The sequence below is a fragment of the Bradyrhizobium sp. Ai1a-2 genome, from assembly GCF_000426245.1.
Classification (GTDB): domain Bacteria; phylum Pseudomonadota; class Alphaproteobacteria; order Rhizobiales; family Xanthobacteraceae; genus Bradyrhizobium.
Genome location: NZ_AUEZ01000066.1, coordinates 1 through 47,491, shown reverse-complemented (window position 1 = coordinate 47,491; position 47,491 = coordinate 1). Strand labels below are relative to the sequence as shown.

44 protein-coding genes are annotated in these 47,491 nt (G+C 64.3%); 19 read left to right on the top strand and 25 right to left on the bottom strand.

Translation table 11 applies throughout. The features are described from left to right. Window positions 1-560 precede the first annotated feature (560 nt). Window positions 561-2,111 (bottom strand): peptidase S10, encoded by a 1,551-nt coding sequence (locus K288_RS0132080; RefSeq protein ID WP_027583232.1) that lies wholly within the window; start codon window positions 2,109-2,111, stop codon window positions 561-563. 396 nt (window positions 2,112-2,507) lie between these two features. On the opposite strand from K288_RS0132080, the gene K288_RS0132075 reads away from it, so the two are divergent. From K288_RS0132075 to K288_RS0132055, 5 genes are all read left to right on the top strand, one after another. After that, a complete protein-coding gene (locus tag K288_RS0132075) occupies window positions 2,508-3,176 on the top strand; it encodes a hypothetical protein (protein WP_027583231.1) in 669 nt (222 codons plus the stop codon). Window positions 3,177-3,390: 214 nt separating this feature from the next. Continuing rightward, the gene (locus K288_RS0132070; protein WP_152535769.1) at window positions 3,391-5,526 is read left to right on the top strand and encodes an adenylate/guanylate cyclase domain-containing protein; all 2,136 of its coding nucleotides are present in this window, start codon (window positions 3,391-3,393) and stop codon (window positions 5,524-5,526) included. Window positions 5,527-5,745: 219 nt separating this feature from the next. Beyond that, entirely contained in the window at window positions 5,746-6,525 is a 780-nt protein-coding gene (locus tag K288_RS0132065; protein ID WP_027583229.1) for an NAD kinase, read from the top strand. 85 nt (window positions 6,526-6,610) lie between these two features. Beyond that, window positions 6,611-7,156: a response regulator gene (locus K288_RS0132060; RefSeq protein ID WP_027583228.1), complete on the top strand. Its 546-nt coding sequence runs from the start codon at window positions 6,611-6,613 to the stop codon at window positions 7,154-7,156. 19 nt (window positions 7,157-7,175) lie between these two features. Beyond that, window positions 7,176-7,757: an Hpt domain-containing protein gene (locus tag K288_RS0132055; protein ID WP_027583227.1), complete on the top strand. Its 582-nt coding sequence runs from the start codon at window positions 7,176-7,178 to the stop codon at window positions 7,755-7,757. Window positions 7,758-7,941: 184 nt separating this feature from the next. Here the strand turns inward: K288_RS0132055 and K288_RS0132050 are convergent, their stop codons facing one another. The 10 genes from K288_RS0132050 to folE form a co-directional block, all read right to left on the bottom strand. After that, complete coding sequence (locus K288_RS0132050; RefSeq protein ID WP_027583226.1) at window positions 7,942-9,117, bottom strand: DUF2336 domain-containing protein; 1,176 nt, start codon at window positions 9,115-9,117, stop codon at window positions 7,942-7,944. Window positions 9,118-9,339: 222 nt separating this feature from the next. Next, the gene (locus K288_RS0132045) at window positions 9,340-10,332 is read right to left on the bottom strand and encodes a transglycosylase SLT domain-containing protein (protein WP_027583225.1); all 993 of its coding nucleotides are present in this window, start codon (window positions 10,330-10,332) and stop codon (window positions 9,340-9,342) included. A 125-nt stretch (window positions 10,333-10,457) separates the two neighbouring features. Further along, complete coding sequence (locus K288_RS0132040) at window positions 10,458-11,249, bottom strand: c-type cytochrome (protein WP_027583224.1); 792 nt, start codon at window positions 11,247-11,249, stop codon at window positions 10,458-10,460. Continuing rightward, on the bottom strand, window positions 11,246-12,871 hold the full coding sequence (locus K288_RS0132035; protein WP_027583223.1) for a b(o/a)3-type cytochrome-c oxidase subunit 1: 1,626 nt from the start codon (window positions 12,869-12,871) through the stop codon (window positions 11,246-11,248). The genes K288_RS0132040 and K288_RS0132035 overlap by 4 nt, the downstream gene beginning before the upstream one ends. Continuing rightward, complete coding sequence (locus K288_RS0132030) at window positions 12,861-13,439, bottom strand: cytochrome c oxidase subunit II (RefSeq protein ID WP_027583233.1); 579 nt, start codon at window positions 13,437-13,439, stop codon at window positions 12,861-12,863. The genes K288_RS0132035 and K288_RS0132030 overlap by 11 nt, the downstream gene beginning before the upstream one ends. 2 nt (window positions 13,440-13,441) lie before the next feature. Beyond that, window positions 13,442-13,615, bottom strand: coding sequence for a hypothetical protein (locus K288_RS54275; protein WP_027583222.1), 174 nt, complete (start codon window positions 13,613-13,615; stop codon window positions 13,442-13,444). Between the two features lie 213 nt (window positions 13,616-13,828). Then, window positions 13,829-15,031 carry a cytochrome c gene (locus tag K288_RS0132020; RefSeq protein ID WP_152535768.1) on the bottom strand — a complete coding sequence of 401 codons (1,203 nt, stop codon included), beginning with the start codon at window positions 15,029-15,031 and terminating at the stop codon, window positions 13,829-13,831. Between the two features lie 67 nt (window positions 15,032-15,098). After that, on the bottom strand, window positions 15,099-15,761 hold the full coding sequence (locus K288_RS0132015; protein ID WP_244443331.1) for a c-type cytochrome: 663 nt from the start codon (window positions 15,759-15,761) through the stop codon (window positions 15,099-15,101). A 212-nt stretch (window positions 15,762-15,973) separates the two neighbouring features. Then, on the bottom strand, window positions 15,974-16,396 hold the full coding sequence (gene hisI / locus K288_RS0132010) for a phosphoribosyl-AMP cyclohydrolase (RefSeq protein WP_027583219.1): 423 nt from the start codon (window positions 16,394-16,396) through the stop codon (window positions 15,974-15,976). Window positions 16,397-16,424: 28 nt separating this feature from the next. Further along, window positions 16,425-17,135, bottom strand: a complete 711-nt coding sequence (folE, locus tag K288_RS0132005; RefSeq protein WP_027583218.1) for a GTP cyclohydrolase I FolE — start codon at window positions 17,133-17,135, stop codon at window positions 16,425-16,427. Between the two features lie 248 nt (window positions 17,136-17,383). Here folE and K288_RS0132000 point away from each other — a divergent pair, with 248 nt between their 5' ends. After that, complete coding sequence (locus tag K288_RS0132000) at window positions 17,384-17,830, top strand: iron-sulfur cluster assembly scaffold protein (RefSeq protein WP_027583217.1); 447 nt, start codon at window positions 17,384-17,386, stop codon at window positions 17,828-17,830. 240 nt (window positions 17,831-18,070) lie between these two features. Here K288_RS0132000 and K288_RS0131995 read toward each other — a convergent pair whose 3' ends face one another. Continuing rightward, complete coding sequence (locus K288_RS0131995) at window positions 18,071-19,003, bottom strand: hypothetical protein (RefSeq protein WP_027583216.1); 933 nt, start codon at window positions 19,001-19,003, stop codon at window positions 18,071-18,073. 245 nt (window positions 19,004-19,248) lie between these two features. Here K288_RS0131995 and yidD point away from each other — a divergent pair, with 245 nt between their 5' ends. Beyond that, window positions 19,249-19,596 (top strand): membrane protein insertion efficiency factor YidD, encoded by a 348-nt coding sequence (gene yidD / locus K288_RS0131990; RefSeq protein ID WP_084799862.1) that lies wholly within the window; start codon window positions 19,249-19,251, stop codon window positions 19,594-19,596. Window positions 19,597-19,709: 113 nt separating this feature from the next. Next, window positions 19,710-19,877 (top strand): hypothetical protein, encoded by a 168-nt coding sequence (locus K288_RS54270; protein ID WP_201449751.1) that lies wholly within the window; start codon window positions 19,710-19,712, stop codon window positions 19,875-19,877. On the opposite strand, the gene K288_RS0131980 is transcribed toward K288_RS54270, so the two are convergent. The 3 genes from K288_RS0131980 to K288_RS47165 form a co-directional block, all read right to left on the bottom strand. Further along, entirely contained in the window at window positions 19,846-21,669 is a 1,824-nt protein-coding gene (locus K288_RS0131980) for an NAD(P)/FAD-dependent oxidoreductase (protein ID WP_027583214.1), read from the bottom strand. The two genes, K288_RS54270 and K288_RS0131980, sit on opposite strands and share 32 nt — an antisense overlap. 200 nt (window positions 21,670-21,869) lie before the next feature. Next, on the bottom strand, window positions 21,870-23,090 hold the full coding sequence (locus K288_RS0131975; protein WP_027583213.1) for a hypothetical protein: 1,221 nt from the start codon (window positions 23,088-23,090) through the stop codon (window positions 21,870-21,872). 2 nt (window positions 23,091-23,092) lie between these two features. Then, on the bottom strand, window positions 23,093-24,466 hold the full coding sequence (locus K288_RS47165; protein WP_043161266.1) for an amino acid permease: 1,374 nt from the start codon (window positions 24,464-24,466) through the stop codon (window positions 23,093-23,095). A gap of 380 nt (window positions 24,467-24,846) precedes the next feature. On the opposite strand from K288_RS47165, the gene K288_RS0131965 reads away from it, so the two are divergent. Then, window positions 24,847-26,070, top strand: a complete 1,224-nt coding sequence (locus tag K288_RS0131965; protein ID WP_244443330.1) for an alpha/beta hydrolase — start codon at window positions 24,847-24,849, stop codon at window positions 26,068-26,070. 1 nt (window position 26,071) lies between these two features. Here K288_RS0131965 and K288_RS0131960 read toward each other — a convergent pair whose 3' ends face one another. After that, complete coding sequence (locus tag K288_RS0131960) at window positions 26,072-27,235, bottom strand: MFS transporter (protein WP_027583211.1); 1,164 nt, start codon at window positions 27,233-27,235, stop codon at window positions 26,072-26,074. A gap of 214 nt (window positions 27,236-27,449) precedes the next feature. Between K288_RS0131960 and thrS the strand changes: the two genes are divergently transcribed. Then, entirely contained in the window at window positions 27,450-29,495 is a 2,046-nt protein-coding gene (gene thrS / locus K288_RS0131955) for a threonine--tRNA ligase (protein ID WP_027583210.1), read from the top strand. A 151-nt stretch (window positions 29,496-29,646) separates the two neighbouring features. Next, entirely contained in the window at window positions 29,647-30,210 is a 564-nt protein-coding gene (locus K288_RS0131950) for a nitroreductase (RefSeq protein WP_027583209.1), read from the top strand. Window positions 30,211-30,365: 155 nt separating this feature from the next. On the opposite strand, the gene K288_RS47160 is transcribed toward K288_RS0131950, so the two are convergent. The 3 genes from K288_RS47160 to K288_RS0131935 form a co-directional block, all read right to left on the bottom strand. Then, the gene (locus K288_RS47160) at window positions 30,366-31,616 is read right to left on the bottom strand and encodes a lipase family protein (RefSeq protein ID WP_084799857.1); all 1,251 of its coding nucleotides are present in this window, start codon (window positions 31,614-31,616) and stop codon (window positions 30,366-30,368) included. Window positions 31,617-31,682: 66 nt separating this feature from the next. Next, the gene (locus tag K288_RS0131940; protein WP_027583208.1) at window positions 31,683-34,151 is read right to left on the bottom strand and encodes an EAL domain-containing protein; all 2,469 of its coding nucleotides are present in this window, start codon (window positions 34,149-34,151) and stop codon (window positions 31,683-31,685) included. 289 nt (window positions 34,152-34,440) lie between these two features. Continuing rightward, window positions 34,441-35,505: a hypothetical protein gene (locus K288_RS0131935; protein WP_027583207.1), complete on the bottom strand. Its 1,065-nt coding sequence runs from the start codon at window positions 35,503-35,505 to the stop codon at window positions 34,441-34,443. Window positions 35,506-35,734: 229 nt separating this feature from the next. Here K288_RS0131935 and K288_RS0131930 point away from each other — a divergent pair, with 229 nt between their 5' ends. Continuing rightward, window positions 35,735-36,769, top strand: coding sequence for a patatin-like phospholipase family protein (locus K288_RS0131930; protein WP_152535767.1), 1,035 nt, complete (start codon window positions 35,735-35,737; stop codon window positions 36,767-36,769). A 3-nt stretch (window positions 36,770-36,772) separates the two neighbouring features. Here K288_RS0131930 and K288_RS0131925 read toward each other — a convergent pair whose 3' ends face one another. After that, the gene (locus K288_RS0131925) at window positions 36,773-37,201 is read right to left on the bottom strand and encodes a CBS domain-containing protein (RefSeq protein ID WP_027583205.1); all 429 of its coding nucleotides are present in this window, start codon (window positions 37,199-37,201) and stop codon (window positions 36,773-36,775) included. A gap of 199 nt (window positions 37,202-37,400) precedes the next feature. Next, on the bottom strand, window positions 37,401-38,198 hold the full coding sequence (locus tag K288_RS0131920) for a rhomboid family intramembrane serine protease (protein WP_027583204.1): 798 nt from the start codon (window positions 38,196-38,198) through the stop codon (window positions 37,401-37,403). A gap of 460 nt (window positions 38,199-38,658) precedes the next feature. Between K288_RS0131920 and K288_RS0131915 the strand changes: the two genes are divergently transcribed. Together K288_RS0131915 and K288_RS0131910 are read left to right on the top strand one after the other, a co-directional pair. Then, on the top strand, window positions 38,659-39,222 hold the full coding sequence (locus tag K288_RS0131915; protein WP_027583203.1) for a PAS domain-containing protein: 564 nt from the start codon (window positions 38,659-38,661) through the stop codon (window positions 39,220-39,222). Window positions 39,223-39,292: 70 nt separating this feature from the next. Continuing rightward, window positions 39,293-39,736, top strand: a complete 444-nt coding sequence (locus K288_RS0131910) for a cupin domain-containing protein (RefSeq protein ID WP_027583202.1) — start codon at window positions 39,293-39,295, stop codon at window positions 39,734-39,736. 10 nt (window positions 39,737-39,746) lie between these two features. Here K288_RS0131910 and K288_RS0131905 read toward each other — a convergent pair whose 3' ends face one another. After that, window positions 39,747-40,490 carry an MBL fold metallo-hydrolase gene (locus K288_RS0131905; RefSeq protein WP_027583201.1) on the bottom strand — a complete coding sequence of 248 codons (744 nt, stop codon included), beginning with the start codon at window positions 40,488-40,490 and terminating at the stop codon, window positions 39,747-39,749. Between K288_RS0131905 and K288_RS0131900 the strand changes: the two genes are divergently transcribed. Beyond that, on the top strand, window positions 40,489-40,671 hold the full coding sequence (locus tag K288_RS0131900) for a hypothetical protein (RefSeq protein ID WP_027583200.1): 183 nt from the start codon (window positions 40,489-40,491) through the stop codon (window positions 40,669-40,671). The two genes, K288_RS0131905 and K288_RS0131900, sit on opposite strands and share 2 nt — an antisense overlap. Window positions 40,672-40,732: 61 nt before the next feature. Here K288_RS0131900 and K288_RS0131895 read toward each other — a convergent pair whose 3' ends face one another. Then, window positions 40,733-41,122 (bottom strand): hypothetical protein, encoded by a 390-nt coding sequence (locus K288_RS0131895; protein WP_027583199.1) that lies wholly within the window; start codon window positions 41,120-41,122, stop codon window positions 40,733-40,735. A gap of 272 nt (window positions 41,123-41,394) precedes the next feature. Between K288_RS0131895 and K288_RS0131890 the strand changes: the two genes are divergently transcribed. The 3 genes from K288_RS0131890 (at window position 41,395) to K288_RS0131880 (ending at window position 45,574) form a co-directional block, all read left to right on the top strand. Continuing rightward, complete coding sequence (locus K288_RS0131890; RefSeq protein ID WP_027583198.1) at window positions 41,395-42,546, top strand: DJ-1/PfpI family protein; 1,152 nt, start codon at window positions 41,395-41,397, stop codon at window positions 42,544-42,546. A 106-nt stretch (window positions 42,547-42,652) separates the two neighbouring features. After that, window positions 42,653-45,010: an Orn/Lys/Arg decarboxylase N-terminal domain-containing protein gene (locus K288_RS0131885; RefSeq protein ID WP_027583197.1), complete on the top strand. Its 2,358-nt coding sequence runs from the start codon at window positions 42,653-42,655 to the stop codon at window positions 45,008-45,010. 6 nt (window positions 45,011-45,016) lie between these two features. Then, window positions 45,017-45,574 (top strand): GNAT family N-acetyltransferase, encoded by a 558-nt coding sequence (locus tag K288_RS0131880; protein WP_027583196.1) that lies wholly within the window; start codon window positions 45,017-45,019, stop codon window positions 45,572-45,574. Between the two features lie 11 nt (window positions 45,575-45,585). Here the strand turns inward: K288_RS0131880 and K288_RS0131875 are convergent, their stop codons facing one another. Both K288_RS0131875 and K288_RS0131870 read right to left on the bottom strand, forming a co-directional pair. After that, window positions 45,586-45,990 (bottom strand): hypothetical protein, encoded by a 405-nt coding sequence (locus K288_RS0131875; RefSeq protein WP_027583195.1) that lies wholly within the window; start codon window positions 45,988-45,990, stop codon window positions 45,586-45,588. A gap of 11 nt (window positions 45,991-46,001) precedes the next feature. Continuing rightward, window positions 46,002-46,223, bottom strand: coding sequence for a hypothetical protein (locus K288_RS0131870; RefSeq protein ID WP_027583194.1), 222 nt, complete (start codon window positions 46,221-46,223; stop codon window positions 46,002-46,004). A gap of 339 nt (window positions 46,224-46,562) precedes the next feature. Here K288_RS0131870 and K288_RS0131865 point away from each other — a divergent pair, with 339 nt between their 5' ends. Further along, on the top strand, window positions 46,563-47,117 hold the full coding sequence (locus K288_RS0131865) for a DedA family protein (RefSeq protein ID WP_027583193.1): 555 nt from the start codon (window positions 46,563-46,565) through the stop codon (window positions 47,115-47,117). Window positions 47,118-47,491: the final 374 nt, after the last annotated feature.

The following is a 47,491-nucleotide window of genomic DNA, read 5'->3' as shown; positions in this document are numbered from 1 at the left end:
CGTCCACCGCATCTCACCGCAACGTTCGTGACGATCGCGAGCCGCCCCTCATCCGCCGTGAGACGCGCGGAGTTAAATCACTGATTTGCCCGACGACGGAAGCGGAATGTTTTTGTGCGAGGGCTGGACAGGCTTTCGTCCTGATTTGCCCGTCGGGTTGATTTGTCGCACCCAAAACAACCACATCGTCATTGCGAGCGAGCGAAGCAATCCATAGCGCAGCGAGCGGAGGCATGGATTGCTTCGCTCGCAATGACGGGGTTGCCAGCAACCCGCCAAAAATAAACGCCACCAAGGCGCAATGAATATTGCTTGGTGGCGTTCGTAGTCACTGGGCCCTGAAATCCCCAGCACTGGATTGGTCAGCATCACGCGTCATCAGGTTCAATCACGGCTCTGGAAAACGTGAGTTTTGCATCATTCTAAATGATGCGCCTCATGCGGCAGAAACGCTGCCCGATCGCGAGGCCGCAACTTCAAGTAAGCTGCAAAACATTGTCACTTCCCGTGCGTGACAAACACACACCTTCACGCCTGCAAAGAAGGTCAACCGCTCTCGCCTACTTCATCACCGCTTCGACCTCGCTCTTGAATGCCTGGCGCGAAGTGTCGCGCGAGTAGAACATGTGGCCGCCGGGATAGACCACGAGCTTGACGCGGTCCGGGCTTGCAAAGGCCGGCAGTTGGTCGAGGGCCAGCTTCGAGCCGAAGTAAGGGGTCGCGAGATCGAACAGGCCATGGCCGATCAGGAGCTTCAGCTTCGGATCGAGCGCGAGGATCTGCCGGAGCTGCGAGACCGACTCGGCTGGATTCGGCCCGCGGCCGAAATCCCAGGAGCCGGCGACCCGGCCGTTGAGCAATTGATAGGATCCGTCCGGCCGCCAGTTCAGCTTGCCTCTGGTGAGCTCGACCGCCGCGCTCGTGAGCGGCGCAATCAGCGGGTCGCCGGAGGGATCGCCGAAGTGGGATACGGTCGAATCCGGATTGGGATCGAAGCCTTGGACCGATGCGTCATAGCGCCCGGTCACCTTGCCATTGCGGCGATCGAATTCCCTGCGGAATTCGGAGACACCGAAACGCCCCGCGAGCCGGCGACTCACGGCCGGATCGATGCCGGTCAGGGCCGCCACCCTGTCGGCGATCCGTGTCGTCGCCTCGCTGTCAGCCTGGCCCCTGGCAAGGTCGACCAGGAAATCGCCGCGCGCATATTGTTCGACATCAGCAAGGTCGCTGCGCGTCACCGGCCCCTTCGTCTGACGCGCCACCGCCGCCATGGTCGGAAGGCTCACGACATACTGCAACAGACTCGTGCCCTGGAATTCCCGGAAATCGAGCAACGGCGACAGCAGGATCAATCCCTTCACGCCGACGCCCTGCTCGGTCTGCAGGTTATTCACGATCTTCGGCCCGCGGATGCCGCCATAGCTTTCGCCCACCACATATTTCGGCGACAGCAGCCGCTCGTGCTTCTCGAGCCAGCGGCGGATCACCAGCGCGATCGCATTGACATCGCCGTCGACGGAGAAGAAGCGCTTGCGCACGTCGTCCCCGGTTGCGACAAAACGGCTATAGCCGGTGCCGACGGGATCGATGAAGACGAGGTCAGTGAAGTCGAGCCAGGTTTCCGCATTCGGTACCAGCTCAGGCGGTGCCGACGACACGACCGCCTCACCACCGCCCAGCGAAATCCGCCACGGCCCGGCGCTGCCGAGTTGCAGCCAGGCCGAGGATGCGCCCGGCCCGCCGTTGAAGAGGAAGGTGACCGGACGGTTCGCTCGATCGACGCCGTCGAGTTGATAGGAGGTATAGGCGATATCGGCCTGCGGCTCGCCCTTCTGGTCGAACAGGCGGATCGAACCCGCGGTCGCCGTGAACTCCAGGGTGCGCCCCGGAAGCGCAAGCGTCTGCTTGGTCGTGGAGTCGGGCGGCAGGCGGTGCTGCTCTGAGGCCGACGGTGGATTGCCTGCCGCGCTACGATCTGCACCACCCTTCCGCCCCTCAGGCGCCTGCGTTGCCGGCGAAGCCGACGGTGCTGACGGTTTGGGGGCGTCGCTGGCGTCCTGCGCCCACGCGCCGCTCACGACGGAAAATGCGAGCAGCGCGACCATCATGCGCGTGCGCGCGCTGCGCTGTGTTCCGATCCAGCTTGTCATGTCCTACTTCCCTGTAGCCCGGGTGCAGCGAAGCGCAACCCGGGACATCTGCGTCAACATTGAGAGCGCCCCCGGGTTACGCTGGCGCTCCACCCGGGCTACGACGCGAATTGCGGCGTCCATCGAGGATGCAGCTACACAACCCGAGGAATTGTGTGGAAATCACAATCGCGCCAGCCGGTTTGCACCGTGATGAATGCGACGGTCCTGCGACAATACGCGCCGAGCAGGTTGTCCGCGGCGACGCTTGAGTGATATCCGTCACATCCACAAGGTTGCCAACCCAACTATCCCGCAGAACCAAAACGGCGCCACGGCGACTAACGAAATTCTACCGTTCGAGGGGTTCCCGAAATGAAACGAGCGATTGCTATTTGTGTCGGCCTGCTGGCGCTGGCTTCGCCAGCCGCGGCCGAGTCACCGGTGGCCGTCGTCGAGGAAGTGCAAGGCAAGGTCAGCGGCGCCGAGTTCATGGACTATGTGGCCCCGAAGACCGTGATCAAGATCGGCGAGGATGGCTCGATCGTTATCAGCTATATGACATCCTGCCGGCGGGAGACGATTTCGGGGATCGGCACGGTGATCGTCGGCACCGAGGAGAGCGTCGTGCATCTCGCCAACCTCAAGAGCGAGAAGACCGATTGCGACTCCAACCAGACGCACGCCACGACGCAGGCGACCAGCGCCGTCGCCGCCACCGTGCTGCGCAGCGTCGATGCCAACAAGACCTCGTTACCGCAGCCGCAGCTTACTCTCTACGGCGCTTCGCCATTCGTGGAGGCCAAAGGACGCGGCACGCTGGTCGTGCGGCGCCTCGACATCCCCGGCGAGCGTCAGCAGGTCGATCTCGGCGGCACCCAGCTCAAGGGAAGGTTCTTCGATTTCGCCCGGGAGAACGGTGCGTTGGTCCCAGGTGGCCTCTACGCCGCTACCTTCAAGTCGTCGCAGATCGTGTTCCGCGTCGACCCGCAAGCCAAGCCCGGCGCCACGCCGATCGTCGGCCGCCTGCTGCGGATGAATTAGGGTGTGATGATTTCAGGTGCATCCGCGACGGATGCTGCGCCCCCTCTCCCGCTTGCGGGAGAGGGCTGGGGTGAGGGTTGTCTCCACAAGAGACGCTCCCCGTGGGGAGAGAGCCCCCACCCGGCGCTTGCGCGCCGACCTCCCCCGCAAGCGGGAGAGGTAAGGTGAACCCGGGGCAACGACCTTGAGCATTGGGCGCACCGCGCGCGAGGTGATGACGGTCGCCGCGATCGCGTTGGTCTGCGCCGCCATTTCCATCTCGCCCGCACTCGAGCCGGTCCGTGGCCTCTCGCTCGACATCCTCACTGCGCTGCGCTGGAAGATCTTCCAGCGCGCGCCCGACCCTGCCGCCTCGCCCGCAGTCGTCGTCGCGATCGACGAGGAAAGCTATCGCGCGGCGCCGTTCAAGGGATCGCCCACGCTGACCTGGACCGGCGAGATCGGCCGCGTGCTCGGCGCTATCATCGATGGCGGTGCCAAGGTCGTCGGCTTCGACATGGTGATCCCGACCTCGATCGAGCTGTCGCAAATTCCGTTCGGCGACGGCGTGCTGGGCGAGAAGGTGCGCGGCTTCGATCGCGACTTCCTGCGCGCGCTCGCCTCAGCCTCCACCTCCGGCAAGGTCGTGCTCGGTGAGATCCTGCGCGGCGACCAGCCGATCCTTCCCTCCCCTGGCCAGCGCGTCGCCGTCCGCCAGCAGCAGAACATCCGCCCGCTCAACGTCCATACCGATAGCGACGACACGGTGCGGCGGTTGCCGCTGACCTTTGTCGTCGGCGAGGCCAGGATTTCCGGCATGGCGCTCGAACTGGCATCGCGGGCGCTTGACGCGAGGCCCGACATCGACGCAGGCGGCAACGTGACGCTCGCCGGTTACCGGATTCCAAGCCCGGTGCCGAACACGATGACGCTGAACTTCGCCGGCGGCGCCGACGATATCCCGACGTTCTCCTTCGCCGACCTGCGCGCCTGTGCGGCCAAGGGAGAGAAGGATTACTTCCGGCGCTGGTTCGACGGCAAGGTGGTCCTGATCGGCACCGTGCTCGACATCGAAGACCGCCAGGCGACATCCAAACGCTTCGCCACCGGAAGCGACCTCAGACGCCCTCTCCCACGCTGCGTACCCGATACCAGTCCGCCGGCCTCGCCGGGCATCGAGCGCAGCACGATCGCAGGCGTCTATATCCACGCCACCGCCGTCAACAACCTGATCAGCCGCAATGCGACGGTCGAGGCCAGCCGGCTGCCGACGTTCCTGATCGCCTTTGTGTTCGCCGCGCTGGCCGCGAGCGCGGCGCGCGTATTCAGGCCGCTCACCGCCGTCCTCTCTTTCGCAGCCGTGAGCGCGCTCGGGCTCGCCGGCGCCACCCTCGCCTTCACCCACGCGCTGGCGCTTCCACTGGTCGAGCCGTTCGCGGCAGGCGCCGCCGCGCTCGCGGCGATGGTCGGCCTTCGCTTCGCCGTCACCGACCGAGACCGCCGCCTCCTGCAGAAGAGCTTTGCGCTCTACCTCGCCCCTGACGTCATCAACCGCATGCTGTCGTCGAAGAAATTGCCGGAGCTCGGCGGCGAGACGCGCGAGGTGACGGTGTTCTTCTCCGACCTCGCGGGATTTTCCGCGATCTCGGAAAACATGCCGCCGGACCGGCTGATGTCGCTGATGAACGAATATCTTTCTGATATGACCGACGTCATCGAGGCCCACGGCGGCTACGTCGACAAATATATCGGCGATTCCATCGTGGCGGTATTCGGCGCGCCCGCCGACGACCCTGATCATGCCGCGAATGCGGCACGCGCGGCGCTCGACTGTTGCACACGCCTCGCCGAACTCAATGCCACCTCGCCGGTCTTCCGCGACCATCCGTTGACGCAGCGCATCGGCATCAATTCCGGCGAGGCGCTGGTCGGCAATTTCGGATCGCGGCGGCGCTTCAATTATTCCGTGATGAGTGATGCGGTGAACCTCGCCTCGCGGCTCGAAGGCGCCAACAAGTTCTACGGCACCACCATCATCGCCTCGGATGCGACGGTGGCGCTCGCAGGCAGCGGTTTCGCCTGGCGCGAGCTGGACGAAGTCCGCGTCAAGGGACGCAACCAGGCGCTGAAGATCTATGAGCTGGTGGCGCGGTCGGACGAGCTGTCGGAAACGCAGCAGGCGCTGATCAGGACGTATGGCGAAGGACTCGCGCATTGGCGCGCCGGCGAATTCCAGCTCGCCACGGAGGCTTTCGGCCGCTCGGCCGCAACCGACAAGCCGGCCGCCCTGTTTCGCGGGCGCGCCGAGCAGATGACACAGCAGCCGCCGGGCGGGGACTGGGAGCCAATCCGCGCGCTGCAGGAGAAGTGAGGCACGTAACCCGGGGACCGCTCGTCAACTTGGATGCAGAGGTCCCGGGTTGCGCTGCGCTCCACCCGGGCTACGAGACCCGACCATTACGGAATTGTGTCGGGCAGCCGGCCGACCCGGCCCTAAAATGCCCGGCTTCTGATCTCGACAAGCGCGGCCAAGCTGTATAGACGGGCGCGGCGCGGAATGGCGCGCAACCAGGGCCGAGCGTGTCGTGCAATGACCAGTCCCGAGCGATATGAGAAGATCGCGTTTGTCGCGAGCAGCAGCGCCGAGGCGCAGGCCGCGCTGGCGCAACTGTCCGCGCTCTACGGCAATTGCGATGCGGCAGACGCTGACGTCGTTGTTGCGCTCGGCGGCGACGGCCTGATGCTGCAGACGCTGCACGCCAACATGCGCTCTGGGAAACCGATCTACGGCATGCATCGCGGCACCGTCGGCTTCCTGATGAACGAATACTCGACCCACCATTTGCGGGAGCGGCTGACGGCCGCGCGGGAATCCCTGATCAGCCCGCTTTTGATGCGTGCCACCGACATCCATGGCGCCGTGCATCTGCATCACGCCATCAACGAAGTCGCGCTGTTCCGCCAGACCTACCAGGCCGCGCGCCTGCGCATCCTGATCGACGAGCACGAGCGGATGCCCGAACTGATCGCCGACGGCATCCTGGTCGCCACCCCCGCCGGCTCCACCGCCTATAACCTCTCGGTGCAGGGACCGATCATCCCGATCAATGCCGCCCTGCTCGCGCTGACCCCGATCAGCGCTTTCCGCCCGCGGCGCTGGCGCGGCGCGCTGTTGCCGAATTCGGCGTTCGTCGTGATCGAGGTGCTCGAGGGCGCCAAGCGCCCGGTGGCCGCGGTCGCCGACCATGACGAGGTGCGCGACGTCAGCCGCGTCGAGGTCTTGACCGACAAGACCATCTCGATGCGGATGCTGTTCGATCCCGGTCACAGCCTGGAAGAGCGCATCCTGCGCGAGCAGTTCGGGTACTGATCCTCCCGCCTCCCTCGCAACCCTTCCTTAACCCGCGGCACGATATGGTTAATGTCGGGTAATGCCGTTTGGGCCGGGCGGGACCATGTATCGCATCGATTTCAACAAGCTGCGGTTTCTGATCTGCGACGACAATCCGCACATGCGCCGTATCCTGCGGACGCTGCTGCATTCGTTCGGCGCGCGCGAAGTCTATGAGGCGGAAGACGGCGCCACCGCGCTCGAAATGTACACCCATTACGTCCCCGACATCGTCATCACCGACTGGTCGATGCCGATCTTCGACGGGCTCGAGCTCGCGCAGATGATCCGGCAGCCCGAATCCAACGCCAATCCCTACGCGCCGATCATCATGCTGACCGCGCATTCGGAGAAGCGCCGCGTGACGGTCGCGCGCGATGCCGGCGTCACCGAATTCCTCGCCAAGCCGATCTCGGCCAAGGGACTTTACCAGCGCATCCTCAATGTCGTTGCCAATCGCCGCCCCTTCATCAAGACCAAGAGCTATTTCGGCCCGGACCGCCGCCGCAACACCAGCAACACCTATATCGGGCCCGAGCGCCGCGTCGGCGGCGAGATGGAAGTGATGCAACAGCCGTCGCTGCTCGATAAAGCGCGTTCCAGTATTTAGGCAGCACCAGGAGGTCGTCATGGCGAAAGAGAAGCCCGGCGAGCTGGAGATCAAGACCTTCGCCACGCATCATGTGATCACGCAGCCCAACCCGCTGCGCAAGGTGCTGCGCCGCATCCCTCCCGACATCGATCACGACGATCCCGTCGCGCGCGCCGAACAGGCGCTTGCGGATCTCTCCGGCGAATTCAAGCAGTGGATGACGATCGAGGCCGACCGGCTGTCGGCCGCGCACGCGGTGGTGCTGCGCCACGGCTTCTCCCACGAGACGCGCGAAGAGCTGTTCCGCGCCGCCCATGACATCAAGGGCGACGCCGCGACCTTCGGCTTTCCTTCCGCCGGCGCCGCCGCCGAAAGCCTGTGCCGCATCATCGAGCACGCCCCCGATCTCGACAAGGTGCCGCCCGAGCTGATCACCCACCACATCAACGCGATCCAGGCGATCGTGCGCGAGCGCACCAAGCTCGACACCTCCGTGATGGCCAACGCGCTCAGCAGGCAGCTCCGCGGCATTGCCGATGAATTCCTGCTCAAGGTCAACCACGACCGCCCCGAGCATCTCGAAGCCATCCTCGCCCCGAGCATCGCACCGGCGGAGTGATTTTTTGCTCCGTCATTGCGAGCGGAGCGAAGCAATCCATCTTTCCCCGTGTGGAGATGTGGATTGCTTCGCTCCGCTCGCAATGACGGAGTGAGTGGCAACCGGCTCCCTGAAGAATATGCATTTGTGATTATGGGTCCCTGTTTTCGCAGGGGCGACGTCGAATGCGTGGTCGTAGTGAAGATTAAGCCGCGATCAAATCGTGCTGCAGCGGTGCGATCGCTTCTTCGGCGACCAGTTCTTCGCAGAACAGCCGCGCTTCCTCGCGCGCGGATTCGGTGGCGAAGCGGCGGAGCAGGATCAACAACGGCTCGGCGGCCTGCCGATCGGTTTCGCAATGGGTCAGCACGCGCTCGACCATGCGGCGGCGCAGCCGCACCGCGCCTTCGATGCTGTCGACATAGCCGGCCTCATGGCTTGCCTCGAGCGCGGCGCGGAAGGCGGCAAAGGTGGATTCCGGCAGGCCGGCGCGGATCAGCAGCGCGTCGAGGCTGGCGACGCCGCGGTCATGCAGCAGCGCGGCGATGCGCGCCTGCGGCAGGCCGGAGAGTTCGGCGAGCGCTGCGTGGAACAGTTCGAGATTGCCCGAGAGCAATGCGCGCAGGATCAATCCGGCGGTGAGCTGTCCGGTGGTGCGCAGATGCGCGACGAGGCCGCGCATCTCCTCGCCGTCCGAGCGCGCCGCGATGTGGACGGTCGAGCGCTCGCGCGCTTCGTTGGCAATGCGCCCGGCCCGGTCGGCGGAGAGCCAGTTGCGGGCGACCACGAATTGCGCCAGCGTCTCCGACAGCTTTGCCACCAGCGCCATGCGGGTCGCGGCCGGCAGACCTTCCAGCACCAGCATCGCCTCCCGGATCGCGGCCAAATGGCCGTGCCGCTCGACGATGCGGTCCCAGGAGAATGGCGCGAGCTCCGCATGCGCGTTCTCGATCAATTCGAGCGCAGCGGCGGCGCAGCCGACTTCGGCGATCGCCGCACCGACGGATGCTGGCAGATTGATCCGCCGCGCGATCGCGCATTGCATCTCGTTGTTGCCGGTCGCGACGATGTCGACGAGGTCGGCATCGATCAGGAGCGGCGAATGTTCCAGCACCGGCAGCGCGATTGAAGGCTGGTCGACCGCGAGCGCCTGCACGATGGCGGCCGGCGCCTCGACGCTACGCGCAAACACCTCGGCCATCGCCTGCCGCACCAGCGGCGAGGGATCGTCGAGCAGCATCAGCAACGCGCCCTCGGCGGCGATGCGGTCGTCCTCGGAAAGATCTGAAATCAACCAGGCCCGCGCTAGCGCCCTGGTGGCCTCGGCCCGCTCCCCTGCCGGAGCGGTCCTGATCCAATTAATGAACTGCCGAACGATCATGGTCCTTCCGGCTTACGCAACGAAACGGCACGGTGATGCGGTGCCAATGTAATGAAAGGTAAACTATGACGCTTAACAAAGAGTTCACCATAACTCTTTGGGTTTATTGACGTTTCGTTAATGGAGAAGCGACGGCTCCACGCGCGGCGCCCTCATCCCGACGAGCCTGAGAAGCACATCTGCTCACCACGAGGGGCGAGAGTTGCGCGCTACGGATCGACGCTAGCCGGAGAACGTGCCGTTGCGGTCGCTGAAGAGGTCGAGACGGCCGGGAGGCCGCACTTCGGGAGTCTGGCCGGAAAGCGAGGCGGTCGCGGCTTGTGCGGGGCGGCCCCATAATTCCTGCACGGTTGGCGAGATTGGCTCGGCGCGGTCGCCGGCCTGGAACAGCGAGCGGAACATCGGATCGCCCGGCGCGGACGCCGTTTGCGGGGCGGCCACGGGTGACGTCGCGTTGGAGTTCGGGAAGCTCGAGAGATAGGCGGCGTTGTCGATCGAGGGCGGCGCGGTGGGCGCAGCGCTCGCGATCTCGCCGCCAACAGCGGCGAAAGCAGTGCGGGTGTCGCTGGAGCTGGCCGCGCCGGCATAGCGCGCGCTCAGCACCGAATAGACCTCGGACACGCTGCGGGCTTGTCCCGAACGGTCGTAGAAGATCGAACTGTTGGCGGCCGCCGCCTTCGGAAACATCTGCGCGGCACTGGCGGCCGGATTGTCCTCGGCGATCGAGATCAGTTTTGCCGCGCCGCCGACGCCCATGAAATGCGCCATGTAGAGCTCGGCATCGGTCGGGCGGCGGCCGATGCTGCCCGTGAGCTTGAAGCTGTTGGACTGCGTCAGCACGCCGGCCATTGCGGACGCGGCGTCCGGATCGTCGCGCAATCGCATGATCGCCGCCCGCGCCTGCGGATCGCTGACCCAATAGCTGCCGTCCGAATTCTTCGCGATGGCGTCGGCATATTTGCCGTAGCCGAGCTGGTCCCCCGCCTCCTTCACCGTGCCGAGCCAGGTCTGGTCGATGAACTGAAACAGCCCGCGCGCGGACGAGGTCGACGCGGAAGCCCGCGGGTTGAAGTTGGATTCCATCTTGGCGGTCGTGAGCAGGTATTGAAAGCTCGTGCCGGTGGTCGACGCGGCCTGCTTGATCGAACCCGCGATCTTCGCGCGCGTCGGGTCGACACCTGCCGCAGCCCCGGCGCTGAATGTATCGATCGCCATCGATTAGTGCCCCGCTCCTCGCGAAACGCTCGCGTGGGCTTTCATGAACGCCGGTAACCGGCGCAGCTCCCTCCGATACCCTGCGGCAGTTATGGTTAATGGGAGGTTAAGGCGCAGCTGACAGCTTACGGCTGCGCCTCGTAGTAGCGGGCGACCTGATCGATTTCTTCCGCGGTCATCTGGCGGGCGATGTTGCGCATCTGCTCGCTGATGTCGTTGCGGCGGGTGCCCGCTGCGAAGGCCTGCAACTGCGCCTTGATATAGACGGCGGACTGGCCGCCGAGCCAGGGACTGCCGGCCTTGATGTCGATTTCGCCATGGCAGGAGCCGCAGGGCGGGATGTTGCGCAACGGCGCTCCTGTCACCACGATCGCAGGCGGCGGCAGGCCCGGATTGAGCTGACTGGACGGCACTCGCGGCAGATAGGCGTAATAGAGCGCGACATCGCGCATGTCCTGGTCGGTCATGTTGGCCGCGAACGGGCTCATGACGACGTTGACCCGCGCGCCGGTCTTGAAGTCGTTCAATTCCTTGTACGTCACCGCGGCGTACTGCCCGGCGAGGTTCGGCGAGTTCGCGTCGCTGACACCCTGCGGCCCGTGGCAGATCGCGCAGCGCTGCGCCAGCGTCGCGCCGCGGCCGATCGAGACCTGGTCCTGCCGTGTCAGCATTTCCGGAGTGACCACGACATTCGAGGTCTTGAACGTGGGGGGCACCGCCGCGGCCGGCCTCGGCAGGTTGGGCACGCCGGCTGCGCTGCAGATCGCATCCCAGATGCCGGAAAGCTTCAGATCGGGCTGCAGCAGCGGCAGCCAGATCAATCCCACGATCGCAGACAGCACCGCAATCGCGGCGGTGACGCCGACGCTGATGCTGAACCAGGGATTGCGTGGCGAATAGAGTTCGTCCTCGCTCATCTGCTAGCTCCGACATAGACGGCAGGCACGCTGGTGTTCCTCACCGCCATCAGTTGGCCGATCGGATAGCCGTAATTGACGACCGTCAGCCCGATCATGAGCGCCAGCCACAATCCAAAACTGTTGAGCGCAACCGGAAGGCGCGCAGGCATGTGCAAGGGAATCGCGAATGTATAGGCACCCGCCTCGCCTCTCGGCGCGAACTGGCCGCGGACCAGCACGATCAGGAACAGGATGCCTGACGTCAGCAGGATCAATCCGCCGAACGCCGACATCGTCACCGAGAACGCCTGCGGCGAGATCGCGGGATTGGCATAGTCATAGAACGCCATGCGGCGGGGCATGCCGAGGATGCCGACATAGTGCCAGGGGAACGTGGTGACGATCATGCCGATGAACCACAGCCAGAGCTGGGTGCGCATCAATCCGTAACTATCCAGCGTGCGGCCGGTCAAATGCGGCCACAGGTCATAGGCGATGGCGAAATACATGATGACGATGGCGCCGCCGAAAATCAGGTGGAAGTGGCCGGTGACCCATTGCGTGTTGTGGATGCTGGTATTGAGCTGATAGCTCATGTTGATGAGCCCGCCGGCGCCGCCGAAGCCAAGCATGACCAGCGACAGCGCGGTCGCCACCATGATCGGGTTCTCCCAGGGCAGCGCACGGATCCAGCCAAATGCGCCGCGCCCACCGCGCAGCCGGCTCGCGATCTCGGCCGAAGCGCAGATCGTGAACACCGTCAGCAGCGTCGGCAGCGCGACGAGGCCGGTGAACACCGATTGCATGAACTTGAAGCCGGCGCCGACCTGCGGATCGGCAAACAAATGATGGACGCCGATCGGCATCGCGACCACGACGAACATGATGAAGGCGACCCGCCCCATCGCGTCGCTGTAGAGCCGGCCCCCGATCGCGCGCGGGAAGATCGTGTAATAGGCGATGTAGGTCGGGATCAGCCAGAAATAGACGATGGCGTGCAACGTCCAGGAAAAGAACACCCGCGCCAATCCGGCGTCGATGGTGGTGGTGAGCCCAAGCGCGGTCGGAATGATCTGGAAAATGAGCTCGAGCGCAGCGCCGACCGCGGTCCAGCCCCAGAGATAGGAGCCAGCGACATTGGCGAACATCGCGAGCGGCACCGGTTTGTCCCGGTTGTCACGCTTCCAGACCGCGAGATTGATCGACATCAGCGCGACCCAGATCCATGAGCCGACCACGACCAGGACCACGCCGATGTAATAGAAGACATTGCCGATCATCGGCGGATAGAAGGTGTAGAGCACGGAGGCGAGTCCGAGCGAGACCGGGACCATCGCGACCACGCTGCCGATCGCGACCAGCGCGATACCAGCCCATGCCCAGCGCCGCCCGACCAGCGGCCGCTCCAGCGCCGCTTCGCTGATGGCGTAGCCAAAGCCCATCGCGATCAGGGTCGGGAAGACATAGCCCATGACCGTGCCGTGCGCGGTGACCGAGCGATAATAGAATTCCGGATTGAGGTGCCAGACGTTCAGCGGGCTGCGCTCGAACATCTGCCAGGCGCCGAGCACCAGAGCCGCGCCGAATACGATGAAGGCGAGCCAGAAATGCGCCAGGATCAGCCGCTTGTTAATCAACACAGGTGAGCCTCCGTTTGCTCGCCGCCATGTTGCGGAACGCGGTCTGGTCGACCACCTTGACCTTGCCCCACATGCCCTGATGACCGATGCCGCAGAATTCCTGGCAGGGCATCACGTGCTCGCCCGGCGCGTTGAAGCGGATCGGCAGATCCGAGACATAGCCCGGCACCAGCATGGTGTTGATGTTGGTGCCCTCGATCAGGAAGCCGTGCACGACGTCGGCGCTGGTGGCGCGGATGGTGATCGGCGTTTCCGCCGGTACCACGAGGCATTGCGGGGTGAATGAATATTGCTGCCCGATCGCGCGCACCGTGACGGAGCCGTCGGCCTCCAGCGCGCTGCCGAGGTTGCTTTCGACGAATTCGCCGGAAAGATGCAAGGTCGTGGGATCGGCGGTCTCGACGCGGCCCTGCGGCATCGTCGCATGGTAGATGCCGAAGAAGGCGGCCAGGCCGACGAGCACGCAGATGATCACAACCGACAACGTTGCCCAGCGCCGCTCGATGCGCGCGGCAACCGCCTCGCCGAGGCCATGCTCGTCGTGACTATGATCGGTCTCACTGGTCACGATCAGACGCTCCGCGGCAGGAAGACGAAGAGATAGAAGGCGAACCATAAAGCGACGACGATCGCGGTCGCGATGCCCGCCACCGCAATCGCGCCGCCGGGACCTGCACGCACGATCGCGTCGACCGTCTCGTCATCGGAATGCCGCGCCGGCCCTTGCGAGGATGAATCCGTCATGGCGCGCCCCTATAGCGTGTTGCAATTTGGTTGAATCAGCCGCCAATTCTCTTCACCTCTCCCGCTTGCGGGGGAGGTCGGCGCGTAGCGCCGGGTGGGGGCTCTCTCCACACGAAGGTTCTCGCCCGCGGAGACACCCTCACCCCAACCCTCTCCCGCAAGCGGGAGAGGGAGAAGAGCGTTCATCGTGGTTCGATCCGATTCCGTCATGCTCTATTTCAGCGTAGCCGTGCGCAATTCGTTGGCCTGGCGCGCCGCCACCGGCCCGCCGCGATTGCCCCAGGAGGTCCTGATGTAAGTGACGACGGCGGCGACCTCATCGTCGGAGAGGCGCTGCGCGAAGGGCGGCATGCCATAGGGCATCGGATTGCCCGCGGTGCCCGGCGGATAGCCGCCATTGAGCACCATGCGGATGGCATTCACCGCCGACGACATCTGGATCGACTGGTTGCCGGCGAGCGGCGGATAATGCGGCGGCATGCCGAGCCCGGTCGCACCGTGGCAGCTTGCGCAGTCGCGGTCATAGATCTGCTTGCCGAGCGAGAGCAGAAGGCTGCTCTCGGCCGACGGAATCGCCGGCGGCGGCTTGTCCGGCGAGCTGCCCTGCGCGAGGCCTTTCAGGTAGACCGCCATCGCGCGGATGTCCTCGTCGTTGAGATATTGCAGGCTGTTGTAGACGACCTCCGCCATCGGGCCGTAGACCGCGCCACGTGCGGAGACGCCGGTACGCAGATAGTCGACGATTTCCTGGATGCTCCACTCGCCCAGCCCCGCTTCCTTGTTCGAGGTGAGTGACGGCGCGTACCAGTACTGCATCGGAATCAGGCCGCCCTCGAACGCCTGCGATTCCGAGCTGCCGCCGAGCGCGTTGATCGCGGTGTGGCACATGCCACAATGGCCGAGGCCTTCGACCAGATAAGCGCCCCTGTTCCATTCCGCCGACTTCGTCGGATCGGGCTTGAACTCGCCTTCGTTGAAGAACAGCGTGCGCCAGCCGAGGATCAGCGAGCGGTTGTTGAAGGGAAAGGTCAATTCATGCGGCTTGTTGGCCTGCTTCACCGGCGGGACCGACCGCAAAAAGGCGAAGATCGCATCGGAGTCCTCGCGCGTCACCTTGGTGTAGGAGCCGAACGGCATCGCGGGATAGACGAGGCCGCCATCGGGAAAGCGGCCATCATGCATCATCCGGTAGAACTGGTCCGAGGTCCAGGTGCCGATCCCGGTTTGCGGATCCGGCGTGATGTTGGAGGTGAAGAGCGTTCCGAACGGCGTCTTCATCGGCAGCCCGCCGGCAAAGGTCTTGCCTTCGGGCGCGGTGTGGCAGGCAATGCAGTCGCCGGCGCGCGCGAGATATTCGCCCCTCTTGAGCAGCTCGGCATTGGCGGGCGGGTTCTGCTGCGCACTTGCGGCCGTCATGCCGGCGAAGCACAGCGCCAGAAGAAGGTTCAGCTTGGTTGCGAGGCGTAGCATCGGCGAGCTCCCTTCAACGCGGCTCGCTGCCGCATGCAAGCGGCATCGGCAGGCTGCCTTGCGGGGCGAACGACGGGTCTGCCGGCGCCGGGCGCGATGAGAGATAGGCGGCGACGGCCTTGACGTCGTCCTCGGTGAGAAGGCTTGCGACGATCTGCATGCAGTCTGGCGCGGCCGCGGTGCGCGTGCCGTAGCGCCAGCCGCCGAGCTGGGCGCTGATATAGCTTGCGCGCAAGCCGAGCAGGCCTGGAATCGCAGGCTCCATGCCGCCGAAGCTCGGGCCGTGGCAGCTAGCACAGGGCGGAATGCCGCGCTGCGTATCGCCATGCTTCACGATCGATTCGCCGCGCGCGAGAATCGCATCGCTGACGGTCGGGATCGCAGTCTCCGGGAATGGCGGCCGCAACGATGCGAAATATTCGGCCATCTTCTTCAAGTACTCGTCGGGCAAGAATTCCAGGAGATAGTTCATCGGCGGATATTTGCGCCGGCCATCCCTGAAGGCCACGAGCTGATTATAGAGATAGCCCGCGGGCTTGCCGGCAAGACGCGGGAAATAGACGTCGCTGGTGCCCTCGCCTTGCGCGCCGTGACAGGAAGCGCAGGCCAGGACGCGTGCGGCCATCGTGTCGGGCGCCCGCTCCGGTGCCTGCGCGTGCGCAGGAAGAAATGGCAGCGCGAAAAAGACAATACACGATCGAATTAGAGAAAAACGACGTGTCACTGCTTCGACCCCACTTCGACGACGAGTGGGAATTTTTGCACATCGCGTTGACGGTGGCAACGCGGCTCACGCGCGCTGCGCTCGGTCATTTCGTTGGCGCATGATCTTTTCGGAAAACCGGTTTCGGCTTTTCCGGATCATGCTCTGCACAACGGAAATTGAGTCTATTTCCGATAGACTTTTTCGGGATCGAACAGGCGATCCGCATCGACGAATGACAGTCCCGTGTCACCGTTGCCGTGCGTGACTGCGCGATAGAAGCAGGAGCGGCGTCCGGTGTGGCAGGCCGCGCCGGTCTGCTCGACGCGGATCCAGATCGCGTCCTGGTCACAATCCATACGCATCTCGATCACGCGCTGGGTCTGCCCCGAGCTTTCGCCCTTGCGCCAGAGCGCATTGCGCGAGCGGCTGAAATACCAGGCGTCGCCGGTCTCGATCGTCTTGCGCAGCGCTTCGTCATTCATGTGAGCGACCATCAGCACGTCGCCATTGGCAACGTCCGTCGCGACGCAGGTCACGAGGCCTGACGCGTCAAATTTGGGCTGGAATGCCAGCCCTTCCTCGCGATCGTGATCGTGTGCTGACACGGAATAAGCCTCGCAATGTTGTGCGAGGTTACCGGTTCGGTCCTCGCACCAGGGACAGGAAACGCTGCTGCTCCGCCGGATTGTCGCGGAACATGCCGGTGAAGCGGCTGGTGAAGGTCGAAGCACCGTGCTTGGCGACCCCGCGCACCGACATGCAGGTATGCTCCGCCTCGATCAGGACGGCAACGCCGCGGGGCTTGAGGACCTCGTCGATCGCAGCCGCGATCTGGGCGGTCAGATGCTCCTGCGTCTGCAGCCGGCGGGCAAAGATGTCGGTCAGCCGGGCGAGCTTGGACAGGCCCACCACCCGCTCGACCGGCGTATATGCAATATGTGCCTTGCCGTAGAACGGCATCATGTGGTGCTCGCACTGCGAGGTGAACTCGATGTCGCGGACCAGCACGAAATCGTCGTAGCCGGCGGTCTCGCCGAAGGTGCGGTCGAGCACCTGGGCCGGGCACTGGTGATAGCCCTGGTAAAGCTCGTCAAAGGCCTCGACGACGCGACGCGGCGTGTCCAAGAGGCCCTCGCGGTCCGGATCCTCACCGATATAGCTCAGCAGCGTCAGCACCGCCGCTTCCGCCTCGGCTCGCGACGGGCGCGGCTGGTCGGCGCGGACGGCGGCGGCAAGGAATTCGGCCGGATCAAGCTCGGCCGGTCGGGTTTCGACCACCCGAGTTTCAACCTTTTTGGGTTCATTGTTCTTGGCAGGGCGGATCGATTTGATTGCAGCGTCCATTCGACGTCTCTCCGTTCGACCGGTCCCCTTCTCGGACCGGGTGTGTCACCGGGCAGACGGGGCGGCGTGGTGCCGCCGGACGCCTGGAGTCCCTTCATCCTAACACCGGCGGCACAGCATTGGCTTCTGAACTGGCCCGCGCCGGTAGCATGGCCGGACTGTATTTCGGCCGATACCGACCATATATAGGACCATGAAACCCTGCCGCCAAGGGCGCCCTTGCCCTTGCGCCCACGACCTTTGTTCGCATGCTGAATGACATCTACAACAAGCGGATCATCGAACTGGCCGGGAATATTCCGCGTCTCGGACGCCTTCCCGACCCCGATGCCAGCGCCACCGCGCATTCGAAACTCTGCGGCTCGACCGTGAAGGTCGACCTCAAGATGGACGGCCCCGTCGTCACCGACTTCGCCCATGACGTCAAAGCCTGCGCGCTCGGGCAGGCCTCCTCCTCGATCATGGCAAGACATGTCGTGGGCTCCACCGCCGACGAACTGCGCGAATTGCGCGAGACCGTGCGCAAGATGCTCAAGGAAAACGGCAAGCCGCCGGAAAGCGGCAAATGGGCCGAGATCGCCCTGCTCGAGCCGGTGCGCGACTACAAGGCCCGCCACGCCTCTACCATGCTGACGTTCGATGCGGTGGTGGATGCGATCGGCCAGATCGAGGCCAAGGCCACGCAGCCGGCCTGAGGGCGGTGGGAATGTCGAGGGATTACCTCCCTTCTCCCCCTGTGGGAGAAGGTGGCCCGCATGAAATGCGCGACGGATGAGGGGTTGTCTCACGATCAACGGTGTTCGCGGAGGGATACCCCTCACCCTGGCGAGTTGGTTGCTGAGGCGGGAGTAGCCCTCTCCCACAAGGGGAGAGGGCGCATCAAGCAGCATCGCGAAGTGCGGCGTCTCCGATACTCTGTCGGGACGGCTTTGGGCTTACTGCGCCGGCTGGACCGGGAGCGGCGTCGCGGTGCCGCCGGTGGGAACCAGGGCTTCCGCGGTCTTGGTCGATGTCGACTTCGCGGGCTGCGCCGTCGTCTCGCCGTCAGGCGCGCTCGTGGCAACACGGTCCTGGTTCGCCTTGGTCTTCGCTTCCGCGACCGGCACGGTGGCGGCGTTGTCCTGCGGCGGCAACACGTCGGCGACCTGCTCGGTGGTGACGAGATTGGTCAGCCGCAACTCGTCGCGCGACAGTTCGTGCAGTTCTTCCCAAGGGGGAACGCTCAGCGCCAGCGACAACAGATCGCCGGCGCCGCCCATGTCGAAGGTGTACTTCGCCAGCCGGCCGATGTCGCGCTCAACGATCATCATGTCCTGTGCGCTGTAGCTCGCGGCGCGCGCATCGTCGGCGCGGTCGCCCATCCAGATCTGGTGGACGCGCACATGCGCGGCTTCCGGCACGTAGCGGGCCTTGCCGGACAGCAGCAGGAACACGCACATCGACTCGCAATAGGCTTCCGGCCTGACGCTGGCGCGCTGGCCCTGCGAGGTCTGGTTGATGACGGTCGTGCCGACGGTGGTCAGCGCGCCCAGGCCGCGGAAGCGGCGTCCGAGCGCGATGGCGTCGTTGACCGAGCCGCCGCTCGAATCGAGTACGACGGTGGCGCCGCCAAGCTGGCGGCCGCGGGCGAACTCATCGAAATCGCGCGGGCTGTCGGCGGTGATGATGCCGACGGCCGAGACCCATCCTCGGCAGTTGGGCTCGCAAGCCACCCAGCTGAATCGCATCGGCGTCTTGCGTTCTTCCAGGCTGGCCCCGGCGCGGGCCGAATTGCCCAGCGTCGTGACCGAGCCAGGCAGTGTGATGCAAAAAGCGGCGGCGCCGAGGAGTGCCAGACCGCGAAGACGAAGCGACGTCACGAGCCTCAATTTGGTTCCTTCCCCAAAGCCCCATGGATGAGCGGTGGCAACGGCCCCATCGCAACGTAACGAGATGGTGTCATCGAAGCGTTATCAAAACGGTAACCGTACTGACCTGTGCCGTCCATAGGACCTTCGCTGCAGCGCCGCCTGTGCGGTGCGATAGTTGCGAACTGTGGCGTAAATATCTGCAAGCACTAAGTTCCTTGCTTGGGAACTCCCGCAAGACTACGTAAATTCATGGCATGACGCCCATGCAAGATCGAACGTCACATCAATTGGGATGCACGGACTGTGCCAGCGCAGCCCGGCGGCTGCCGCGCAATCTCGGTCGCGTGCTGATCTGGATCTACCGGCATACGTTGTCGCCGCTGGTCGGTTACAACTGCCGGCATCTGCCGACCTGCTCGGTCTATGGCGACGAGGCGATCGAGCGGTTCGGCCTCTGGGCGGGTGGCTGGATGACGCTCGCCCGGCTATTGCGCTGCCATCCCTTCGGGACGTCGGGCATCGATAACGTGCCGCAAGAAGCGCCGCCCGGCGCGCGCTGGTACCTGCCGTGGCGCTACGGCCGCTGGCGCGGCGTCAACGGGCCGCCGTAGCGGGACGGCCTCTCCGCCGCGGTGCTTTCAAGCCATGCATGCATCGCTGGCGCGCGGGAACTGTGGCGGCAGTGCGGCATTGACTCGGTGCGTCCGCAGGGAGGACACCAACAATGCGCTGGAAAATCAGCCGCCACGGTCATGACCCCCGCCAGATAGATTTGCTGGCGATCATCGCACTGCTCGTTTTGATCGCTTCCGCGTACCTCTATTTCACCCACAAGCCGGCGGCGCCTGACAACACCGCCTTCATCGTGCCAAGCCAGAGCGTGCACTGGTGATGCGGCGTGAATGATTGGAGCGGTTCACGCAGCCTCGAACGCCTTGGCAGCTTCGCCTTCGTCTCCGTACACGGGCGTCGCTATCCCGGACTGCCGGGCCTTGATCTGCAGCGCGAGGACGCGCGAGTAAAACCGCCCCACTCCAACTCCGGCACTGTGAAACCACAACCCTTTCTGTCGCGTGGGCTTCCACATATTCCGCAGTTCCCCCTCCCAAGGGCCAGGATCGTGGCGGGTGCCTGAGCCGAACCCCCACAGCGGGCCGACCCTTTTTGCAGTCTCTGGCGTCAGGATGGAGTCGAACGAGGGGCGTTCGTAGCCGGTTGCGTAGAAGATGATGTCGGCGGGAAGTTCGCTCCCGTCGCTGAGAACAACGCTTTCTTCGCGAAGCGCCGTGATGCCGACACCTCAGCTTTATGCTGCCGTTGGCGATCAGCTCCGACGCACCGACATCGATGTAGTAGCCACCGGGATCGCGCAGGATCTGAGGAAACACGCCGCCCTCGTCCTCACCGAAGGTCAGTCGAAATCCGGCGCTCTCCAATCGCCGGTAGAAGGCCGCGTCTTTTTCCCTCACGTGCTTCACCAGCTTCTGGTGCATGCCCACCAGAATGCGCAAGGGCGTTGCGGCGAACAACAAGTCCGCCAGGTCGATTGTTATCCCCTGCGCCTTTGGCTCGCTGCCGTAGAGACTTGCAAATCCTTCAAGCAACGTCTCCAACTTCATCACGATGGTCGGACTGCGCTGAATCATCGTGACGTCAGCGCCATCAGCCAAAAGATCCGCAGCAATATCGTGCGCCGTGGTGCCTGATCCCACCACGACGCAGCGGCAGTCCCTGTGAAGAGGATTGCTGCGATACAAGCTTGCATATTGCTGCGGCCCCTTGAACCGCTCCTTTCCGGGTATGTCCGGGATCTTCGGAGTCGCGGTCAGTCCGGTAGCGAGTACAAGCTGCTCCGGATTGAGCTCGATCGCGCGGTCGCGGCGTTTGACCTTTAGGCGCCATTTCCCTCGCGCATCATCGTATTTGGCTCCTACGCACTCGGCCCCGGTCATGACGTCAAGCTGCATCATCGACTGGTAAGCATCCAGCCAGTCGGCGAAGCGTTCCTTCGAGGGATACACCGGCCAATTGTCGGGGTAGGAAAAGCCCGGCATCTGATCAAAGTATGAGGGCGAGTGCAGCGTCAACGAATCGTGGCGATTTCGCCATGTGTCGGACGGTCGTTCGCGGCGGTCGATGATCAGCGTCGGCACGCCCAGATTTCGGAGCTGCACGCCCAATGCAAGCCCGCAATGTCCAGCCCCAACGATGACGCAGTAGGGTTGGCTCGTGGCAGAAGCCGCGTCACTGTGCGGCCTTTCCTGATGCGCACTTCCGCTATCGCCGACATGATCGGGGCCTGGAGATGCTTCGAAGCCCTTGAGCTCCGCCGTCGACGTCAGCAACGTCCAGGCCTTGCCGTCTCTCAGCCGAATGACTGCTTTGCAACGAGCGACGTTCGTCTCGAACTCGACGATTCCTTCCACAATGCCATCTTCAAGACGTGCTGGTCTCATTGGCCGCCATGCGGTGGGTGCGGTACGCGCAAGGCACGCATCCAACATCTGTCGGATTTCGCCATGACCTTCGACGGTGCGCACGTTCCAGGTGAATGCCAGCATGTCACGCCAGAATGCGTCCGGATGGAACAGGATCAGCAGTGCATCAATGTCCTTCGCCGCAACAGCGACATTGAAGAAGCCCAGCCATTTGTTGAATCGGTCGTCGACATCGGCAGCGATCATATCGATCCCTCGGAACTTGGGTGACAGATCACGAGCCTGACGAGGCGCGGCTACGGATGGATTACAGGACGCGCACTGGATTCAGCCAGTGAGTTACAATCGCAATACTCACTGGATGTTGAAACGCGAGCGAAGCTCTAGAGTCTTGTTTTGACGCGTTTTCTTCACGCGAACCGGCGTCCACTTCGCTCGAAAAAGCTTCAGCGCCCGAACCAGAAGAAACCGCCGGGCTGCGAACTGAAGAACGGCGCCGGCTGCCGCGGCGCCCTGGGACGCGGCGGCGGCGCCGGTTTGGGAGGTGGTGCATCCTGCGCCACCGCGTCGGCGGTGCCGAAGCCGTCCCCGGGCAATTGCACGGCAAGCAGCAGGTTGGTTTCATGCGTGCGCCAGCGATAGCCGATGCCGAAATCGATCGGCTGCGCACGGTGGAACAGCTCGGTATAGGATTCCTGGTAGCGGCCGGGGAATTTGTCGATCGGCCCGGCGTAGCGGCCGAACGGGAAGAAGCGCCAGCGCTTCTGGTTGAAATAGACGAGCGGAATCCCGGAATCGTCCTGGATGATGGTGGCGCTGTTCTTGAGGATGAAGTCGCGCACGACGGTGAAATTGCCGGCGTGCATGAGATAGGACGCGCTCTTGATCAGGCTGTTGCCGGGCGCAAGCGTCTCGCAGAATTTCAGGAAGCCGCTCGCCTTGACGCCGGAATTGGAGAGATCCGTCGAGAAGTAATAGAGCGTGCGCTCGACGCCATCATTGCCGGCGAAGGTGATGCGCGCGCCGCGCACCGCGCCCTTCCCTGCCCCTTCCGTGCCGACGATGCCGTTCTCGTCGAGCACAACCGGCGTGACGCTCCGGATGGTCTTGCCCGAGCGCGCCAGGAATACATAAAGGATCGGCAAGGTGCCGTTGATCTCGCCCGCATGCAGGTCGACCTTCATCTTCTTGGTAATGAAGAACGAGAAGCTGAGAACCGAGGACAGCGAGCGCTCGACACTGTAGAGCGCGGCACCGACGTCGCCACGCGACAGTCTTGTCAGGTCCGGCACCGAGCCGGTCGGCTCGAGCGCGCTGAGCACATAGGTCGTCGCGTTGGAATAGAAGGCGTCGGCATAGATGAAGTCGGGCCCGGAGAACATGTAGAACATGGTCGGCCGCGGCGCGGCGAGATTGGCCTCCGCCCAGGCGCGGATCTTCGACAATTGGCGCTGCTCGAGCTGCGCAAAGGCGCGGTCGAAGAATCTCGCGTGCTGCTGCCAGGCCGGGTCCCTGGTCAGCGGGATCAGTGGCGAATCCGCCGACGGCATCATGCCGGCAAGGAAGCGCGCGGTGTCGTCGACGGTCGCGGTGTCGGCGGCACGCGCCGGCAGCGCGGCGAGCACGAACGCGAAAGCAAGCACGACAGCTTTCAATGATAAGGACATCCTCATTCGTGACCCGATGCTCCTGACATCGCCGGGCCAGCCGCCCCCTTGCGGAAAACGGCGTAGATCAAAAGGCCGGAAAGCATGATCAAGGTACCAAGCGCCGACTGCAGCGGGCGGTCCGTCAACAGATAGTACATCATGAAGCCGGTCACGAGCAGGAAAACCGCAGGGGTGACCGGGTATCCCCAGGCGCGGTAAGGCCGCGGCAGGTCGGGACCGGTGATGCGCAGCTTGATCACGCCGAGCACCGTGAAGAACGAGCAGAACAGAAGCGCGAACTGGATGAAGTCGAGCACCGCCTCAAAGCTGCGCGTGAACAGCATCAGCGTCGCCACCGCAAGCTGGAACAGGATCGCATAGGCCGGCGCGCCGCTGGTCGAGCGGCGGGCGAAGATCCGCAGCGCCGGGATGTCCTCACCCATGGTCATCATCACCCGCGGACCGATCCACATCATCGCGCTGATCGAGGAGATCAGCCCGACGCAGATCATCGCGCCGACGATGCGGCCGCCGACCTCGCCGAAGATATAGCTGCCGGAGATGCGGGCGACGTCGAGCTGGCCGGCAAGCTTGTCGATCGGCGCGGTGTGCAGGAACACCGCGTTCAGCGCGACGTAGAGCACGAGCACGATCAGCGTGCCGGACAGCATCGCGCGCGGCAAATTGCGCTCCGGCAGGTGTATCTCGCCGATGATGTAGGTCGCCGCGTTCCATCCGGAGAATGAATACATCACGAACACCAGGCTGATCGCGAACGGCGCACTGGCGATATGGGCGAGATCGGCCGAAGTCGGCGCGAACGAGATCGGCTGCGGCGTCGTGATCAAATATCCGGAGACGAGAAACGCGACGATCAGCACTACCTTCAGGATGGTCGAGACCAGCTGGAAGGTCGAGGAGTGCTTGACGCCGGTGAGCTGGACGATCGACACCAGCCACACCACGCCGAGCGCCAGCGCGAGCGGCGGCGCATCCGGCAGGACCGACTTGCCGTATTCGCCGAACGCCATCGCGGCGAGCGCGACCGGCGCGGCGAACCCGACGGTCGCCGACACCCAGCCGGCGACGAATCCGAACGCCGGGTGATAGGCGCGGCTGAGGAAATTGTACTCGCCGCTCGAGCGCGGAAACATCGCGCCGAGTTCGCCGTAGGAAAACACGCCGCACAGCGCGACGATGCCGCCGACGGTCCACAGCAAGAGGATCGAGAAGCCCGACGGGATGTCCTTGACCTGGAAGCCGAGGCTGGTGAAAACGCCGACGCCGACCATGTCGGCGACCACGATGGCCGTGGCCACCAGGACCGAAACGGTCGAGCCGCTGCCGGGGAGCGAGCCGGACCATGCCGCGCTGCCCGTGTGTGATGCCGCCATATCGGACCGTACCTTCAGCGCCACGTGCTTCGACGATTCTCATCGTGCAGGCGGAAAACGGCCAATTCAAGCAACGTTAACAAGCATCTAACTGCCGCCAAGATTTGGGTATCATAATACCCAAATGTTGCCTTCAAAGGGCCAGCCTTTGTGTAAACACGGGAGACGACCCACAATCGCGACACGATTGGATGGTCTTCTTGCTGCTTCCGGATGGGGAAATTTTCCGGAGGCTTAACGTCACCTAAACACCGGTGCGCTCAGATTCGGCGTTTGCCGCGAGTTTCGGGGTAGTGGGTGGGATGATCGGGGCGAAGAACCCAGCGTTCCAGAAGTGTGATCGCGCGGACCGGACAATATCCCCGGCCGTGCGGTCGCGCATGCCGACGTCACCACGGCGCCGGATCGTGACCTGCGCGCTGCTTCTGCCGCTCGCCAGCCTGCTGGCTCAATGCGGCAGAGCGCCCAGCGCCACCGCGTTGGCTGCGAACACCCAGGCCGTCTCGAGCGATACCTTTGTGGATCGCTTCCCGGCGCCATCGTTCAAGGAGCGCTTCCCGACCGCGCAGGAAAGCCTCGTGCAGCGGCAGGCCGCCGCGACGGCGACGGCAGCGGAGCCGCAGCCGCAGCGTCCCGCGCCGGTCCGGGTCCGGGTGGCCTCGCTGACACCCACGCTCAATCTGCCGAAGCCGAGCGAGCGCGACGAGCTGACCACGCTGGTCAGCATGAAATCCTCCGCCTTCCCCTATTTCGGCAACAATCCGCGCTCGGATGCGCCGTTCCTCAATGTCACGAACGGCAGCCGCAAGGGCCATCGCAGCCTTTCGGGCCGCGTCTATTGGCAGGACGAGACCTACAATGACAGCCGCGTGCTGATGCACGTCCCCGAGAATTTCGACGTCGGCAAGCCGGGCGTGATCGTGGTGTTCTTCCACGGCAATGGCGCAACGCTCGAACGCGACGTGCGCGACCGCCAATTGGTGCCGCAGCAGATCTCGGACTCCGGCGTCAACGCGGTGCTGCTGGCGCCGCAGATGGCGGTCGACGCCGCCGATTCCAGCGCCGGAAAATTCTGGCAGCCGGGCGGCTTCAAGCGCTTCCTCGACGAATCCACCTCCCACCTCGCCCGCCTCTCAGGCGACCCCAAATCGGCGGCAGCCTTCGCCAACATGCCGGTCGTGATCGTCGGCTATAGCGGCGGCTTCCTGCCGACCGCCTGGAGCCTCGACGTCGGCGGCGCCACCAGCCGCGTGCGCGGCGTGGTGCTGCTGGATGCGGTCTATGGCGAACTCGACAAGTTCGCCTCCTGGATCGAGAACAACCGCACCGGCTTTTTCGTGAGCTCCTACACCCGCTACACCAAGCGGCATGACCAGGAACTGATGACGATGCTCAGGAACAAGGGCATCCGCGTCCGCGAGAGCATGGACGGTCCACTGCAGCCCGGCAGCGTCGTGTTCGTGCAGACGCCCGACGGCATCACCCACCGCGATTACGTCACGCTGGCCTGGACGCAGCACCCGGTGAAGGAAGTGCTGGCGAAGATGGCGGGACCCGCATCGTTTGCGCGGATCGCAAGCGCCCCTGCATCGGCGAGCCGCTAGTTCACACTGCGCGGCGGGGCCTCGTCAGCACCACGGTCGTCAGCGCCAGCGCCACGAAAGCCGCGCAGACATAGCCTGCGCCGTGCAGCCAGCCGTGCGCGAACAACGCGCCGCCGATCGCGGAGCCGATCGCCTGCCCGATATAGAGCACGGAGGTGTTGAGCGACACCGACGCCGATGCAAGCGCCGGCGCCGCAGCCACCAGCCGCACCTGCTGCATCGAATTGGTGGAGGCAAAGCCGAGTCCCCAGATCGCAACCGAGACGGCCATCAACGCATAGACACCCGCGCTCAGCGCCCATCCGGCAACGCCGGTCAGCATCAGTGAGGTGAACAGCACCGACGTCCGATACGGCCCCCAGGAATCGACGATGCGGGTCGCGATCATGACGCCGATGAAGCCACAGACACCGTAAAGGCCGAAGACGAGCCCGACCCCATTGGGGCCGGCACCCGTCAATCTTGTCAGCAACGGCCCCATGAAGGTGAAGACCACGAACTGGCCCGACATCTGCAGCGTCGTGATGGCCAGCAGCACCAGCACCATCCGGTTGCGACCGAGTTCGGTCCAGGTCTTCAGATCGACCGGCGCCCCGAGCAATCCGCGCGGCAATCGCCACAACAGCAGCGCGCAGCTCACGCAGCCGACCAGCGCGATGCCGGCATAGGCGGCGCGAAAGCCGAAATGACTTGCGATGAAGGTAATCAGCGGCAGCCCAACCGCAGCCGCGAGCGACCAGCCGAGGAAGATATAAGCAATGGTCGAGCCGCGCCGCTCGCCAGGCACGATCAGCGCGCCGGTGCCGGCCGCCTGCGGCGTATAGAGCGCGCCGATCGCCAGCATGACGAGGCGAATGGCCAGAAGGCTCGCGTAATCAGGCGCCAGGGCAGAGGCGAGATTGGTGATCGTGAGCACTGCGAGCGTCACACCGAGCAAGGTGCGGCGATCGATGCGGCTGGTCAGCCATGCCGTCAGCGGCGAGCCGATGCACAAGACCATCGCACCGAAGGTAATCAGGAGCCCCGCGGTGTGAATCGAGACGTCCAGCGCGCTGGACAGTTCCGGAAGCATCCCTGCCGGCGCCAGCACGGAACAGCCGGTGACGATATTTCCAAGCATCAGGGAGGTGGGCGCGAAGCGGCGCGTCACGGATATCATTTTCATGCAGGTGCATGTAAACCAGCCGGGCGAAGAAGAAAAGACACATTTGTAAAACGCGCTCTCGGCGGGCGGAGATCACGATCGGAGATCAGCGCAGCCAGGCCAATTCCCCGCCGATTTCTTGATATTGCCGGATTGCGCCAGCCCAATCGCCTGCTATATCGCTGCTTTCCGCTTACCTGCGTTCGTTCGCAGGAGTGAGCCACAGGAGAATGACATGTCCGACGACCACAAGTCCGAGTCCGGATTCCAGTACAGCATCGCCAATCTCAAGCCCGCCCAGCCGGTCGAGAAAGTCACCCTCACCTTCCCCGACGGAGCGAAACGCGAATTCCCCAGGGATATCACCGGTCTCGACGTCGCCCAGGGCATCTCGCCCTCGCTGGCAAAGCGCACGGTGGCAATGGCGCTGAATGGCGTTCTGTATGACCTCAACGATCCCATCACGGACGACGCCAAGATCGAGCTGGTCTCGCGCGACGACGCGCGCGCGCTGGAACTGATCCGGCATGATTGCGCCCATGTGCTCGCGGAAGCCGTGCAGTCGCTGTGGCCGGGCACCCAGGTCACGATCGGCCCGGTGATCGAGAACGGCTTCTACTACGACTTCTTCCGCAACGAGCCGTTCACCCCGGAAGATTTTGCCGCCATCGAAAAGAAGATGCGCGAGATCATCGCGCGCGACAAACCTTTCACCAAGGAAGTCTGGGATCGCGAGAAGACCAAGCAGGTGTTCCGCGACAAGGGCGAGGCGTTCAAGGTCGAGCTGGTCGACGCCATTCCCGGCGACGAGCCGATCAAGATCTACTTCCAGGGCGACTGGTTCGATCTCTGCCGCGGCCCGCACATGACCTCCACGGGGAAGATCGGCAACGCGTTCAGATTGATGAAGGTCGCGGGCGCCTATTGGCGCGGCGATTCCAACAATCCGATGCTGACCCGCATCTACGGCACGGCCTTCGCGAAACAGGACGAACTCGACGCCTACCTGAAGCAGATCGAGGAAGCCGAGAAGCGCGACCATCGCAAGCTCGGCCGCGAGCTCGACCTGTTCCACTTCCAGGAGGAAGGCCCGGGCGTCGTGTTCTGGCACCCGAAGGGCTGGACCATCTTCCAGCAGTTGATCGCCTATATGCGCCGCCGCCTCGCCGGCGACTACCAGGAGGTCAACGCGCCGCAGATTCTCGACAAGGTACTGTGGGAGACCTCCGGCCATTGGGACTGGTACCGCGAGAACATGTTCGCGGCGCAGTCCGCCGGCGACGAGGCCGAGGACAAGCGCTGGTTCGCGCTGAAGCCGATGAACTGTCCGGGGCATGTGCAGATCTTCAAGCATGGCCTGAAGAGCTATCGCGACCTCCCTTTGCGGCTTGCCGAATTCGGCGTGGTGCATCGCTACGAACCGTCGGGCGCGATGCACGGCCTGATGCGCGTGCGCGGCTTCACGCAGGACGATGCCCATGTGTTCTGCACCGAGGAGCAGCTCGCCGACGAGTGCCTGAAGATCAACGACCTGATCCTGTCGACCTATGCCGATTTCGGCTTCGAGGGCGAACTCACCGTCAAGCTCTCGACGAGGCCGGAAAAGCGCGTCGGCACCGACGCGATGTGGGACCATGCCGAACGTGTGATGGCGACCGTGCTGTCGGAGATCAAGGCCAAGGGCAGCAACCGCATCAAGACCGAGATCAATCCGGGCGAAGGCGCGTTCTACGGGCCGAAGTTCGAATATGTGCTGCGCGATGCCATCGGCCGCGACTGGCAGTGCGGCACGACGCAGGTCGACTTCAACCTGCCGGAGCGGTTCGGCGCGTTCTACATCGACCATGACGGGTCGAAGAAGGCGCCGGTGATGGTGCACCGCGCGATCTGCGGCTCGATGGAGCGCTTCATCGGCATCCTGATCGAGCACTATGCCGGCAATTTCCCGCTGTGGCTGGCGCCGGTGCAGGTGGTCGTCACCACCATCACCTCCGAGGCCGACGAATATGCCAAGCAGGTGGTGGCTGAGGCGCGCCGTGCGGGTCTGCGGGTGGAGATCGACCTGCGCAACGAGAAGATCAACTACAAGGTCCGCGAGCACTCGCTGGCGAAGATTCCGGCGCTGCTCGTGGTCGGCAAGAAGGAAGCCGAGACCCATTCGGTCTCGGTCCGTCGTCTCGGCAGTGAGCGCCAGACCGTGATCCCGACGGCCGAAGCGCTCGCCGCGCTGGTCGACGAGGCGACGCCGCCCGACATCAAGCGGGCGAAGTCGCTATCCTGATGCTTTAATCCATCTAAACTCGCTTCCGGTCGCGGGCATTCGCCCCTATCTCGTGGCAAGAAAGTCCGCGACCGATTTGAGCATTGATCCGTTCCGGAAAACCGGACCCCGACGTTTCCAGGGTCATGCTCCAGTTTAAGGGAAAGCCGCAGTGCCCGACGCCATTGAACTCCTCAAAACCCGCCGCTCGGTGAAGCCGCGCGAGATGACGGGGCCCGGCCCCTCGCCGGCCGAGCTCGAGACCATTTTGACGATCGGCGCGCGGGTGCCGGACCACGGCAAGCTCGCGCCCTGGCGCTTCATCGTGTTCGAAGGCGAGGCGCGCAACCGCGCCGGCGACGTGATCGCGAGCGTGTTCGCCAAGAAGAACCCGGGCGCGCCGGCGGCCGATATCGAGGTGGAGAAACGGCGGCTCACCGATGCGCCGCTGGTGATCGGCGTCGTCAGCTTCACCAAGCCGCATCCGAAGGTGCCGCCGTGGGAGCAGGAACTCTCCGCCGGCGCCAGCGCGATGAATATCCTTACCGCGGCGACTGCGCTGGGCTATGGCGCCTGCTGGCTCACCGGCTGGTTCGCCTTCGACCGCGATGTGCTCGACGGTCTTGGCCTGAAGCCCGACGAGAAGCTCGCAGGGTTTGTCCATATCGGCAAGCCAACCAGGCCGAGCGAAGACCGCCCTCGTCCGGCGCTGTCGGATATCGTGACGCGGTTCTGACGTGACTTCCGACCTCTCCCGCTTGCGGGTGAGGGCTCTCTCCACTCAGGGAGTCCCAATGCGGAGGCACCCTCACCCCAGCCCTCTCCCGCAGGCGGGAGAGGGAGCACAGCATAGATCGTGGATATAGTTCGACCTCACCCAAGCACAGCGCGTCAGAACGACATACGTCTGCAGCCCGCTGGCGGCGGCCGGTTTGCGAAGCGCGCCGCGGTCCATGCCATCAGCGGTTCCTCGAGCGGCGAGCCCGGCTTGACCATGCCGTGGTCGAGACCTGCGAAGGTCCAATATTCGAGCCGCTGGCCGGCGGCGCATCGCTCCTCGACATAGCCGGCGGTCACCGCCGGCGGCACCACGTCGTCCTCGGCGCCCTGCGCGATCACGAGGGGCGCCGGGATCGGATGGTCGGGATCGTTCTGCGCGAGCCTTGCGGAAAGCGCCACGTCGGTGCGTGTGGCCAATGCGGGCCCCTCGAAGGTCGTGGTGAGCACTGCCGCCCGCACCGGCTCCTCCGCCGGGAGGAAGCCGCACAGGCCTGAGATCTCGCGCGCGGCCGCTAGCGCCTCGGGGCGAATCGCCTGCTCGAAGGTAATGTCGGGATAGAAGCGGCTGTAGGCGCGCGCAACATAGGGCCCGAGCCGCTTGTCGATCCCCTGGTTCATGGCAATGATGTTCCGCAAATTCGTAGCCGGCGCGATCGCGGCAACGCCTGCGATCTCGATCTCCGGCGCGTAGCGCGGAGCGGCAATACCGGTCCACAACGCCGAATGGCCGCCCTGCGAATGGCCCCACACCACGGTGCGCGCATCGAGCGTCAGCTCGGGCATCTGCTGTGCGGCGCGTATGGAGTCGAGCGCGGCCCGCGCCTCACCTTCACCGATGAGATAGGGATGCGGGCCGCCCTTCTCGGCGAATGAGTAGTCGGAGGCGACGATCACCCAGCCTGCCCGCACGATCCGATCGAGCGCGGGAATCCCCAGGGTCGGGGCCGATATCAGCGATGGCATGCACCTCTGCTGCAGGCCGGTTGTGCCGTGCTCCCAGGCGATCACCGGACGCGGACCCGCGGGCGGATCGACCGGTGCAAACACGGTCGCCATGGCGGTTGCGCGCGTGGTGTCGTTCACCGTGGTCGTATAGAGGATGCGCCAGCCCCGCATGCCGGCCGGCAGCCTGACATCCCGGAGCGGCTCGCTGCGCAGCAGCACGCCTGGTTTATCCGGCACTTGCGCGGGCGGATCATAGAACGCATCGGGCGCGCGCACCGTGACGCCGGCAAACATCTCTTGCACGGCCGTCGCGTTGTCCGACTGGGCGGCGACCTCGAACGGCGTGCAGACGACGCCCGCAAGCAGGTGGAGCAGCACAGCGAGCCGGATCACACGACGTCCTGGAGCGATGGTCATGGCCCGCGCCCAATATCGCCATGAGCCGACATATTTGCGGCAAAGACGGCCGCGCCGCAGACCGCGTCACGCCGCCTTCGAAGCGCGCCCGGCAAAGCCTGCCAACAGCGTTGCGATCTCGTCCGCCGGCCGTGCCGCGCTGAACAGGAATCCCTGCACCTCGTTGCAGCCTTCGGCGCGCAGCCAGTCGAGCTGATCGACCGTCTCGACGCCCTCGGCGGTGGTGGTGATGTTCAGGCTGCGGCCGAGGCCGGAGATCGCGCGCACGATCGCCACGCAATCGCTGCGGCGCGCCAGATCCTTGACGAAGGAACGATCGATCTTGATCTTGTCGAACGGAAAGCTGCGCAGATAGCTGAGGCTGGAATAGCCGGTGCCGAAATCGTCCATGGAGATGCTGACGCCGAGCTCGCGGAGCTGATGCAGGATCGCGAGATTGGCTTCGGTCTCGGCCAGGAACACCGACTCCGTGATCTCGAGTTCGAGCCGCCGCGGCGACAGGCCGGAATGCGCCAGTGCCGAGATCACCGCCTGCACCAGATTGCGGCTGCGGAACTGCACCGGCGACAGGTTGACCGCGACCTTGATCTCCTCGGGCCATTTCATCGCTTCCGAGCATGCTTCGCGAAGCACCCATTCGCCAAGCTGGACGATCAGGCCGATGTCTTCGGCGACCGGCACGAATTCGGCCGGCGAGATCATGCCCTTCTCCGGATGGTGCCAGCGCAGCAGCGATTCGAACCCGCTGATCTTGTCCGAGGCGATGTCGACCAGCGGCTGGTAGTGCAGCTCGAATTCGCCATTGGCGAAAGCGTGGCGCAGGTCGCGCTCGAGGTCGCGGCGCTTCTGCGCCTGGCGGTCCATCTCGTGCTCGAAGAAACGATGCACGCCGCCGCCGTCCGACTTGGCGCGATAGAGCGCCATGTCGGCGTTGCGCATCAGTTCCTCCGAGCTGGTGCCGTCGCCCGGCGACAGCGCGATGCCGACGCTCGCGCCGACCACCACCTCCATGCCGTCGATGTCGTAGCGCGCGCTGAGCGTCCCGATCAGGCGTTCGGCAAAATCGCTCGCCTCGTTCGGCGTGACATCGCAGAGCACGATTGCGAATTCATCGCCGCCGAGCCGCGCGGCCAGATTGTTGCCGGTGATGTCGGCCGTGAGCCGCTCGGCGACCTGCTTCAGCAGCCGGTCGCCCATCGCGTGGCCGAAGGAGTCGTTGACGTGCTTGAACAGGTCGAGGTCGACGCACAGCACCGCAACGCGCTTGCTCCCCGATTTGCTCCGCTGCAGCGCCTCGCGCAGGCGATCCTGGAAGAAATCCCGGTTCGCCAGACTGGTCAGGCCGTCATGATGGGCCATGTAGGCAATGCGCGCCTCGGCCTTGCGCCGCTCGGTGATATCGACCAGCGCCACGAGATAGCCGTCGCGGCCGTCGAAGGAAACGCGGCGGCCAAAGGTCAGCACATGGATTTCGCTGCCATCCGCCTTGATGTGCCGCCAGTCGCGGCTTGAATGATAGACGTCGCCGATTTCCTGCAGCGCCTTGCTGTGGGAGGCCCATTCGTCCTCCGGCCAGAGCTCGCGCAGCTTCATGCTCAGGAATTTCTCGCGCGGATAGCCATAATGCTGGACCGCGGCGTCGTTGACGCCGAGGAATTCCATCGTGGCGGCGTCGAACACCCACATCGGCATCGGGTTGTTCTCGAACAGCAGGCGGAATGAGACCTCGCGACGCTTCAGCGCCGTGACATCGGACAAGGTCAGCGAAAGCAAATCGCCGAAGGCGGTGACGGCGAGCCGCAGGCAGCGGTCCTCGCTCTCGATCTCGAATTGGGTCCCGCTGGTCCGGCGGAGGGTCTCACGCAGGCGCTCGGTCACCTCCGCAGTGCTGAGCAGGCTTTCGCCGGCGCTCAGCCTTTGCCACAGCAGCTCGTGCCCGGGCCGCTTCAAGAGCCTCGCAGCCCCCTGATTGAGATGGACGATCTGGAAATCGAACGGCTCGCCGCGCGGATCGCGGATGGCAGCCAGCGACAACAGGCCTTCATCGGTCGCCGCGAAGATCGTGTCGAGCAGATTATACTGCATGCCGCGCTCGTTGACGTAAGCGCCGATCAGCGTGCCGCCCCAGCGCGAGAAAGTCGGCAGCGCCAGCACGTCATAGGTGCGGACCAGGCCGTCGCGCACGCAATGCGCCGTCGCAAGATAGGGCCGGTGATTGAGCGCCGCATTGGCGGCGGCTTCGCCGAGCGCGGTCGCGCAATCCGGCGAAAGCTCGCTCAGCGCCATGTCCCAGCGGTCGTCATTGAGCCATTGCTGGATGTAGCGGCCGGGTTGCGAAACGGCGAGCGCGCCGCCCCTTTCCTTCAGCAGCACGATGTGATCGGCGAGCCGGCCAAGGCTGCCGAGCATCACGTCCTCATAGCGGGGCAACCGGTCACCCGGACGCAATGCGGCCTGCCATTTGCGCTGGAGAATCGGAACGTCGCCGAACATTTCTATGTTGGATTTTCCCGACGACTTCTTCGCCGCACTCATGACGCGCCCCGAACACCCAAATCATGAGCCGACGAAATTCGGATCACGACCTCATTTCACATTCGAGCATGATCGCGGCGCAAACGCTTCGCGTTTGTCGCGAGGGAAAACCGGCTTCCCCTGTCCGATTTCATGCTCCAATCCCCGCCCGCATCCAAATCAGGCTCGCTTAAAGCAATGTAAAGATTGCGCAGGCGACGGAGCGCCGGCGCCATTATGACAGTTCTAAGTCAGATCTTGGTTAGTGTGCGTTAGAGACTATGACAGTCACTGAAAATTTTACGCGCATTTAGCGCGCGATGACTTCCACCTCGCCGTCGACGCCGTTGACGACGTTGAAGGGGCGCTCGAACACCTTGCCTTCGTTCTTGGCGATCGCGCGGTATTCGCCTTCGGAGAGCACGACGCGGGGGAATGCACCGATCGATTCCTTGATGACGTCGCCGCCCGGCGTGATCACCGACCACGCGGTATTCGCCAGCGCCTCGCCGCCTTTTTCGCTGACGAGCTTCAGCGTGATGACAGCCGCGCGGTGGCTGACAGTAGCGTCGGTGAGCTTGCCGGCCTGGACGCGGATGTCGGAGCGCACCACCGAATTGGCGTCGCCATAGTTCGAGATGATGTGATAGGTCCCCTCCGGCAACAGCGCCACGTCCCCGGCAGCCACGTTCGGGATCATGGCATTGCGGTCCGATCCGTCGAACTGGCTGCCCTTGTAGATCGCAAACGAAATCTGGTTTGGCGGAATCTTGCTGGAGCCGACCCGGCCTTCGATCCGCAGCCCGCCCGCCGGCAGGATGAAGGACTCGCGATCGGTCTCCGACTTCAGGCTCACGGCGCGCACCGCGCTGACCAGGCCGAGCGCCACGTGGACCACATAATTGCCCGGCGGCAACACGAGGTTGGGCGTGGCGCCGCGGTCCTCGCGGACCAGCTTGAAGGTACCGTTGTCATCCGGCTTGTCGGCAAAGACCCGCCATACCAGGCCATTATTGATGACCGGCAGATCCTTGCCGTAGCGGGCGGTCAGCGACAGCACCGCCTGGTTCGCAGTCTGCGCCCCCGGCTGCGGTCCGGCCGGCGGGACCGTGGCGGTCGAGGGCTGCATGATCGTCGGCTGGGTCAACGGCGCCGGCAGGTTCGGCGCCGACCCCGGCCCGGAAGGCGGCGCCAGGTTGATCGCGGGCCCGGGACCGGGAACCGCAGCCGGCGGTACCGGGGGTGGCCTCTCACCAAACCATTGCGCCGAAACGGCGGTCGGAACCGCCAAAACCAGGGCTACGGCGAACGAAATCGCCGGGCGAAGCACCCAGCCCCGCCCGCATCGTCCGATGCGATCGCCCCAAAGAGTCATGGAACGATGCTTTTCAACGAAAACGCGGCAAATTCAAGCCTCCACAGCTATACTGCATTGCAGCTATGGGAATCCGGCTCCGCGCGCCCGCTGTCGCGCTCAAGTCACAATCCCTGCCTAGGCGCTATGCTGCTGGGGCATAAACCATGCATGCGAACGATTCTGGCGGCGCCTCGTCGCGGAGCCTAATCTCGCGCCGGCAGGAGAACTCAGAGTGTTGGACAGCTGGATGGGCCGGAGCAAGAGCGCCGATGGCTCCGACAAGCTAGGCCTTGGCGCCCAGCGGCGGCCCGTGATCGGGCTGGCACTGGGCGGCGGCGCCGCGCGCGGTTTTGCGCATATCGGGATCGTCAAGACGCTGATCGCCCACGGCATCATTCCGAATGTCGTGGTCGGCACGTCGATCGGCGCCGTGGTCGGCGGCGCCTACGCAGCCGGCCATCTCGATACGCTGGAGGCCTGGGCGCGCAGCCTGCAGCCGCGGAACATTTTCAGCTATCTCGATATCCGCCTGAACGGCTCGGGCCTGATCGGCGGCTCCAAGCTTGCCGCCGAACTCGAGTCCGCGATCGGCCAGACCCAGATCGAGGATCTGCTGATAAAGTTTGCTAGCGTCGCGACCGAGGTGCGCACCGGCCATGAGATCTGGCTGACCCATGGCCGCGTCGTCGATGCGATGCGCGCCTCCTACGCGCTGCCCGGCATTTTCGCCCCGGTCCTGGTCGGCGATCGCTGGCTGGTGGACGGCGCACTGGTCAACCCGGTGCCGGTATCGGCGGCGCGCGCGTTCGGCGCGGAGATCGTGATCGCCGCCAACCTTTCCAGCGACGTGTTCAACCACTCCACGACGATCTATGCGCACGGCCAGCCGACCGAGGTCACCGTTGTGCCCGAGGTCGTTCCGGATCCTGTCCCGCCGAAACGCCGCTTCGGCAAGTTCTTCTCGGCCGAGCGCACCATGAAGCGCGAGTTCTTCGGCAGCAGCACGCGGCCGGGTATCTCGACCGTGATGGTCGACGCCTTCAACATCATGCAGGACCGCATCACCCGCGCACGCCTCGCCGGCGATCCGCCGGACCTCTTGATCTCGCCGCGGGTCGGCAAGATCGGCTGGTTTGACTTCCATCGTGCGGATGAACTGATCGCGCATGGCACGCGCGCCGCCGAGCGCGCAATCGAGTCGATCCAGGAAGCGATCGACATCCTGGTGCCGCCGGCAACGACGACGGCTACCGGCGCAGTCCCCGACGAGACCAACGAATAGATCTCAGGCCGTCTTGATGTAGTCGCGCAGCGCTTCCTGCTCGGCTTCGTATTCCTGGACCCGGCGCTTGACGATATCGCCGATCGAGATCAGGCCGACCACGCGACCGTCCTCAAGCACGGGGAGATGACGGAATTTTCCGAGCGTCATCATTTCCATGATTCCGGCGACGGTGTCGGCAGCCCGGCAACTGACCACCTTCCGCGTCATCACCGCGGCGACTGGCTCATCGAGCACACCGGCGCCGCGCTCGCCGAGCACGCGAACGATGTCGCGCTCCGACAAGATGCCTTCGATACGGCCTTCCTTCATGACCAGCACGGCGCCAATCTTGCGCTCGCCGAGCGTCTTGATCGCATCGGTCAAAGTGACCTCCGGCGGGACGCTCGTGATCTGGTGACCCTTGGAATCGAGAATGGAACGTACCGTCATTGCCGCCTCCTGAATCCTTGCCGCGCCCCAACCAGGAGGCGTGACATCGTTCGTGAGTTCTCAATCAACAGTTCCGCGCAGTTTTCGTTTCCGGCGCGGTGGGCAACAAGCGCGGCCATCGTGCAGCGCAAGAGGCGGCAGCTTGCGTCACAACTAACGATCAATGATGGATGAAATTGCCGTAAGCCGCAAGCGGCGATCAGACGCGGTCCGGCCCGCCAGGCGACAACGCATCTGCAGCATGACGGCGTTCCGGCGGCACCGGATCGAACAGCGAGAACAGCACGAGCCCGGCCAGAAACCCGCCGATATGCGCCTGCCAGGCGACGCTGGCGCCATCGGCTCCGATCGCGATCGAGCCAATCCCGAAGATCAGATTGACGCCGAACCAGATCGCGAGAAAGGCGAGCACGCGACTGTCGCGCAGCGCGCGCGACAGCGACAGCGCCGGCACCTTTGCCGCCGCCTCCGCGTCGCCGCGGCTGAAGGAGAGGAAGCTGCCCTTGACGAAGGCAAAGCGGATCGCGGCCGCCATGGTGCCGGACACCGACGCGGATGCGCCGATCATCGGCGCGATCGCATGCTCATGGGTCAAGAGATGCGCGAGCGCGCCGGCGGCTGCCGTGACCGCCATGAACAGATAGAAGCGCAACGCGCCGAACCGCCGCGCCAGCGCGCTGCCGAACGGCAGCAGCCAAAGCACATTGAAGACGATATGGGTGAGATTGGCATGCAGCAGCGAATAGGTGACGAAGGTCCAGACCTTGGCACCCTCGCCGCCGGGAAAGGTGACGTTGAGCAGCGTGGAATCATAGCGCTTCGGAATGAAGCCGAAGACGTCGATGGTCCAGTTTTCCCACTCCGGCGGCAGCAGCACGCGCAAATGGATGACCGCGATCAGCGCGATGTAAGCCGTCAGCGCCGCGGGCAAGGTGAGGATCGGCTCGCGCGGAGGATCCGGCGGTTCATCTTGCGGAGGTTCGAACGGCGATTCCAAGGGATGGGCGACCTTAGCGCGGCGCGGATGGGCGATCAGCCCAGATAGGCGGCTTTGCCCGCATTGTGCAAGTGCACAGGCAGCAAAGAATAAGGGCGGCCCCTGAGAAAGGCCGCCCTCTGCTGCTGTCGGTCTTGTCGCGCCCAAGAGGAACGGGAGGACACCCCCACCCTTCTCCGCGCGATGACCTGATTGTTCGACGCCACCTGTGTACGGACCCGCCGGCCCCTGGAGAACAGCCGGCAAGAACGGGAATGAGCGGACAGTAGAGGGGCATATCGGCGGTGCCAAGCTCACAGTTAATTTAACGTTAACACAGCAAAGCCGCCGGAAAGGTTGCGAAAACGTGGCCGCGGCATGGACGCTGCAAAAGTTCCCCTGCACTACTGAGAATGAATGCGTGTGCGCGAAACCGGGACAGATCTGTCCCGGCATGGCAGACGCGGGGCAAGGTTATTGAATGAAGCATCCGGGAAGCCGCGAATTCTTTGACTATTGGGACAAGACGCGTGGTTATGCGCGTGCGCCCGATCGCAGCGACCTCGATCCCGAGGCCGTCCGCGAGCGGCTCGGCGATATTTTCGTGCTGTCCTACGAGCATGAGGCGGGCTTTCCCTTTCGCGTCGCCGGCACGCGCGTCTGCGCCCTGCTCGGCCGCGACCTCAAGGATACGAGCTTTGCGGCGCTCTTCACCGGTGAGTGCCGCCGCCAGATCGAAGATGTCATCACCTTTGTCGCGGAGGAGATGCTGCCCGCCATCGCCGGCGTCACCGCTTTGAGCCAGGCAGGCACGCCGGCGCATCTCGAATTGCTGCTGCTCCCTTTCAACAACCGCACGCATGTGCCGGTGAGCCTCACCGGCCTGCTCGCACCGATCGAAAGCGTTGCCACCACGCTCTCCGATTTCAAACTGACCTCGTGGCGCTATCTGCATCCGCCGGAAAGATTGGTACCGCGTGCACTGCGAAAGCTCGCGATCGCGCGCGGATTCGTGGTCTATGAGGGACTGCGGCCGGAAGGGTAGAGCGTTCGCGTGACGGTCAGCCGCGATCTGGGCTATCATCCCTTCGGTTCAACGAAACCGGAGGAACGTCATGGACGCTGCGACGCCGCAGGCGCATCAGACTGCCGATACGCATTCCCATCTCGTGCGCCCGCAGGACATGGAGTGGCAAAAGACCCGCTTCCCCGGCTGTGAGGCGAAGACGCTGCTGTTCGACCGCAAAACCGGCTTGATGACGGCCTTGATGCGTTTTGCACCGGGCGCCGTGTTGCCCGACCATGAGCACGTCAATATCGAGCAGACCTATGTCCTCGAAGGCTCGCTCGTCGACAAGGAAGGCCCGGCACAGGGCGTTGCCGCGAAGTCAGGCGAATTCATTTGGCGCGAAGCCGGCAGCCGCCATGTCGCGTGGTGCCCCGAAGGTGGATTGATGCTTGCGATCTTCCAGGTGCCAAACAAGTTCTTCGAAGCCGACGGCCGCGTGGTCGACGCGGCCGGTGCCGATTGGGACGAGGCGTGGGGGCATACGCGTTAGTTGGTCCAGTCTAGGCCGCAGTGGCAGGCCTTCGCTCGGCCGCGCGGCGGTCGTAGTCGTCGGCGAGCGTGTTCAGCGCGCCGCTGCAATCGCCGGCAAAGGAGGGGCCGTGCATCAGAGCGAGCGTGCGCGGCGAGAATCTCGCGAGCGCGCGGATGGTTGCGCCCATATCGGGATTGAGGGAGGAATATCTGAAAAGATCTTCCGCTGCGATCGCCGGGCCGACGACGTCGCCTTCGGTCAACGCGGGACCATTGCCGAGTTGGGTAAAGAGATCGCCGCACATTAGCGTCCCCGTCGATTCCTCGATCATCACACCGGCGTCCCAGCCGTGCGGCGTATGCGGTGTGTCGATATAGCGGACGCGCTTGCCGCCGCCGAGCTCGATTACGTCACCGTCTGCAAGCACCCGCGGCGCGCGATCGGCCATGTCGTTCAGCGACACCAGGCAGCCGGTGCTGCCGTGCGCGACCTCGGCATTCGGCGCAATCGCCAGCCATTCGTTCATTGCCCCGCATTCATCCGCCTCATAATGCCCGAACGCAATCCAGCGCAACTTTGCGGGATCGACGAGCCGGCTCACCGCTGCCAACTTCAGCGGAAACATCTTTCGCAGGCCGGTGTGGAACATCAGCGGCTCGTCAGCCACGACCAGGAACTGGTTGAAGGTGAAGCCGGCCGGCGGGGCAATATCGGGCACGAAGGTCGAGAGGCGATAGATGCCGTCAGCGATTTCATCGATGCGGGTTTCCATGATCTTCTCCGAAAATATAGAGGAAAAGTGCCACTCTACCCGCATTTTGCCGATGGACGCAGCCTGTATCTGGCCTGCTCGGCGCAGGGCCGGCAGACGCTGGTCCGGCGGCGGCGGCCTCAAAATTGCCGCCGCCGTCAAGGTCATGGTGCAGCCGATCGACGGCGGGGCTGATGCATGAATGCGCGAACGGTGGATCGCGCTTTCGCTAGCTCATCTCGCGCGCGGCTCTGACCAATCGATCAGGGTTGCGCAAGATGCCAGGCGCCGTTGAGGAAGCCGTCGCCGGTGATGTCGCCGGGCTTCTGGTCCTTGGCGAAGGTGTAGAGCGGCTTGCCCTTGTAGGCCCACTGCTTGGAGCCATCGTCGCGCGTGATGATGGTGTAGCCCTCGCCCGCCTTGTCGCTCGCCTCAGCCTTCAGGACCGGCCAGTTCGTTGCGCACGGGCCATTGCAGGCCGACTTGCCATCGGAGTCCTTGTCAAAGGTATAGAGGCTCATGCCCTTCGCGTCCGTCAGCACAGCTCCCTTCGTGGTGGTGCCGGTCTTGGTCGGCGGTGCGGCGAGCGCCGTGGAGACCGTCGCCAGCGAAATGGCGGTGGCGAGTGCGAAACCGATCGATGGGTTCTTCATGATAGCTCCTGTAAGGAAATAGCTTGCATGAGTAGGACCTACGGAGGCGCGTTCTATTCCGCTGGAGGAAACGGAGAATTTTTTCGCAATGCTTGCCTGACATGGGGGAATAATTCGGCAATTGGCTTTCGACCCAGGTTCACCGGATCCGCCCTGTCCATTCGTTGCCCCTGTGTCGGTTTTTGCCGGATTTGCGTCATTTCGAAGCGCGGCCTGGACGAGTAAGTTGCGCGGCGGGGGCGAGGCGATGAATTCGTAGAGCGACGCAAGCAATGTACTGGCGGCTTCTCGCGTGGGGCGGTCTTGCCGCTGCCGCGCTTGTCTTGATCATTGGTGGTGGCTGGCTTCTGACGCTGCCCTCGCGACCTGCGTTTGGAAACATGCCGCCGATCGCAAGCCAGGAGGCTGACGCGACCATCGCAGCGTTGAAGCCGCCGAAGCGGCAGCGGCCGCTGATTGCGATCGTCGGCATCAATGAGCAGACCGAGACCACCGATTATCTGATGCCCTATGGCATCCTCAAGCGCGCCGACGTCGCCGACGTGGTGACGCTTGCGACGGGACCCGGACCGGTGACGCTGTATCCGGTCCTGAAGGTCGAGCCGCACGCCACCATCGCGGCGTTCGATGCGCAACATCCTGATGGCGCCGACTATGTCATCGTCCCCGCCATGAGCCGCGAAGACGATCCAGTCGTCGTGCAATGGATCAGGCAGCAGGCGCAAAAGGGCGCGATCGTCGTCGGCGTCTGCGTCGGCACCATGGTGGTCGCCAGCACCGGATTGCTCGACGGCAAGCGGGCAACCACGCATTGGTACTCCGTGAAAGACCTGCGCGAGAAGCATCCGACGATCCAATACATCAGGGATCGCAGGATTGTGGTTGACCAGGGTGTTGCGACCACAACGGGGATCACGGCTTCGATGCCGATGTCGCTCACGCTGATCGAAGCGATCGCCGGCCGCGAGAAGGCGCAAGCCATTGCCCGCAACATCGGCCTGCCCCGTTGGGATGCCCGCCACGACAGCAGCGCGTTCCAGTTCACACGGCCGTTCGCGCTCACGGCGATCCAGAACACGCTCGCCTTCTGGAACCGCGAGCAGCTGGGCATCGCGCTCGCGCCCGGCATCGACGAAGTCTCGCTCGCGCTTGCGGCCGACGCCTGGTCGCGGACCTATCGTTCGCGGGCGGTGACCTTTGCCGCAACCGCGAACGCGCAGCCGAGCCGGAACGGCCTCCGCATCCTGCCCGATCAGGTCGCGGACCAGTGGCCCGCCGAGCGGTTGCTGCAACCGGTCGGGTCGATGCCGCCTGCAAAGGCACTGGACCAGACGCTGCAGCGGATCGAGGCACGCTACGGCGGACCTACGGCCAATTTCGTCGCCGTGCAGCTCGAATATCCGCGGCAAAGCGCACCGGATTGAAGCGGCATCGGTCCGGCGGGCCAACAATTTTCCCCCGCCGGCGCCACCGTCATCTGCCTGTCACGAAATGTGCCGACTCCTCGTTCGGTACATTCCGAGGACACCGATGGACTATTTTCGACGCTTCACCTTCCTGTTCGCGGCGCCCGTGTTCGATCCGGAGGATCTCGAGGGCATCCGCTTCAACCAGATCATCGACGAGATCCAGCGCTCCGGCTTCGAGGTCGTGCGCGCTCGCAAGCTCGAGGATGCCGAGATCGCGGTGCAAACAGACGCGGCGATCGGCTGCATGGTGGTCGACTGGGGCAAGAAGGGGCTGGAAGGCAAGACCGCGTCGCTGATCAACCTGATGCGGCGGCGTGGGCTCGATTTCCCGATCATCCTGTTGATCCGCCGCAAGCGGTTCGAGGACCTGCCGGTCGAGGTGCTCGATTTCATCGACGGTTATGTGTTCCTGTCCGAGGAAACGCCGCCGTTCATTGCCAAGAACCTGATCAGCCGGCTGAAGCAATATGCGGAGACGCTGAAGACGCCGTTCTTCGGGGCACTGGTCGACTATGCCGAAGAGGGCAACCAGCTCTGGACCTGCCCCGGCCACAATGGCGGCGTGTTTTACAGCCGCAGCCCGATCGGACGCGTGTTCGTCGAACATCTCGGCGAAGCCGTGTTCCGCGATGACCTCGACAATTCCGTGCTCGACCTCGGCGACCTCCTCACCCATGAGGGACCGGCGCTGCGGGCGCAGAAGGAAGCTGCGAGGATCTTTGGCGCGGAGAAGACCTATTTCGTACTCAACGGCACCTCAACATCCAACAAGGTCGCGCTCGGCTCGCTGGTCACCGACGGTGACCTCGTGCTGTTCGACCGCAACAACCACAAGGCCGCCCATCACGGCGCGCTGCTGCTCGGCGGTGGCATCCCCATCTATGTGCCCACCGCACGCAACGCCTGGGGCCTGATCGGACCGATGCGCTGGGACCTGCTCGACGAGACGTCCCTGCGCGAGCGCATCCGAAGCCATCCGCTGGTCAAGGACAAGGACGCCTGGAAGAAGCCCCGCCCCTTCCGCGTCGCCGTGGTCGAGCAGTGCACCTATGACGGCACGATCCACAGCGCGGAGATGATCCTCAAACGGATCGGCCATCTCTGCGACTACATCCTGTTCGACGAGGCCTGGGCCGGCTTCATGAAGTTCCATCCGATCTATGCCGGCCGCTTCGCAATGGGCCTTGCCGACCTCGGCCCGGAGGCGCCCGGCATCATCGCCACGCAATCGACCCACAAGCAGCTCGCGAGCTTCTCGCAGGCCTCCCAGATCCACGTCCGCGACCGCCACATCAAGGGCCAGAAGCGCCGGGTCGAGCATCGGCGTTTCAACGAGAGCTTCATGCAGCACGCCTCGACCTCGCCGTTCTATCCGCTGTTCGCCTCGCTGGATGTCGGCGCGCAGATGATGAAGGGCCGCTCCGGCGAGGTGTTATGGGATGACACGATCCGGCTCGGCATCGAGCTGCGCAAGAAAATCCGCGCCACCCGCCGCGAGTTCGAGGAGAACGAGGCGAGGCCCGAGCGGCGCTGGTTCTTCGAGCCGTTCGTGCCGGACCGCGTGATGATCCCGGATGTCGCGCGCGAAGGTGGGGCGCACAACGTCGCCTGGGAAACCATCTCCACCGACCAGCTCGCGACCAATCCCGCATTCTGGCAGCTCAAGCCAGGCGATAGCTGGCATGGCTTCCCCGAGATGACGGCGGGCTTTGCCATGACCGATCCGAACAAGCTGACGCTGCTCACGCCCGGATTCGATCATGCGACCGGCACCTATGCCGAGCACGGCATCCCCGCCCCGGTGGTGGCGCAATATCTGCGGGAGAACCGCATCGTCGCCGAAAAGAATGACCTCAACTCCCTGCTCTTCCTGCTCACGCCCGGCGTCGAGGCGAGCAAGGCGGGGACGCTGATCTCGGGACTCGTCGCCTTCAAGAAATTGCATGACGACAATGCACTGCTCGAAGACGTCATTCCCGAATTCTTCCGCCGCAGGCCTGCCCGCTATGCCGGCGTACGCCTGCGCGACCTCTGCGGCGACATGCACCGCTTCTTCCGCGCCGCCGACGTCAGCGCGCTGCAGCGCAAGCAGTTCCTGCCCGAGCATCTGCCCGAGATCGCGATGTCACCGCGCGAAGCGCAGCGCTTCCTCGTGCGCAACGACGTCGATTATCTCCCGATCGACGAGATTTCCGGCCGCATCGCTGCAACGCCATTCGTGGTCTACCCGCCCGGCATCGCCACCATCGTGCCGGGTGAACGGCTGTCGGAACAGACCCGGCCGATGACCGATTACCTGAAGATGTTCGAGGCGTCGTTCAACGCGTTCCCGGGCTTCGAGGTCGAGATCCAGGGCGTCTACAAGGAGATCGACGAGGCGGGCCGCGTACGCCTGTTCACCTACGTGATTTCCGAGTGACGGCCGATGAACGAGGAGAGGATCATCGTCAGGCCGTCGCGCGAGGCCGACGTCGAGGCCATGCTGTCGATCTACCGCCGCCACATCCGGCGCGGCGTCGACGACAGCGTCGAGGACAGCGGGGTGCCGGAGCCGGATGATTTCCGCGACCGGCGCAAAAACTTCCGCAACCATCGCCTGCCCCACCTGGTTGCAACCCGCAACAGTGAGGTGGTCGGCTATGCTTATGTGGTGCTGTTCCGGAAGCGGCCGGCTTATCGCTATGCGGTAAAGCATTCGATCTATGTCCACCACGCCCATGTCGGCCGCGGCATCGGTCGCCTCCTGCTCGGCGAACTGATCGACGCCTGCGCGGCGGCCGGGTTTCGCCAGATGATCGGCTATATCGACAGCGACAACGCGGCATCGCTGGCGCTGCATGAGCGTTTCGGCTTTGCCCGCGCCGGGCTCTTGCCCGGCGTCGCCTATCGCTTCGGCCGCTGGGCCGACACCGTGATGGTGCAGCGCTCGCTCGGCCCCGGCAACACCGCGCCGCCCCCGCCTGCCCCGCTGTCGCGACGGTAAGCAGCAGCCGGCTATGTCGGCCGCCAGCGCACCGGGAAGCTTCGCGCAACCGCAAGCGCCGCGCGCTCGTTGGCCTCGAGCGCGATCTTCTGCGCCAGCATGACGTCGCCGGCCACCAGCGTGTCCCGAGGCACGAAACACCAGCCGGCATGCAGCCGGCCGACTTCGTCGAGCTCGTAGATGTTCATGCCGGTGCCGTGCCGGATCCGGTAGCGCTTGCCGCTGTGGCAGCCGACAACGTCGAAATAGCCGCTCGCCTCATACTGCGAGAGCTGCTCGGGCGTCAGCCATTCCTTCAGCAGCGCCAAGCCGCGCGACTGGCTGTCATCCAGTACGCAATATTCGACGAACCGTCGCCAAGCCGTGCGCGCCAGCCGCGCGGCTTCGGCGAACGCCCGCGACAACCCGCCGGACATGACGGACCGGCCTATCCGCCGACAAGTCGCGGATAGAAGAGCGTCTCTTCGGCGGTCGGATCGAAGGAACGGACCACGGTCGGCTGCCCCGACACGTCCCGCACCGCAGCGGTGTAGCCGCTCTTCATCAATGCGTCGAAGCGCATTTGCGCTTCGCGCAGGGCCTTCTCGTCGGCGGGATTGAAATTGTGCCGGCTGTCGCCAGTGTGGTCCATCACGATTTGCGTCGCCATCCCCGCACTCCCTTGCTGGATGAGGTTGCAAAACTAATGAGAGATTAGGGCGAAAGTTCCGGCTGCGCCAGCGCAAAGTCGTGAATGCTGACCTGCATCTTTCGCTTTCGCACGTCGGCATGATAGCCTCAATTTTAGCCACCGTCGAACGGTGCGTTGCGCACCGCCTCATAGTGGTGACGGATTTGTGGCTCGATGAACAGCGACACGTCGGGATGCGCCACCCGGACCCGCGCTCCAACGCCTCGACGCAGCGCGCAGGTCCGGCGTCGGCAATTCGTCGGAAAATCCCGGGCGAAATGGCGGTAATGGCCAAAGCGGATCGGAAGCGGCGGTACGATGTCCCTCGAAGAATCCGGCCGGCATGTCGTCGAGTTCGTCAGGGACCACCGCGCCTGGGCGGCGCCGATCGTGTTTTCGCTCGCCTTCGCTGAATCGCTCGCCGTCCTCTCCTTCGTGGTGCCGGCCTGGGCCGTGCTGGTCGCTATCGGCGCGATGATGCGATCCGGCGGCATCGCCTTCCTGCCGATGCTCCTCGCCGGCGCGCTCGGCGCCGCGTTCGGCGACTGGCTGTCCTACTGGATCGGCAGCAAGTTCAAGCATTCGATCGCCAAGATGTGGCCGTTCTCGCGGCATCCCGACCTGCTGGTCCATGGCGAGGCGTTCATCAAGAAATGGGGCGTGCTCGCGATCTTCATCGGCCGCTTCTCCGGCCCCCTGCGCGCCTCAGTGCCGATCGTCGCCGGGATGCTGCGGATGCCGCAGCCTCCGTTCCAGATCGCGAATTTCGTCTCGGCGTTCGTGTGGGTGGCGGTGCTGCTGCAACTCGGCGACGTCGGCGGGATCGTGTGGGCGTGGCTGTGGGAGAATGTGCTGCAGAAGTTTTGGGGGTGAGATTCGGATTCAATTGCCAAACAGCGGACCCATCGGCTTCGGCGCGAGCTGCGCGAATGATGGGTTTCGCTTCGCTCTACCCATCCTACGATTCCGATTCAATTTTCAAATAGCGTGAGGATGTACGTTCGCGTTCTCGCGGCATGATGTGCCCGAGGTTTGCGTCTCGTTTCACCCTCTCGAATACAGAGGGCGCAGGGAAAGCCGGGTGCTGGTTGCACCCGTGGGTCCCGTGCAAAAAACGCACGGGGGTAGGACCACAGGTTCAACCGAAAACACTCCGGCTTTCCCTGCGCGATGGTGTTACGGTTTCCTTCGTGCTCTCCCCGGTGACCGGCTATCTAATGCACACATCTTTGTTGCGAAGATCGGCG

What these genes read in the sequence shown, in the direction of transcription:
- K288_RS0131890 (WP_027583198.1), top strand. Translation starts at nt 41,395, where the DNA reads ATGTACTGGCGGCTTCTCGCGTGGGGCGGTCTTGCCGCTGCCGCGCTT.
- K288_RS0131960 (WP_027583211.1), bottom strand. Translation starts at nt 27,235, where the DNA reads ATGAAAATGATATCCGTGACGCGCCGCTTCGCGCCCACCTCCCTGATG.
- K288_RS47165 (WP_043161266.1), bottom strand. Translation starts at nt 24,466, where the DNA reads ATGGCGGCATCACACACGGGCAGCGCGGCATGGTCCGGCTCGCTCCCC.
- K288_RS0132000 (WP_027583217.1), top strand. Translation starts at nt 17,384, where the DNA reads ATGCTGAATGACATCTACAACAAGCGGATCATCGAACTGGCCGGGAAT.
- K288_RS0132050 (WP_027583226.1), bottom strand. Translation starts at nt 9,117, where the DNA reads ATGATCGTTCGGCAGTTCATTAATTGGATCAGGACCGCTCCGGCAGGG.
- K288_RS0131925 (WP_027583205.1), bottom strand. Translation starts at nt 37,201, where the DNA reads ATGACGGTACGTTCCATTCTCGATTCCAAGGGTCACCAGATCACGAGC.
- K288_RS0131880 (WP_027583196.1), top strand. Translation starts at nt 45,017, where the DNA reads ATGAACGAGGAGAGGATCATCGTCAGGCCGTCGCGCGAGGCCGACGTC.
- K288_RS0131935 (WP_027583207.1), bottom strand. Translation starts at nt 35,505, where the DNA reads ATGACTCTTTGGGGCGATCGCATCGGACGATGCGGGCGGGGCTGGGTG.
- K288_RS0131965 (WP_244443330.1), top strand. Translation starts at nt 24,847, where the DNA reads ATGCCGACGTCACCACGGCGCCGGATCGTGACCTGCGCGCTGCTTCTG.
- K288_RS0131980 (WP_027583214.1), bottom strand. Translation starts at nt 21,669, where the DNA reads ATGATCGCTGCCGATGTCGACGACCGATTCAACAAATGGCTGGGCTTC.
- K288_RS0132070 (WP_152535769.1), top strand. Translation starts at nt 3,391, where the DNA reads ATGACGGTCGCCGCGATCGCGTTGGTCTGCGCCGCCATTTCCATCTCG.
- thrS (WP_027583210.1), top strand. Translation starts at nt 27,450, where the DNA reads ATGTCCGACGACCACAAGTCCGAGTCCGGATTCCAGTACAGCATCGCC.
- K288_RS0131940 (WP_027583208.1), bottom strand. Translation starts at nt 34,151, where the DNA reads ATGAGTGCGGCGAAGAAGTCGTCGGGAAAATCCAACATAGAAATGTTC.
- K288_RS0131930 (WP_152535767.1), top strand. Translation starts at nt 35,735, where the DNA reads ATGGGCCGGAGCAAGAGCGCCGATGGCTCCGACAAGCTAGGCCTTGGC.
- K288_RS0131875 (WP_027583195.1), bottom strand. Translation starts at nt 45,990, where the DNA reads ATGTCCGGCGGGTTGTCGCGGGCGTTCGCCGAAGCCGCGCGGCTGGCG.
- K288_RS0131895 (WP_027583199.1), bottom strand. Translation starts at nt 41,122, where the DNA reads ATGAAGAACCCATCGATCGGTTTCGCACTCGCCACCGCCATTTCGCTG.
- K288_RS0131915 (WP_027583203.1), top strand. Translation starts at nt 38,659, where the DNA reads ATGAAGCATCCGGGAAGCCGCGAATTCTTTGACTATTGGGACAAGACG.
- K288_RS0132060 (WP_027583228.1), top strand. Translation starts at nt 6,611, where the DNA reads ATGTATCGCATCGATTTCAACAAGCTGCGGTTTCTGATCTGCGACGAC.
- K288_RS0131905 (WP_027583201.1), bottom strand. Translation starts at nt 40,490, where the DNA reads ATGGAAACCCGCATCGATGAAATCGCTGACGGCATCTATCGCCTCTCG.
- K288_RS0132065 (WP_027583229.1), top strand. Translation starts at nt 5,746, where the DNA reads ATGACCAGTCCCGAGCGATATGAGAAGATCGCGTTTGTCGCGAGCAGC.
- K288_RS0132075 (WP_027583231.1), top strand. Translation starts at nt 2,508, where the DNA reads ATGAAACGAGCGATTGCTATTTGTGTCGGCCTGCTGGCGCTGGCTTCG.
- K288_RS0132020 (WP_152535768.1), bottom strand. Translation starts at nt 15,031, where the DNA reads ATGACGGCCGCAAGTGCGCAGCAGAACCCGCCCGCCAATGCCGAGCTG.
- K288_RS0132055 (WP_027583227.1), top strand. Translation starts at nt 7,176, where the DNA reads ATGGCGAAAGAGAAGCCCGGCGAGCTGGAGATCAAGACCTTCGCCACG.
- K288_RS0131870 (WP_027583194.1), bottom strand. Translation starts at nt 46,223, where the DNA reads ATGGCGACGCAAATCGTGATGGACCACACTGGCGACAGCCGGCACAAT.
- yidD (WP_084799862.1), top strand. Translation starts at nt 19,249, where the DNA reads ATGCAAGATCGAACGTCACATCAATTGGGATGCACGGACTGTGCCAGC.
- K288_RS0132080 (WP_027583232.1), bottom strand. Translation starts at nt 2,111, where the DNA reads ATGATGGTCGCGCTGCTCGCATTTTCCGTCGTGAGCGGCGCGTGGGCG.
- K288_RS54275 (WP_027583222.1), bottom strand. Translation starts at nt 13,615, where the DNA reads ATGACGGATTCATCCTCGCAAGGGCCGGCGCGGCATTCCGATGACGAG.
- folE (WP_027583218.1), bottom strand. Translation starts at nt 17,135, where the DNA reads ATGGACGCTGCAATCAAATCGATCCGCCCTGCCAAGAACAATGAACCC.
- K288_RS0131885 (WP_027583197.1), top strand. Translation starts at nt 42,653, where the DNA reads ATGGACTATTTTCGACGCTTCACCTTCCTGTTCGCGGCGCCCGTGTTC.
- K288_RS0131865 (WP_027583193.1), top strand. Translation starts at nt 46,563, where the DNA reads ATGTCCCTCGAAGAATCCGGCCGGCATGTCGTCGAGTTCGTCAGGGAC.
- K288_RS0131910 (WP_027583202.1), top strand. Translation starts at nt 39,293, where the DNA reads ATGGACGCTGCGACGCCGCAGGCGCATCAGACTGCCGATACGCATTCC.
- K288_RS0131975 (WP_027583213.1), bottom strand. Translation starts at nt 23,090, where the DNA reads ATGTCCTTATCATTGAAAGCTGTCGTGCTTGCTTTCGCGTTCGTGCTC.
- K288_RS0131900 (WP_027583200.1), top strand. Translation starts at nt 40,489, where the DNA reads ATGATCTTCTCCGAAAATATAGAGGAAAAGTGCCACTCTACCCGCATT.
- K288_RS47160 (WP_084799857.1), bottom strand. Translation starts at nt 31,616, where the DNA reads ATGACCATCGCTCCAGGACGTCGTGTGATCCGGCTCGCTGTGCTGCTC.
- K288_RS0132045 (WP_027583225.1), bottom strand. Translation starts at nt 10,332, where the DNA reads ATGGCGATCGATACATTCAGCGCCGGGGCTGCGGCAGGTGTCGACCCG.
- K288_RS0132040 (WP_027583224.1), bottom strand. Translation starts at nt 11,249, where the DNA reads ATGAGCGAGGACGAACTCTATTCGCCACGCAATCCCTGGTTCAGCATC.
- K288_RS54270 (WP_201449751.1), top strand. Translation starts at nt 19,710, where the DNA reads ATGCGCTGGAAAATCAGCCGCCACGGTCATGACCCCCGCCAGATAGAT.